The 56591-nt window shown below is 60.5% G+C and carries 55 protein-coding genes (2 of these 55 cut by a window edge); 17 read left to right on the forward strand and 38 right to left on the reverse strand.

From position 1 onward, the window contains the following. Together ACUTQY_RS16150 and ACUTQY_RS16155 are read right to left on the reverse strand one after the other, a co-directional pair. Positions 1-406, reverse strand: partial view of an oxidoreductase gene (locus tag ACUTQY_RS16150; RefSeq protein ID WP_033643030.1) — the 5' end (the start) only. The gene continues 662 nt to the left of window position 1, outside the view; only the first 406 of its 1068 coding nucleotides appear in the window; its start codon is at positions 404-406; its stop codon lies off the left edge, out of view. A gap of 12 nt (positions 407-418) precedes the next feature. Then, positions 419-1168, reverse strand: coding sequence for a DeoR/GlpR family DNA-binding transcription regulator (locus tag ACUTQY_RS16155; RefSeq protein WP_033643029.1), 750 nt, complete (start codon positions 1166-1168; stop codon positions 419-421). Between the two features lie 151 nt (positions 1169-1319). Between ACUTQY_RS16155 and ACUTQY_RS16160 the strand changes: the two genes are divergently transcribed. Continuing rightward, positions 1320-2198, forward strand: a complete 879-nt coding sequence (locus ACUTQY_RS16160) for an alpha/beta hydrolase (protein WP_046687020.1) — start codon at positions 1320-1322, stop codon at positions 2196-2198. Positions 2199-2258: 60 nt separating this feature from the next. On the opposite strand, the gene ACUTQY_RS16165 is transcribed toward ACUTQY_RS16160, so the two are convergent. The 3 genes from ACUTQY_RS16165 to ACUTQY_RS16175 all read right to left on the reverse strand — a co-directional run bounded on the left by ACUTQY_RS16165 (position 2259) and on the right by ACUTQY_RS16175 (position 3584). Then, positions 2259-2393 carry an AcrZ family multidrug efflux pump-associated protein gene (locus ACUTQY_RS16165; RefSeq protein ID WP_033643027.1) on the reverse strand — a complete coding sequence of 45 codons (135 nt, stop codon included), beginning with the start codon at positions 2391-2393 and terminating at the stop codon, positions 2259-2261. A 193-nt stretch (positions 2394-2586) separates the two neighbouring features. Next, entirely contained in the window at positions 2587-3057 is a 471-nt protein-coding gene (locus tag ACUTQY_RS16170; RefSeq protein ID WP_033650438.1) for an Rrf2 family transcriptional regulator, read from the reverse strand. A 131-nt stretch (positions 3058-3188) separates the two neighbouring features. Next, on the reverse strand, positions 3189-3584 hold the full coding sequence (locus ACUTQY_RS16175; RefSeq protein WP_042784460.1) for a DUF427 domain-containing protein: 396 nt from the start codon (positions 3582-3584) through the stop codon (positions 3189-3191). A 231-nt stretch (positions 3585-3815) separates the two neighbouring features. On the opposite strand from ACUTQY_RS16175, the gene osmB reads away from it, so the two are divergent. Then, positions 3816-4028 (forward strand): osmotically-inducible lipoprotein OsmB, encoded by a 213-nt coding sequence (osmB, locus tag ACUTQY_RS16180; protein WP_004940700.1) that lies wholly within the window; start codon positions 3816-3818, stop codon positions 4026-4028. 155 nt (positions 4029-4183) lie between these two features. On the opposite strand, the gene ACUTQY_RS16185 is transcribed toward osmB, so the two are convergent. The 3 genes from ACUTQY_RS16185 to mrdA all read right to left on the reverse strand — a co-directional run bounded on the left by ACUTQY_RS16185 (position 4184) and on the right by mrdA (position 9893). Beyond that, complete coding sequence (locus tag ACUTQY_RS16185; RefSeq protein WP_046687019.1) at positions 4184-5809, reverse strand: methyl-accepting chemotaxis protein; 1626 nt, start codon at positions 5807-5809, stop codon at positions 4184-4186. 332 nt (positions 5810-6141) lie between these two features. After that, complete coding sequence (locus tag ACUTQY_RS16190; protein WP_033643023.1) at positions 6142-7860, reverse strand: penicillin-binding transpeptidase domain-containing protein; 1719 nt, start codon at positions 7858-7860, stop codon at positions 6142-6144. A 107-nt stretch (positions 7861-7967) separates the two neighbouring features. Beyond that, positions 7968-9893 carry a penicillin-binding protein 2 gene (gene mrdA / locus ACUTQY_RS16195; RefSeq protein ID WP_033643022.1) on the reverse strand — a complete coding sequence of 642 codons (1926 nt, stop codon included), beginning with the start codon at positions 9891-9893 and terminating at the stop codon, positions 7968-7970. Between the two features lie 296 nt (positions 9894-10189). Between mrdA and ACUTQY_RS16200 the strand changes: the two genes are divergently transcribed. Beyond that, positions 10190-10471: a YjcB family protein gene (locus ACUTQY_RS16200; RefSeq protein ID WP_033650442.1), complete on the forward strand. Its 282-nt coding sequence runs from the start codon at positions 10190-10192 to the stop codon at positions 10469-10471. A gap of 37 nt (positions 10472-10508) precedes the next feature. Here ACUTQY_RS16200 and ACUTQY_RS16205 read toward each other — a convergent pair whose 3' ends face one another. The 3 genes from ACUTQY_RS16205 to ACUTQY_RS16215 all read right to left on the reverse strand — a co-directional run bounded on the left by ACUTQY_RS16205 (position 10509) and on the right by ACUTQY_RS16215 (position 12636). Then, positions 10509-10958, reverse strand: a complete 450-nt coding sequence (locus ACUTQY_RS16205; RefSeq protein WP_046687018.1) for a MarR family winged helix-turn-helix transcriptional regulator — start codon at positions 10956-10958, stop codon at positions 10509-10511. A 92-nt stretch (positions 10959-11050) separates the two neighbouring features. Further along, on the reverse strand, positions 11051-12013 hold the full coding sequence (locus ACUTQY_RS16210) for an FUSC family protein (protein ID WP_046687017.1): 963 nt from the start codon (positions 12011-12013) through the stop codon (positions 11051-11053). Positions 12014-12063: 50 nt separating this feature from the next. Then, positions 12064-12636 (reverse strand): cysteine hydrolase family protein, encoded by a 573-nt coding sequence (locus tag ACUTQY_RS16215; RefSeq protein ID WP_046687016.1) that lies wholly within the window; start codon positions 12634-12636, stop codon positions 12064-12066. A gap of 238 nt (positions 12637-12874) precedes the next feature. Here ACUTQY_RS16215 and ACUTQY_RS16220 point away from each other — a divergent pair, with 238 nt between their 5' ends. Continuing rightward, positions 12875-14074, forward strand: a complete 1200-nt coding sequence (locus tag ACUTQY_RS16220) for a multidrug efflux MFS transporter (RefSeq protein ID WP_046687015.1) — start codon at positions 12875-12877, stop codon at positions 14072-14074. A 172-nt stretch (positions 14075-14246) separates the two neighbouring features. On the opposite strand, the gene ACUTQY_RS16225 is transcribed toward ACUTQY_RS16220, so the two are convergent. The 4 genes from ACUTQY_RS16225 to ACUTQY_RS16240 all read right to left on the reverse strand — a co-directional run bounded on the left by ACUTQY_RS16225 (position 14247) and on the right by ACUTQY_RS16240 (position 16834). After that, positions 14247-14738, reverse strand: a complete 492-nt coding sequence (locus tag ACUTQY_RS16225) for a nuclear transport factor 2 family protein (protein ID WP_033643018.1) — start codon at positions 14736-14738, stop codon at positions 14247-14249. A 9-nt stretch (positions 14739-14747) separates the two neighbouring features. Beyond that, positions 14748-15200, reverse strand: a complete 453-nt coding sequence (locus ACUTQY_RS16230) for a MoaF-related domain-containing protein (RefSeq protein ID WP_099783007.1) — start codon at positions 15198-15200, stop codon at positions 14748-14750. Between the two features lie 311 nt (positions 15201-15511). Then, the gene (locus ACUTQY_RS16235) at positions 15512-15946 is read right to left on the reverse strand and encodes a glyoxalase/bleomycin resistance/dioxygenase family protein (protein WP_046687014.1); all 435 of its coding nucleotides are present in this window, start codon (positions 15944-15946) and stop codon (positions 15512-15514) included. An 18-nt stretch (positions 15947-15964) separates the two neighbouring features. Beyond that, a complete protein-coding gene (locus tag ACUTQY_RS16240; RefSeq protein ID WP_046687013.1) occupies positions 15965-16834 on the reverse strand; it encodes a helix-turn-helix domain-containing protein in 870 nt (289 codons plus the stop codon). Positions 16835-17012: 178 nt separating this feature from the next. Here ACUTQY_RS16240 and ACUTQY_RS16245 point away from each other — a divergent pair, with 178 nt between their 5' ends. Further along, a complete protein-coding gene (locus tag ACUTQY_RS16245; protein WP_046687012.1) occupies positions 17013-17930 on the forward strand; it encodes a DMT family transporter in 918 nt (305 codons plus the stop codon). Positions 17931-17984: 54 nt separating this feature from the next. After that, positions 17985-18881, forward strand: coding sequence for a PhzF family phenazine biosynthesis protein (locus tag ACUTQY_RS16250; RefSeq protein ID WP_046687011.1), 897 nt, complete (start codon positions 17985-17987; stop codon positions 18879-18881). A 47-nt stretch (positions 18882-18928) separates the two neighbouring features. Here the strand turns inward: ACUTQY_RS16250 and ACUTQY_RS16255 are convergent, their stop codons facing one another. From ACUTQY_RS16255 to ACUTQY_RS16285, 7 genes are all read right to left on the reverse strand, one after another. Further along, the gene (locus ACUTQY_RS16255; RefSeq protein ID WP_046687010.1) at positions 18929-19459 is read right to left on the reverse strand and encodes an imm11 family protein; all 531 of its coding nucleotides are present in this window, start codon (positions 19457-19459) and stop codon (positions 18929-18931) included. An 11-nt stretch (positions 19460-19470) separates the two neighbouring features. After that, positions 19471-20226 carry a macro domain-containing protein gene (locus ACUTQY_RS16260; protein WP_052752689.1) on the reverse strand — a complete coding sequence of 252 codons (756 nt, stop codon included), beginning with the start codon at positions 20224-20226 and terminating at the stop codon, positions 19471-19473. Between the two features lie 154 nt (positions 20227-20380). Then, on the reverse strand, positions 20381-20782 hold the full coding sequence (locus tag ACUTQY_RS16265; RefSeq protein WP_232093707.1) for a hypothetical protein: 402 nt from the start codon (positions 20780-20782) through the stop codon (positions 20381-20383). A gap of 12 nt (positions 20783-20794) precedes the next feature. Beyond that, positions 20795-21253, reverse strand: a complete 459-nt coding sequence (locus ACUTQY_RS16270) for a hypothetical protein (RefSeq protein WP_019456326.1) — start codon at positions 21251-21253, stop codon at positions 20795-20797. Positions 21254-21441: 188 nt separating this feature from the next. After that, positions 21442-21912: an immunity 26/phosphotriesterase HocA family protein gene (locus ACUTQY_RS16275; protein ID WP_232093708.1), complete on the reverse strand. Its 471-nt coding sequence runs from the start codon at positions 21910-21912 to the stop codon at positions 21442-21444. Next, a complete protein-coding gene (locus ACUTQY_RS16280) occupies positions 21912-26159 on the reverse strand; it encodes an RHS repeat-associated core domain-containing protein (RefSeq protein ID WP_445583344.1) in 4248 nt (1415 codons plus the stop codon). Before ACUTQY_RS16280 ends, ACUTQY_RS16275 begins: the two co-directional genes overlap by 1 nt. A 31-nt stretch (positions 26160-26190) precedes the next feature. Next, entirely contained in the window at positions 26191-26622 is a 432-nt protein-coding gene (locus ACUTQY_RS16285) for a DcrB-related protein (protein ID WP_033643010.1), read from the reverse strand. A 232-nt stretch (positions 26623-26854) separates the two neighbouring features. On the opposite strand from ACUTQY_RS16285, the gene ACUTQY_RS16290 reads away from it, so the two are divergent. Both ACUTQY_RS16290 and ACUTQY_RS16295 read left to right on the forward strand, forming a co-directional pair. Continuing rightward, the gene (locus ACUTQY_RS16290) at positions 26855-27859 is read left to right on the forward strand and encodes an alpha/beta fold hydrolase (protein WP_033643009.1); all 1005 of its coding nucleotides are present in this window, start codon (positions 26855-26857) and stop codon (positions 27857-27859) included. A gap of 69 nt (positions 27860-27928) precedes the next feature. Next, positions 27929-28579 carry a dihydrofolate reductase family protein gene (locus ACUTQY_RS16295; RefSeq protein WP_046687006.1) on the forward strand — a complete coding sequence of 217 codons (651 nt, stop codon included), beginning with the start codon at positions 27929-27931 and terminating at the stop codon, positions 28577-28579. 41 nt (positions 28580-28620) lie between these two features. Here ACUTQY_RS16295 and ACUTQY_RS16300 read toward each other — a convergent pair whose 3' ends face one another. Continuing rightward, positions 28621-30237, reverse strand: coding sequence for a serralysin family metalloprotease (locus ACUTQY_RS16300; RefSeq protein WP_060660743.1), 1617 nt, complete (start codon positions 30235-30237; stop codon positions 28621-28623). 411 nt (positions 30238-30648) lie between these two features. On the opposite strand from ACUTQY_RS16300, the gene ACUTQY_RS16305 reads away from it, so the two are divergent. Next, positions 30649-31002, forward strand: a complete 354-nt coding sequence (locus ACUTQY_RS16305; RefSeq protein ID WP_033650455.1) for a protease inhibitor Inh/omp19 family protein — start codon at positions 30649-30651, stop codon at positions 31000-31002. A 4-nt stretch (positions 31003-31006) separates the two neighbouring features. Here the strand turns inward: ACUTQY_RS16305 and ACUTQY_RS16310 are convergent, their stop codons facing one another. After that, positions 31007-31528 carry a chromate transporter gene (locus ACUTQY_RS16310; RefSeq protein WP_046688471.1) on the reverse strand — a complete coding sequence of 174 codons (522 nt, stop codon included), beginning with the start codon at positions 31526-31528 and terminating at the stop codon, positions 31007-31009. Continuing rightward, positions 31525-32091: a chromate transporter gene (locus ACUTQY_RS16315; protein WP_042785697.1), complete on the reverse strand. Its 567-nt coding sequence runs from the start codon at positions 32089-32091 to the stop codon at positions 31525-31527. The genes ACUTQY_RS16310 and ACUTQY_RS16315 overlap by 4 nt, the downstream gene beginning before the upstream one ends. 103 nt (positions 32092-32194) lie before the next feature. Here ACUTQY_RS16315 and ACUTQY_RS16320 point away from each other — a divergent pair, with 103 nt between their 5' ends. Further along, positions 32195-33106, forward strand: coding sequence for a LysR family transcriptional regulator (locus tag ACUTQY_RS16320; protein ID WP_033643004.1), 912 nt, complete (start codon positions 32195-32197; stop codon positions 33104-33106). A gap of 290 nt (positions 33107-33396) precedes the next feature. Beyond that, entirely contained in the window at positions 33397-34566 is a 1170-nt protein-coding gene (locus ACUTQY_RS16325; protein WP_042784444.1) for a cupin domain-containing protein, read from the forward strand. Between the two features lie 36 nt (positions 34567-34602). Here ACUTQY_RS16325 and ACUTQY_RS16330 read toward each other — a convergent pair whose 3' ends face one another. The 9 genes from ACUTQY_RS16330 to ACUTQY_RS16370 all read right to left on the reverse strand — a co-directional run bounded on the left by ACUTQY_RS16330 (position 34603) and on the right by ACUTQY_RS16370 (position 45832). Then, entirely contained in the window at positions 34603-35907 is a 1305-nt protein-coding gene (locus ACUTQY_RS16330; protein ID WP_047026158.1) for a c-type cytochrome, read from the reverse strand. An 11-nt stretch (positions 35908-35918) separates the two neighbouring features. Then, positions 35919-36377, reverse strand: coding sequence for a (2Fe-2S)-binding protein (locus ACUTQY_RS16335; RefSeq protein WP_046687003.1), 459 nt, complete (start codon positions 36375-36377; stop codon positions 35919-35921). Then, on the reverse strand, positions 36377-38599 hold the full coding sequence (locus ACUTQY_RS16340) for a xanthine dehydrogenase family protein molybdopterin-binding subunit (protein ID WP_046687002.1): 2223 nt from the start codon (positions 38597-38599) through the stop codon (positions 36377-36379). Before ACUTQY_RS16340 ends, ACUTQY_RS16335 begins: the two co-directional genes overlap by 1 nt. 201 nt (positions 38600-38800) lie before the next feature. Continuing rightward, positions 38801-39625: a M55 family metallopeptidase gene (locus ACUTQY_RS16345; RefSeq protein ID WP_046687001.1), complete on the reverse strand. Its 825-nt coding sequence runs from the start codon at positions 39623-39625 to the stop codon at positions 38801-38803. 15 nt (positions 39626-39640) lie between these two features. Beyond that, positions 39641-40696, reverse strand: coding sequence for a P1 family peptidase (locus ACUTQY_RS16350; protein WP_033650461.1), 1056 nt, complete (start codon positions 40694-40696; stop codon positions 39641-39643). A 172-nt stretch (positions 40697-40868) separates the two neighbouring features. After that, positions 40869-42968 carry a peptidase domain-containing ABC transporter gene (locus tag ACUTQY_RS16355; protein ID WP_103682008.1) on the reverse strand — a complete coding sequence of 700 codons (2100 nt, stop codon included), beginning with the start codon at positions 42966-42968 and terminating at the stop codon, positions 40869-40871. Next, positions 42961-44235, reverse strand: coding sequence for an HlyD family secretion protein (locus tag ACUTQY_RS16360; protein WP_033642998.1), 1275 nt, complete (start codon positions 44233-44235; stop codon positions 42961-42963). Before ACUTQY_RS16360 ends, ACUTQY_RS16355 begins: the two co-directional genes overlap by 8 nt. A 261-nt stretch (positions 44236-44496) precedes the next feature. Beyond that, positions 44497-44820 carry a hypothetical protein gene (locus ACUTQY_RS16365; protein ID WP_084710323.1) on the reverse strand — a complete coding sequence of 108 codons (324 nt, stop codon included), beginning with the start codon at positions 44818-44820 and terminating at the stop codon, positions 44497-44499. Positions 44821-45088: 268 nt separating this feature from the next. After that, entirely contained in the window at positions 45089-45832 is a 744-nt protein-coding gene (locus tag ACUTQY_RS16370) for a sulfite exporter TauE/SafE family protein (protein WP_046686999.1), read from the reverse strand. Positions 45833-45939: 107 nt separating this feature from the next. Here ACUTQY_RS16370 and ACUTQY_RS16375 point away from each other — a divergent pair, with 107 nt between their 5' ends. Continuing rightward, positions 45940-46821 carry a LysR family transcriptional regulator gene (locus tag ACUTQY_RS16375; protein WP_033642996.1) on the forward strand — a complete coding sequence of 294 codons (882 nt, stop codon included), beginning with the start codon at positions 45940-45942 and terminating at the stop codon, positions 46819-46821. A gap of 6 nt (positions 46822-46827) precedes the next feature. On the opposite strand, the gene ACUTQY_RS16380 is transcribed toward ACUTQY_RS16375, so the two are convergent. From ACUTQY_RS16380 to ACUTQY_RS16395, 4 genes are all read right to left on the reverse strand, one after another. Continuing rightward, positions 46828-50397: a molybdopterin cofactor-binding domain-containing protein gene (locus ACUTQY_RS16380; RefSeq protein ID WP_046686998.1), complete on the reverse strand. Its 3570-nt coding sequence runs from the start codon at positions 50395-50397 to the stop codon at positions 46828-46830. Then, complete coding sequence (locus tag ACUTQY_RS16385) at positions 50390-50932, reverse strand: (2Fe-2S)-binding protein (protein ID WP_046686997.1); 543 nt, start codon at positions 50930-50932, stop codon at positions 50390-50392. Before ACUTQY_RS16385 ends, ACUTQY_RS16380 begins: the two co-directional genes overlap by 8 nt. 85 nt (positions 50933-51017) lie before the next feature. Then, positions 51018-51491, reverse strand: coding sequence for a MarR family winged helix-turn-helix transcriptional regulator (locus ACUTQY_RS16390; RefSeq protein ID WP_028128198.1), 474 nt, complete (start codon positions 51489-51491; stop codon positions 51018-51020). A gap of 66 nt (positions 51492-51557) precedes the next feature. Beyond that, a complete protein-coding gene (locus ACUTQY_RS16395; RefSeq protein ID WP_046686996.1) occupies positions 51558-52616 on the reverse strand; it encodes a 2,5-dihydroxypyridine 5,6-dioxygenase in 1059 nt (352 codons plus the stop codon). 326 nt (positions 52617-52942) lie between these two features. On the opposite strand from ACUTQY_RS16395, the gene ACUTQY_RS16400 reads away from it, so the two are divergent. The 5 genes from ACUTQY_RS16400 to ACUTQY_RS16420 all read left to right on the forward strand — a co-directional run. Continuing rightward, complete coding sequence (locus tag ACUTQY_RS16400; protein ID WP_033645813.1) at positions 52943-54094, forward strand: FAD-dependent monooxygenase; 1152 nt, start codon at positions 52943-52945, stop codon at positions 54092-54094. After that, positions 54091-54885, forward strand: a complete 795-nt coding sequence (locus tag ACUTQY_RS16405) for an alpha/beta fold hydrolase (RefSeq protein ID WP_046686995.1) — start codon at positions 54091-54093, stop codon at positions 54883-54885. Before ACUTQY_RS16400 ends, ACUTQY_RS16405 begins: the two co-directional genes overlap by 4 nt. 15 nt (positions 54886-54900) lie before the next feature. Continuing rightward, positions 54901-55653, forward strand: a complete 753-nt coding sequence (locus ACUTQY_RS16410; protein ID WP_046686994.1) for a maleate cis-trans isomerase family protein — start codon at positions 54901-54903, stop codon at positions 55651-55653. A 9-nt stretch (positions 55654-55662) separates the two neighbouring features. Continuing rightward, positions 55663-56292: an N-carbamoylsarcosine amidohydrolase gene (locus ACUTQY_RS16415; RefSeq protein ID WP_033634448.1), complete on the forward strand. Its 630-nt coding sequence runs from the start codon at positions 55663-55665 to the stop codon at positions 56290-56292. A gap of 142 nt (positions 56293-56434) precedes the next feature. Next, positions 56435-56591 carry the beginning of an MFS transporter gene (locus ACUTQY_RS16420; protein ID WP_016927840.1) on the forward strand. The gene runs 1154 nt beyond the window's last position, so 157 of the gene's 1311 nt are visible here — the first part of the coding sequence; the start codon lies at positions 56435-56437; its stop codon lies off the right edge, out of view.

Raw genomic sequence — 56591 nt, forward strand, 5'->3', positions numbered from 1 at the left:
CGCCCAGGAAATCGCTGTCCCAGCGGCGATTCTGGAATACCGACAGCAGACGGCCGTGTTTCTCCGCCGCGGCAATCAGCGTGCGCGCCTGCGCCAAATCCAGCGTAAACGGCTTATCCACCACCACGTGCTTGCCCGCTTCCAGCGCAGCCAGCGCCAGCGGCGCATGGGTGGCGTTCGGCGAAGCAATCACCACCAGGTCCACTTCCGGCAAGCGGATCGCCTCCAGCGGATCGGCGATCACGCGCACGTGCGGCAGATCGGCATGGACTTTGGCGGCATCGCGCGAAGCCACCACGCTCAGCACCAGACCCGGCACCGCGTTAATCAGCGGCGCATGAAACGCCTTGCCGACAAAGCCGTAACCAATCAGCGCCACCTGCAACGGTTGAGCGTTATCGTTCATCAGGGTTCTCCTCTAGCGGTCGTCGGCGACGACACAAAGTTCAATCATTGATTGCTCGTCCAGGTTATCCCACGGGCGATCGGTAAACAGGCGTTGGATCTGCGCCAGATCCGCCACGTGATGCGGCTCGCAGCGATCCAGCTTCATATGGTCGGCCACCAGCCAGCGCTCGCCGCTGTTGGCCAGCATGGCGCGTTTAACCTCTGCATCAGCCTCTTCGCCGGCGCTCAGCCCCAGCTGAGAATGCACCGCGCAGGCGCCCAGCAAAGCGATGTCCGCGCGGTAGCGTTCCAGCAACGCCAGCGTCGCGCTGCCGGCGAACAGCCGTTGGCGCGCGTCCCACTGGCCGCCGAGCAGGATCAGTTGGATCTCCGGCTTATCGCTCAGGCACTGCGCGATATCCAGCGAGGCGGTGATCACCGTCGCCGGGCCGCGCAACGCTTGCGCCACCGCCAACAGCGTACTGCCCGCATCCAGCATCAGGGTACTGCCGGGCGGGATCTGCGCGGCCACCGCGCGGCCGAGCCGCTGCTTGACCAGCGGCAACAGCGCCGCGCGCGCCTGGCGCGGCATGCCGGACGGTTCGAGCGCTATCGCGCCGCCGTGATGTTTCTGCGCCAACCCCTGCCGCTCGAGATCGGCCAAGTCGCGGCGCACGGTATCGACCGAAACACCGATGGCGCTGGCCAATTCCGCCACCGCCGCCTGACCGCGTTCGCTGAGCAAATCCAGTAAATGGCGCTGTCGTGCCGCTTTGTGCATGGGATTATTCCGCATTAAAAAATGCATAAAACGGCAATATACAGCAGATAACAGCATTGGAGAAGCCGCAATTGTGCGCACCGGAGATCAAACATCTTTTCCCCTGCGGGACGATGATGAAGACATAACGCATAACAATCCGGAGAAACGCATGAACATCGATCTGACGTTTGAAGACCTGAGCGCCCGCGCCGCGCAATACAACGCCCGCGCTTCGGTGGAGGATTTTGACGCCTGCATGGCGGACTATGCCGCGCTGGCGCAGCGCGCCAAAGCGCAGACGCCGGGCATTTACGATCTGCGCTACGGCATGAGCGCCGCCGAGCGTCTCGATCTGTTCCCGGCCAGCGCACAGCCCGCCCCGCTGCTGATCTTTATCCATGGCGGCTACTGGCATTCGCAGCGCAAAGAGGAAGCCTGCTCGATGGCCGCCGCGTTCGCCCGCCGCGGTGTGGCGGTCGCCACGCTGGAATATACGCTGGCGCCGGAAGCGACGCTGGCGGAGATCGTGCATGAGGTGCGCAGCGCCATCGCCTGGCTTTATCATCACGGGGCACCGTTCGGCATCGATCCGGCGCGCATTTTCGTCAGCGGCAGTTCGGCCGGCGGCCACCTGTGCGGCATGCTGATCGCCGACGGCTGGCAGCAACGCTATCGCCTGCCGCCCGATGCAATCAAAGGCGCGCTGGCGCTGAGCGGCCTCTACGATCTGCGCCCGCTGTGCGATATCTACATCAACGACTGGCTGCACCTGACGCCCGAACAGGCGCAAACTCTCAGCCCGCTGTTTTTGCTGCCGGCGAAAGCGCATGCGCCGCAGATCCTGCTCGACGTCGGCCACCGCGAAACCCAAGGCTTCAAAAACCAGACGCAGGCCTATTATGACGCCTGCCTGGCGCGCGGCCTCGACGTCCACCTGCTGGCCGACCGCCACTGCAATCACTTTACGCTGGTCAACGAGCTGGCGGATGCGGAAAGCGCGATGTTTCGGCAGGTGATGGCGATGATCGACGCAACGGCGCGTTCATAGAGAGAAAGGGGGAAATAAGGGAGTTATAGCCGGGGGCCGATAGCCCCCAAGCATACAGATTCAGCCGTTTTTGCGGCCGATAGCGGAAAAGACGTTGAACACTTCACCCAGGCCGTAAATCGCGCCGAGCAAGACGGCCACCATTACCGGCACCAGGACCACCACGGTGGCCAAGCTTTCAATCATTTCTAACATCGTTCTCTCCTGGTTTATAAGCACAGCGAATCTGCGCCGGAAGAAAAGGTTTCCGGCCAAACGGTCGATTATCGTGGGGAGGCAGTCTAAAACGTGAGCTACATCACACTTGATGCGAGCTAATGTAACTTACACAATTACATTAACGCAATGCAAAAAATGCTCTGCGCGGAACGGGGTTTGGCGTGATTTTTTATTGCGTATCTGCTTGATATTGCGGTGAACAAGGGACGAAGGGATAGCCGGCGCGCAGCTCAACCTGCCCGGCCATTTCGGCGATGCTGGTCTGTGCCAGGCTGGCTTCCAGCGCGTGGCCGACGCGCGCAAACTCTTGCTCCAGCACCGGGGTAATGGCGTGGCCGATATAGCACGCCTCGTTAGGCCGGGTGCGATGCAGCGTGAAATAAGGTTGATCCTCCACCGCGCGATACACGTCCAGCAAAGAAATCGCTTCCGCCGGCCGCGCCAACAGCGCCCCGCCGCCTTGCCCCATCTGCGAATAGGTCAGCCCCGCCTCCGCCAACGCCCCGAGAATGCGCCGCACCACCGTCGGATTGGTGTTGACGCTGCGGGCGATATCTTCGGAACGCACCGTCTGGCCGCGACACAGCGTGATGTTGGTCAGAATATGGATGGCAACGGCAAATCGCGTAGAGGTAGACACCTTGGCACCTGCTCAGAGTTTCGCTTATGTCGGATTGAAACATAAGGAAAGCGTATCAATTTCCGGTAATACACATAATGAGTAGGGATAAGTGGAATGTCAACCTGCCCCCGCCCGAAGGCGGCGGCGGCTCAGGCTTCGGTACGGATCGCCGTGACTTTGTCGGGATAAAATGCCAGATGATCCTTGATCGCCACCACGGCGTTGTAAGGCATTTCATAGCTCCAGGCCGCATTGTCCCCCTGCGGGCCGTTCAGCGTGAGGGAGAAATAACTGCAGTCGCCCTTATAAGGGCAGTAGCTCACGTGCGTGCTTTTATGCAGCAGCGCCATATTCACATCCTCACGCGGAAAGTAAAACACCGGCGGATAGTTGGCTTCCTGCAAGATGAGCACATGACGGCTGTCGGCCAGGATTTGGCCGGCGCCGCGCACCACGACCCGCGTCGGATGGCGGGTCAGCGTAATCGGATGGTCCGGGCCGGGAATTTTCACCGGTTTGCCGGATGCGGAAACGAGCTCGGACATGGCGGCCTCCAGCGTGTGCGCCCCGCCCCTCGTGAGGCGTCTTCCCAGTATAGCCGAACGGTTTTGCCGACGGCCGCACATTCGGCGAGCGATCGCTTTTCACCGCGCTAAAATTAAGAATTTTTACCTGTTCGATTTTCTTTCGGAGGAATACATTCATCCCAACTTCTACCGGCGAGTTAATCGGATTATTTTTAATCCATTAATTAGCCAATTTACCAGGAACTCATTATGAATATTAAACGTGCCGCGGGTGTGTTGGTGGTGGTAATGGCGACGCTTTCCGTTACCGCATGTGGGCATATGTCCAATCGCGATCGCAACACGGCGATCGGTGCGGGCGTCGGCGCCGTGGGCGGCGCGGTATTGACCGACGGCAGCACGCTGGGCACCCTCGGCGGCGCAGCGCTGGGCGGCATCATCGGCCACCAGACCAGCCGTTAATTCTCCCGCCAAAAATAACCTCCGCAGGCCGACGCTTTTTTAATCCACACGCGCCGACCTGCTTTTATTTACTCCGCTGAAATTCCTCAGGGAGCGAACCTAAATAAATAACGTTAAGCGCGGCTTTATTATTCATTAACCTGCGCCAGGGGTATTTATTGCGCCGGCAGCCTGAAACGCGCCATCGCTTTTTCCAATCGTTCCGATTTGCCCTGCAGCAACTGCGAAGCCTCGGTCACCGCGTTCACCACGGCGCCGGTTTGCCGCGCCACCTGATTCAGCCCGGCGATGCGCGCCGTCACGTCCTGAATGCTCTCCCCCTGATTGAGCGACGCCAGCGAGATCTCCCCCATCAGTGCGCTAAACGTGTTCACCAGATCGATAATTTGACGCAAATTGCCCGCCAGCAGATCCACCGCTTGCGACCCCTGATCGATTTGCTGCAACGAGCGGTTGATCAGCTGCTGAATATCGCGCGTAGACTGGCTGCTCTTCTGCGCCAGCAGGCCCACTTCTTTAGCGACAATGGCGAAACCGCGGCCGTGAACGCCGGCGTGCGCGGCCTCGATCGCCGCATTCAGCGCCAGAATATTGGTCTGAAACGCCACGCTGTCGATCAGCGCCACAATGCCGCGCATCTCGGCCGATTGGTTGACGATCCCTTGCATCGAGACGTTGACGGTTTGCATCATCTTTTCACCGGCGCCGGCGCACTGCCTGGCCTGTTCGGTGCGTTGATTGGCCAGCTGCGCGTATTGGCCGTTTTCTTCCACCCGCGCCGCCAACTGCTGCACGTGCTCGGTCGCCAACTGCAATTCGCCGTCCTGCTTCGCCGACTGCGCCGTCAACTGTCGATTGCCGTCCGCCAGCCGCCCGACGCCGTTCAGGATCCCGCTCGCCGCATCGCGCACCTCACTCACCAGCCGCTGCAGGCCGTTTTGCATGTGGCCAATGCTGGTTTGCAACTGACGCATTTCGCGGTTAACCGCCCGTTCAGGCGGCAACGGCCGCGAAAGATCGCCGGCGGCCAGCACGTTGAGATGGGCGATCGCCCTTTGCAACGGTGCAATCACCCAACGAGCAACGCCGAACCACACGCCCAAGGCGATCAGCGCCAACGCCGCGAGCGCGCCAAGCGCATAGGTTTTGGCCTGCTCCAGCGCCGCCAATTGCCGCACGTTGACGTCATCGCCGCGTCGTTCGTTCAGCGCCTGATAAGCGAGATACTTCTCGTTGAAATCTGCCTGAAAAGCCTGGATCGGCACGGCGAAAAACGCATCGATGCTGTCGCTGCGTTGCAGCCCTTGCGCCTGCTCCTTCAGACCGTCATAGAACAGGCGATAACTGCCTTTCAGGGCGTCAGCGGCCTCGGGCGCCGTCGCGCTCAGGCGCTCAAACCGGGCGAAGGCCTGCTCTGAAGCCTGCAACGCCGCCAGCGATTCATCCAGCAGGCTATGCCAGCTGCCGTCGGAGCCGGTGGCTTTATCCTGCAGATAGTAAATGCCCGCACGGTTCAGGGTATCGCTGGCCGTCAGCAGCGACAGCCTGGCGCGATCCATCGCCGCCTGCTGGCGATGCAAGGCGTCGCCCGTCACCAGGTTAATCTTGGCGTCGCGCAGAATATTGGAAATAAATACGGTGGAAAACAATTGCAGCAGAGAAAATAGCGCGATAACGCAAATTACGCCGCTTAATAACCCCATGCTTTTGCCGAAGCCAAACGCGCGCGGCAGCGCGGGCGCAGGTTTTGCCCCGCGGCCAAGTGTCAGTTTTATGTTCATGATTTTTAGTCGGTAATACCAGGATGCCGCGAGTCTAACGAGCATTGATGACACGACGATTACAGCCCCCATAGACGGGTGTTGCCGGGTTCGGAATGCGTTGAAATCATGTTAAGGCGTGAACGAAAGAGGGAATTGTCTTGGTGAGAAAATAAGCTTCTCTGCGAATCGCCAAATAAGAAATATTATTTTAGAAACAGAGAAATTCATTCAAGTCGAATATCAATCAATATTTCAAGGCATATCCATAATAAATACTGCCGTAGGTTAAACTCGTTGTATTGAAGCGTGGGTCAGACATTTTCTGACCCACTCACTTCCCGCTTAAATCCTCACCCTTTAACCGACGACACCACATTGAGCGGCTGGGCATCCGGCAGGATATTCATGTGCTCCAGCACCTGGGCCATGATCTTGCCGAACACCGGCCCGGCTACCGAGCCGCCGAAGTGCTTGCCGGCTTTCGGGTTGTTGACCATCACCACCAGCGCTACCTGCGGATCGCTGGCCGGCGCCACGCCGGCGGTATAGTTGATATAGCCGCCGTCGTATTTGCCGCTGGGGCCCATTTTCTCGGCGGTACCGGTTTTGATCGCCAAACGGTAGCCGGGCACCGCAGCGCTCACCCCGCTGCCGCCCGGCAAGGCGTCGCTTTCCATCATATGCACCACGGACCTGACCGTATCGGCCGGCAAAATGCGTTGCCCCATCACCGGCGGCGTCACCTTAGTGATCGACAGCGGCCGATAAATGCCGAAGGAACCGATCGCGGCATACTCGCGCGCCATTTGCAGCGGCGTCACGCGCAGCCCATAGCCGAAGGAGAACGTGGCGCGTTCGATATCGGCCCAGCGCTCGCGATGCTGCGGCAGGTAGCCGCTGCTCTCGTTGCCGATGCCAAGCTCGGTCGGCCGCCCCAGGCCAAAGCTGCGGTAGACCGCCGGCAGCACCGTGGCCGGCAGCGCCAGCGCAATGTGCGATACCGCGATGTCGCTCGATTTTTGCAGCACGCCGGTGATGGTCAGCTTCGACCAGTGGCCGACGTCCTTAATCAGGTGACCGTTCACCCGATACGGCGTGGTGTCCAACACGGTATCCGGCCGAATCAGCTTATGTTCCAGCCCCACCATCACCACGACCGGCTTCACCGTCGAACCCGGTTCGAAGCTGTCGCTGCTGCACACGTTGCGGATATCTTTCGCCGGCGTGCTGCCATAGTTGTTCGGGTTGAACGACGGGTAGCTGGCCATGCCGAGGATTTCGCCGGTGTCGATTTTCACCAGCACCGCGCAGCCGGAGTCGGCCTGGTTAGCCACCACGCCGTCGCGGATCTGCGCATAGAGCACGTACTGAATAAATTTGTCGATGCTGAGCGTCACATTCGGCGGTGGAACCGGATCCACGCTTTTAATCACGCCGATCACCGCACCGCTGCCGTCCTTCTGGTAGACCCGCAGGCCGTTTTTACCCTGCAGCAACGGGTTGAAGCCCAGCTCGATGCCCTCCAGCCCCTGATTGTCCTGGCCGACGATGCCGATCAGTCCGGCCGCATCCTGGCCCATCGGATAGAAGCGGCTGAAATCCTGCTCGGTGCTGACGCCGGTCAGGTGCAGTTTGCTGATATAAGCGGCGTTGTCGTCCTCCACCTTGCGCGCCAGGTAGACAAAGCGTTTGTGCGCGTTGCTCTGGATCAGATGCTGCACGTCCGCCAGCGGGATCTTCAGCACGTTGGCCATGCTCTGCCAGCGTTCGTTGCCGGTATCGGTCTGGGTATCGAGAATATGCTTCGGATCCAGCACGATGTCTTTCGACGACACGCTGACCGCCAGCGCCTCATTGTTGCGATCGGTGATCATGGCGCGGTTGGTCGGCACTACCTGGGTGCGAATCGAGCGCTGATCTGCCTGGTTCGCCAACTGCTGGTGTTCCAGCAGTTGCAGGTAACCGACCCTGAACGCCAACAGAAAAAAACAGACCAGCATGCCGGCGCAAATCCAGCCGAAACGAACTGTGGAATAGGTTTTACCGCTCTTTTTGGTCGATGGCGCCACTGTTGTGTTAACCCTGCGTTTTTATTCGGTTTATCGTGTTATTTCAGTCTACCTTGCCGGAAATGGTCAGGAGATTGCAGTTTGTAAGAAAGTAAAAACAAACCGCATCACCGTTGCACATCCGCACTGTCGTTTAACTGCGGTTTAGTTTGCGCCGCGTCGCCGGGCTGGGGCGCGTTGGCCGGATCGAAAATGTGGTCGAGGATCGCGCGCGCGGTCGGCCCCGCCACCACGCCGTCGCCGCCGCCGTTTTCCAGGATCAGCGCCATCGCCACCCGGGGGTTTTTGTAGGGGGCGAACAGCGTATAAAAGATGTGATCGCGCAGCCGCACCGGAATCATTTTGGCGTTGTAAGTCTGGTTTTGCTTCAGGCTGAACACCTGCGAGGTGCCGGATTTAGCGGCAATCTGGTACGGCGCGGTATGGAACAGCTTGTATCCGGTGCCGTTCGGCAGGTTGGCCATGCCATACATGCCGTTGCGCACAATGCCCCAGTAAGGCGAACGGGGATCGCCAATCTGCAGCGCCTGCGTCGGCGGCTGATAACGCGTGACCCGGTTGCCCTGCTGCAGCGAATACAGCAGGTGCGGCGTTTTCACCTTACCGTTGTTGATCAGCGTAGTCAGCGCTTTCACCATCTGAATAGGCGTCGCTACCCAATATCCCTGGCCGATGCCGACCGATACCGTATCCCCCTGATACCAGACTTTTTTGTGCACCTTCAGCTTCCAGTCGCGGCTTGGCAGCACGCCGCGGTACTCTTCGTTCAGATCGATGCCGGTCGACTGGCCGTAACCAAACTGGCTCAGCCAATGGTGAATGCGATCGATGCCCATCTCATACGCCACCTGATAAAAGAAGGTATCGGCGGACTCTTCTATCGCTTTGGTGACGTTGAGCATGCCGTGACCGGTCTTCAGCCAGTCGCGATAGCGCCGCTCGGTGCCGGGCAGCGTCCAGGTCGGCGCGCCGAAAAAGGTGGTGGTGGGCGTGATCACCCCGGCAAACAGCGCCGAAACCGCCATGTAGGGCTTCACCGTCGACGCCGGCGGGTACAGCCCCTGGGTGACGCGGTTGATGAGCGGCAAATCCGGGTTGCGAAGCAGCGCCTTATAGGCCTGATAGCCGATGCCTTTGACGAAGGGATTGGGATCGTAACTGGGGCTGGAGACCATCGCCAGAATGCCGCCGTCGCGCGGATCTTCCACCACCACCGCGGCGCGTTGCCCCTTCAGCACCGATTCGATGTACTGCTGCAGCGGCAGATCCAGCGTCAGGTAGATGTTTTTGCCGGCCTGCGGCGGCTGCTCCTTCAGCAAGCGGATCACCCGCCCGTGGTTATCCACCTCCACCTCCTGATAGCCGGTGGTGCCGTGCAGCTCGGACTCGTAATAGGCCTCGATGCCCTGTTTGCCGATGTTGCGATCGGCGGCATAGTTCTCGCTCAACCCGGCCTTGTCCAGGCGCTTGAGATCGCTGTCGTTGATCTTCGACACGTAGCCCAGCACGTGCGCCAGCTGCGCGCCGTAAGGATATTCGCGCTGCTGATAGGTATCGATAGTCACCCCGTCGAAACGGTATTGATTGACGGCGAAACGCGCCACCTCGGTGTCGTTCAGCCCCGCTTTTAGCGTTATCGGCTTGTAGCGGCTGTTGTGGTGCATGTCGTCGCGAAACGCGCTGATATCTTCCGGCGTCAGATCTACGATCGGCGTCAACGCCTGCAGCAGCGCCGATATATCGGTGATTTTGCTGGGCGTGATCTCGATGCGATACAGTGTCACGTTTCGTACCAGCGGAATGCCGTTGCGATCGAAGATCAGCCCGCGGCTTGGGGCGATCGGCAACATCTTGATGTCATTCTGGTTGGAGCGCGTCTGGTAAAAGCCGTGCTGGCGAATTTGCAGCCGGTAGAGGTTGACGACCAGCGCGCCGAAACAGACCACCACCAGCGCCAGCGCCACGGCCGCCCGGCGGATAAACAGCATCTCTTCCGCGGAGTGGTCGCGAATTTTTTCTTTTAACAGGGCCATGCGGAGCCGATACCTTTTGCGTCACATTTCCCCGCAAAATCAGGGAACTGAAAAGCCGGCAAGCATAGCGTTATCGGGCGCGACGCCCCATGAAAAGGTTGCTAATGAAATGGCATAACTGTTTCAGCATATTGGAATGTTACCGGCGGCGATTTTTTCACCGCGCGCCCCATTGAGCCGCCGTTCCTCTCAATGCTACAATGTGATCCTTATCACACTATTACCGTTATTCTCCTCCGCATTTTCCTGTCGGCGCCCTGCCGGATGCGGCTTTTTGTTACATAGGATCGAGTTCGATGAGTACCATTGCCACCGGTTTAATCATGATGCGCTGGGAGTTGCTGAGCGCCGTGATGATGTTCTTCGCCAGCCAGTTAAACGTCGTTTGCCGTAAAACCAGCCGCAATGGCATGGCGTTCATGTTCAGCAGCCTGGGCCTGTTTACCGCCTGCTGGTTCGTGATGGGCCTGATGGGCATTCACTTCACCCTCGAAGCCTTCACCCAATTCTGGTCATCGGCCTGGGATCGCTACGTGGACGTGGTCAGCACCATGCCGGTCGATTGGCCGATGCCGTAATCTCGCCGCTGGGGGGCAACTCAGGCCGCCCCTGCAATCAGTTCGCTTCCGCAGACGGCGCCGCCGCCAGCCGCGCCATCAGCGCCCCCGCTTCGAGCAACAGCGCCTGCTCCCGCTCGGACAGACAGCTTTCCATCGCCGCCAACAACCACGCCTCGCGTCGGGCGCGGCTTTGCTGCAGCAAACCCAGCCCGGCGGACGTCAGCCGCACCCGCACCCGGCGTTTGTCTTCGGCATCCGGCGTGCGCACCAGCAGCCCATCGGCTTCCAGCTCGCGCAACGCGGCCGCCAGGTTTGAGGAGCGCATACGCTCCGACTCCGCCAGCAACGACGGCGTCGCCTCGCCGCCATGGCGATCGATAGCCCCCAACAGCATCAACTGGGCCCAGGATTTTTCGTCGCTGCGCGACTCGCGCCGCATGCGGCGCACCAGCGACATTAACTGCGTGCGCAGCAGCGTCACGTCTTCAGGATGATCTTTTTTCATTGGCATCAATAGATAACGATAGATTCAATCGTACTTTCACACCGGGGGCAGGAACGGTCAACCGAAATTGGCGCGAGAGAAACCCCAGGCCGCTATTTGCGCGCGCCGGGACTGGCCAGCAACGCGCCATCCATCAGGAAAGCGAACAGCAAACCGATACCGCCGCCGAGCAGCACATTAAACGCCCTTTCCGCCGCGATTTCCGGCGCTTTTCCGGCGATAATCAATGCACAGGCGATGCAGGCGCAACGCACGCCAAAGCCTAAGGCATAACGATGAAAAGAGACCAATGTCAGCATCGTGGCCACGGTAAGCAGTTCGTAGCCCATATCGCTATGCGGTATGAGATACCCCAGCAAAATGCCGGCGGGAACCCCCATCAACGCACCTGACGCCCGCTGACGAAGCTTATTGCGCGTGGTCGCCATATCGCCGGTGATCACGCTGACGGCCGACCAGATCACCCATTGACCATAATCGAGCTGCCGCCATTCGACGAGCGCGGCAGACAGCCCGACGGCAAAAATCACGGCCAACAGCGCTTCACCGCAGGCGACCCGGGCGCCAAATCCTTCGCTGCGGTGCAGTTTAAGGTAATGACGCCATGCATTTTCAAACGGCAGATAAGCCCGTTGCCGGTGCTCTATCAGCGCGAGCGCCAACACCGGCAAAGCGGCCACCCAGAGATAGGGAAACAGTGCCCAGGCGCGTTGGATCATTGGCGCGTGCGTGCCGCCTTCTGCAATCTCGCACGCCAGATAAAGGGCCGGGATAAAGATAAAATTACCCAAGGATCGCAATTTGCCGCCGCAGGCGGATATCCCCACCGCCGCCGCCGCCGCAAAAACGCATGCCAAAATGAAGGTCGCCGGCGCCCGCATGGCGTACAGCAACGTCATGAAAACCGACAGCAGCGCAGCCGCATGCAGCATGACGCCGAGCGGCGCCAACTCAACCCTTTCGAACACGATAAACAGCGATATGGTAACCACCGAAGCCTTCAGCCAGTCGACGTTTCCGGTCGCCAGAGTCAGCGCCAGCAGCGGCGCCAACATCCACGCGCCCCGCAGCAGCAGCCGCAGGTTGATTTCGGCACGCAGCTGCATCAACGTTCGCCCAGCTGTTCCAGCGTGACGATATCGGCGATCGTCGCGAGCGTTTCCATGGAGATCCGGTGTTCTTGCGCGGTGGCTGCGGCGCAGGCCTCTTCCAGCACCCACACCTGATAATCACGATCGTGCGCGTCACGCGCCGTCGCCTGTACCGCCCAGGTGCTGCTGACCCCGCAAATTACCAGCCGCTCGATGCGGCGGGCGCGCAGTATCGCGTCCAGATTGGTGCCATAAAAAGCGCTGACGCGCGGTTTTACGATCGTTAATTCGCCCAGCTCTGACGCCAAATCGGGATGAAAAGCCGTCCCGGGTTGATCCAATGCGATAGCGCCAAATTGATGTGCCTGGCCGAACATCCGGGATTGTTTGGGCTGATCGATATAACCGGCGGCGAACCCGACTTTGACCAAAATACGCAGCCAATCCTTGCGCCGCGCGAGCGCTAATGCGCTGTTTGCCCGCACGATGACGTCGCGCTCAATGACCTGCTGCGCAGAACGCGCGATTTTTCCCTCAGGATGGGTGATATCAACGATGTAATCCAAAGCGATCAATGCGGTATTCATAGAGAGCTTCTCCTTGCCGCCGACACGACGATATGGGTAGAAGATGGGGCCGCCGAGCGGCCAGGAGGAGTAGCTTAAAATAAATACCTATGATAATATAGCTATTAATTTATAGCAAAATGTAACGACACGGCTGGCTTTACGTCTGCTCACGCAATTCTTCCGCGCCAGCCCATTCGCAGTGTTATTATTAACGTGCTTAATATCCCCTCCAAATTCAACGTGGTACGACAAATCAATGGAAGCGTGGAAAATCAATCTAATCTCGGTCTGGCTCGGGTGTTTCTTCACCGGGCTGGCGATGAGCCAAATCCTCCCTTTTCTGCCGCTGTACGTCGAACAACTCGGCGTCAGCGATCATCAATCCCTCAGCCTGTGGTCCGGGCTGGTATTCAGCGGCACCTTTTTGGTCTCTGCGGTGGTGTCGCCGCTGTGGGGCAGCCTGGCCGACCGTAAAGGCCGTAAGCTGATGCTGCTGCGCGCTTCGCTGGGCATGGCGATCGTCATCGCGCTGCAGGGGCTGGCCACTAACGTGTGGCAGCTGTTCGCGCTGCGCGCCCTGATGGGGCTGACGTCCGGCTATATTCCCAACGCCATGGCGCTGGTCGCCTCGCAGGCGCCGCGCGATAAAAGCGGCTGGGCGCTGGGCACGCTCTCGACCGGGCAGATCTCCGGCGTGATCGCCGGGCCGCTGCTGGGCGGGCTGATGGCCGACCATCTGGGGCTGCGGGTGGTGTTTTTCGTCACCTCCGGGCTGATGTTCGTCAGTTTCCTGGTGACGCTGTTCCTGATTAAAGAGCGGCGCATCACGGTGAAAAAAGCGGATCAGCTGAGCGGCAAGGCGGTATTCCGGTCGCTGCCCTATCCGGCGCTGATCGTCACCCTGTTCGTTTGCACCCTGATGATCCAGCTGGCCAACTCCTCCATCAGCCCGATCCTGACGCTGTTCATTCGCGAACTGTCGGGCAACGTCAGCAATATCGCCTTCGTCAGCGGCATGATCGCCGCCGTGCCCGGCATCGCGGCGCTGATCTCCGCGCCGCGCCTCGGGCGGCTCGGCGATCGCATCGGCACCGCGCGCATTCTGATCGCCGCGCTGCTGTTCACCACCGGCCTGTTCGCCGTGATGGCCTGGGTGAATACGCCGCTGCAGCTGGGCATTCTGCGTTTTCTGCTGGGCTTCGCCGATGGCGCGCTGATGCCGGCGGTGCAGGCGCTGCTGCTGAAGTATTCCTCCGATCAGGTGACCGGGCGCATCTTCGGCTATAACCAGTCATTTATGTATCTGGGCAACGTGGTCGGCCCGCTGCTGGGTTCGGGCATTTCGGCGATGATGGGGTTCCGTTGGGTGTTCGCCGTGACGGCGGTATTGGTGCTGTTCAATGCGCTGCAGCTGCGCCATCAGTTCAAAAAAGTGCAGCCTAAACGCGCGGGATAGCGGGGAATGCGAGGGAAGCGCCTCAAGCAGTGGCGGGACAATGACGCCCATCAACCGTGCCGCCACTGCCAAAGGCGGCCGTAGCCTACTCGACGCGATGAACGTTTGGTATTTATGTAAGTAAATAAAGTGTTGCAGGCGCGTAGAGGGCCGCCGCAGCGGCCCTTTTGCATCAGAACATGGTGTTGTCGTTGGCCGATTTTTCCGGCACATCCTGATTGACGTCCCAATGCTCGGTGATTTTCCCCTGATCGTTCACCCGATAAATATCCACGCTGGCAGTGCCGCGATCCTGCGGGTTATTTTGATATTTGACGTGAACGTAGACCAGATCGCCGTTGACCGCGCTGCGGTATATTTTAGCGCTGTACTGCGGGTTGTCTTTGAAGGTCTGGCTGAAGAAATCGAGGAACGGCTTGATGCCGTCGCCGACGAACGGGTTATGCTGCTTGTAGTTTTCCACAATCAGCTTCCGCGCCACGCCGATGTCATGGCGGTTGAAGAAGCCCGCGTACAGATCTTCCACCACCTTCAGCTTTTGCTGAGCATGATGATAACCGCCCTTGCCGGCCGATTTGTAAGACGCCGCCTGATCCGTTGACAGCGCCGGGTAACTCGCCAGCAGGCCGCCGACGATCGCACAGGTGATCAATGCCTTTTTCATAACTGCTCCTTAGTTTCCTGAGTGACCTACAATTTTCAGCTGCCCTTTCAGATGGGTGAAGCTGCCGTCCTTGGCGGCGATGTTGGTGTACACCTCGCCGCGCTCGAAGTCCTCGATATGCGTCACGTTGTCACCGGACTGCGGCTCATGCCAGTAGACCATGTAGACCTTCGGCCGAATTTCCACCGCGGTGTACTGCACGGTATCGGTGATGCCCTGCGACGCCTCGCCGATGCCGGTGAAGGTCATGGTCTTGTCATCGGTAAAATCCAGCTTGAAGGCGAAATCGCCAAAGGTCACCTGCACCACTTTACCAACCGCAATAAACTGCCCGTGTTTTTCCGTCATCGTCGCCGCCTTACTGTTTGTCAGGGAGGTTTGCGCCGCCGTAGCGGCAGGCAATGCCAGGGGGAAAGTCAGGGCTATCGCCAGCGCGATACCCGTTCGCTTCACTGTTTTCATCGTTCCTTCTCCTTTCCGTGGTTGAAAACGAGAATCATTATTATTTCTTAACGGTTAGCGGAAATATAAGAATAATCTCTATTCCCATCAGGCACCTGACGACGCCAAAAGAGGGTGAAAAATCGCCGTGAAATGGCGTGGCAATAGCGCGTTCTGACCCTTGGTTTTTACGCAATGAACGGGATTACTGTTTTCAGGATGAGGGATAGCTCGGGGATTCGGTAGGTCTATAGCGCAGATAGCTTTAAGCTAATGCGAATTTGTTCTTAAGCCGCCCGCCGCAGGGAGAACGGCGGCGAACGGCGCGGCGTTTAACGCAGCCAGGGCGTATAGGTGACGCCAACCAGCAATCCTTCCGGGCTGAGCAACCGGGTAACGCTTTGCCCCCACGGCTCTTCACGGTTGGCGACCAGCAGCCGATAACCGCGATCGATTAGCCCTTGGGTGGCTATCGCCATGTCGGCCACGTCAAATTCGATCCACGCCTGCGGCGCCGCGAGATCCGCCGGCCAGCGCTCGTCGCCAAAGCAGGACTGCGCCGCCTGCGCCAGCGGCCACAGGGCGAAGTGTTTCACCCCGTCCAGCGCACCCTGCTCGGCCAGCAGATAGCTCTCGTTGCCCGGCATCGGCTTGAGCGGCAGCCCCAGCGCCTCGACATAAAACGCCTTGCTCGCGTCGCTCTCACGCGTGATGGGCCCGAATCCGGCGACAAACAACACGCCCAGGCCCGCAAATTGTTGTTCCATGCTTACACTCCCATCCGGTTAGCGCCCCTGCCGCACCTGCAGCGGAGCAAATCCAAAGGCCGCCTTGAAGCGGTTGCTGAAATGGCTGGCGGAGCTGAAGCCGCACGCCAGCGCGATCTCGGTGATCGGCTGTTGGCTATGCCGCAACAGCTGTTCCGCCCGTTGCAGCCGCGCGCGCATCACGAACTGGTGCGGCGCCAGGCCGGTGGCGTGCTTGAACATGCGGGCGAAGTGGTACTCGCTCAATCCAGCCTGCGCCGCCAGATCGGCCAGCAGCAGCGGCCGATCGAGATGGCTTGCGATATATTCCCGCACCCGCCTGGCTACCGCGGGGGCCAGGCCGCCGCGCGCCGTCGGCAGCGTCCACTGCAGCTGGCTGTAGCGTTGGATCAGGTGCGACATCAGCAGGTTCGACGCGCTGCTAAGCGCCAGCAGATTGGCGCTGTCCCGCCAGTCGCAGTTAAGCAAAAACTGGCGATACAGCAGCGTAATTTGCGGATCTGCGCCAAAGCTGCGCGGCTCTACGTTAATCGCCGCCGGGCTGCGATCCCAGGTTTGCTCCGCCAGCCGGCGCAAATGCCCGTCGGTGCAATACAGATGCACGAACGACAGATCGCTGCGCACATCCCAGGTAGATGCATACTGGCGCGGCATGATGCAGAACCGATCCGGCCCGCCGCCGTTGCGCCAGCCGCCCGGCACCTGCTGGTAACACTCATAGCCGTCGGCGACGTATAGGCTCAGGGTATGGTGGTCGGCGCTCTCCTGCGTGACGCGATCGTTGCAGTTGGACCAGGCCGCCAGCTCCACGCCGGTGCCCAGCAGCACGCGGCCGTGCAACCGCGCTTTATGCTCACGCAGTGTTTCAAACGCCTGATAGTTGGACATCGCCGGCCCCGTTGTTCGACATGCCGACAGTGTAAAGAGTGGCGCCTCGGCATGCCAGCGGCCGCCCCGCGCTTTTGGCAAAAAAAGCGCAAGAATATGCAACTGGGCGCAAGGCGCTGCAAGCGCGGCCGCACGCCAAAGCGGATACTGCGCCATCGGCTTTTTCGGAGTGAATAGAATGAATGCGCTGTTGTACCTCGCCGTGGTGCTGATTTGGGGCACCACCTGGATTGCGATCACCCTGCAACAGGAAGGCCCGGTGGCCATTCCTGTCTCGATCGCTTACCGCTTCGCCATTTCCGCCGCGGTGATGTTCGTCGTCTTGGTGTTGCTGCGGCGTCTGCGCCGCATCGCCCCGCGCGATCATTTGTTCTGCGTGTTGCAGGGCTGCTGCGTGTTCGGTTTCAACTTCTTCTGCTTTTACCACGCGGCGGCTTATATCAGCAGCGGGCTGGAATCGGTGATCTTCTCGATGGCGGTGCTGTTCAATGCCCTCAACAGCCTGCTGTTTTTCCGCCAGCGCCCCAGCCCCAACCTGCTGCCGGCGGCGCTGCTGGGGTTGACCGGCATCGTGGCGCTGTTCTGGCAAGACCTGGCCGCCACCCGCATGGCGCCGGAGCTGCTCAAAGGCATCGGTCTGAGCGCGCTCGGCACCTACGGCTTCTCGCTGGGCAATATGATCAGCGCGCGTCATCAGCGCCGCGGGCTGGATATCTTTTCCACCAACACCTACGCCATGACCTACGGCGCGATGCTGATGGCGCTGATCGCCCTGGCGCAAGGCGCATCGTTCCAGATCGAATTCAGCAGCCGCTATATCGGCTCCCTGCTGTACCTGGCTGTCTTCGGATCGGTGATCGCCTTCGCCGCCTACTTCAGCCTGCTCGGCCGCATCGGCGCCGGCGCGGCGGCTTACAGCACCCTGCTGTTCCCGCTGGTGGCGCTGACCATCTCGACGATCTACGAAGGCTACCAGTGGCACTTCAACGCCGTGCTGGGGCTGTGCCTGATTCTGCTGGGCAACCTGGTGATGTTCGCCAAGCCGGGGCTGAGGTGGCGACGGGCAGGTATGCCAAAACAAAATTCAACCCTTTGAAGCCATTGGCGAATATCGTTATCATCAGGTTTTGCTGATAACGGATGATGGCCAATGCTCAGAAGCGATGATGTGACACCCCGCGCCTACAAACAGGTGGACGTTTTCACCGCCACGCCGCTGCTCGGCAATCCCGTGGCGGTGGTGCTGGAAGCCGAAGGGCTGAACGACGCGCAGATGCTGGCATTGGCCCGTTGGACCAACCTTTCGGAAACCACCTTTGTGCTTAAACCGACGCACCCGGCGGCGGATTATAAAGTGCGCATCTTCACTACCGAAAAAGAGCTGCCCTTCGCCGGCCACCCGACGCTGGGCACCGCACACGCCCTGCTGGAAGCCGGATTGGCGCCTAAACGCCCCGGAACGGTGATGCAGGAATGCGGCGTCGGCCTGGTGGCGATCAATATCCTGCCGGAAGGCGCATTGGCGTTCGCCGCGCCCGAAGTCAGTTTTCGCGCGATGGCGGTTGAGGAAACAGAACGGCTGATGGCCGCTTTACAGCCGGCGGTGATTGAAGCCGATACCCTGCCGGTGATTGCCGAGATGGGCATTCGCTGGCTGATGGTGCGCCTGCCGGACGCACCATCCTGCCTGGCGGTGACGCCGGATCAGGCCACGATTAAACGGCTGCAAACGGCTTGCGATGTGGATGGCGTGGTGATCTATGGCCCCTGCTCCGCAACCGAACCGGCCGATTACGAAATGCGCGCGTTTATGGTGGAATGCGGTGTTTTGATTGAAGATCCGGTGACCGGCAGCGCCAACGCCTGCCTGGCGCGCTTATTGAGGGCCAACCGCTTTCCCGACGGCGGCCAGACCGCACAGGGCTACCAGGTGCGCCAGGGCACCCAATTGAATCGAGATGGCCGCGTGAGCGTGCGCTTTATTGACGGCGAACCCTGGATCGGCGGGCACTGCCGCACCCTGATTAATGGCACATTGGGTATTTAGTTTGGGGGAGGAATAGGAGGATGGTGAGCATCTTTTGGGAACGTCAATTAGCAACGCTCAAAGCCTATGTTTAGCTGTTCTTCATTACATAGGTCAACAAACTGCTGAGAGACAATTATCCTTTCACAATAGATGCTATCCCTGGCAATAAAGAACTCCCTGTCACACTTGTAAGCAGGCACATCAATGAGCTTGCTTCCATCCTCAAGTTCTCTGAACGTCGAGGCTTCCTCATCAATAATTGAAAAATAATTATTCACTTTACACAGAAACATCGTTTCAGTTACGTTTTCTACCGCGCACTCATAGAATGACATTTCAGAAGAAACCTTACGTTCAAATACAGCCTTAGCCCTTTTTGAAAAAATTGGAATTCCGAGACTGGCAGGAAAATAGTCATGCAAATTAAAAATGTCGCTACTCAAAACGCTTGGCATTTTCCCTTTTGGCCGTGAGTAGGATAGGAACTTACCATCACCTTCATTCCAAATAAAAAAGCAGGACAATCTTGATTTCGGATCGAGAAAATAAATCAAGTTATCGCCAAATGTAAAGCTACTGAAAGTATAGAAGTTCATGTCACTCTCACTCAACCTAATTTAACGATGTTGCATTTTATTTTCTTTCTTGCTAAGCGCTCTTTGATTAGGGAAAAAATAGCATCCCAATCACCACCTCCCAATCCTGCACCAATCATAGGCAATTGTATACTAAGCCTTTCTTTTAATGCATAATCAGAAACCAAACTTAGGCATTCTTTAAGTGCTTCATATGAAACATACTGAGCATTATCATCTTTACTTTTCTTTAGCCCATCCTGAGCCAACATATTTGCAACATATATCCGCTCATTTTCGTTCACACAGATGAATTGTACATTCCCGAGAAAAAAATCCTTTTTTTCAGAGAACCACTTTAAATATTCTTCCTTTACTGCTGGATAGCGTTTTGAAAGAGGAACAACAAAGCCTTTTCGCCACTTACCCTTATTATTCACAATATGAATGATCATTTTAGATTTTGACAAAGGAATAGATGCATCACCATAACTAAAACTGACATAGTCATTCAAAACATCAGTGGTGATTGCCTTATCCCATTCACTTTCAAATTCAAGACTAGTTATCAACTTTGACTCAGAAAGATCAAGCTCACTTTTCTTACCATCATAAAGTAAAAAACCTATATCTTCGTGCCAATCTTCCAAAGATGAGGATGAATAATACAAATCATTTATTATAGTTATTTGTCTTGTTGCAACATCGCCATTAAACTCAGTATAGATCCTCCCCTCGCCAGAAATGAGTTCACATGTACCTTCATAATAATTCTTATCGGATTTCACAGTTCTTTCCTCCTCCCACGACAGATGAAATAAGTTATTTCTAACAGTCAATCACCATGTTACTTACAATAACCCTCTAATTTTCAATGCTACTATCAAAAAACTCAAAGCTTCAATTAACCACTAGCATTCAATAATCTCGAAATCCTTTGAACTATGAAATAAGAAAACCGAAAAAATTATTTGGTTCTAAAGACAATAGCCGCTCATCGTCACCTGTCTTATACTTTAAGAAAACCCCTGAGAACGGAGCGTTACTATAATTTACTCCAACTATCCTAACCTCCTGCTCAGTTTTAAATGACTGGGAATAAATTGACATCATAGAAAATTGATCATCCACATCCACCTCAAACCACGGAACGATGTTTTCAACCAAATGTGAATTAACAATCCCATCATTACCGATGTAAACATCAAAAACAGCCTCACCTGATATAAAGTAAATCCTGTCATACATCGGGTGAAAAATCGGTGGTGTATCCGAATCTATGTAGTCAGTGACAACTATATCACTCACACCAAATTTAATTAAATTCTCACTAAACTCACTCATATACTCCATAAGCTAACGCCAGAATGAAAAATCAGATACGAAAATCTCGTTTATTATCAGCCCACCAGGAATATGGCTTATCGCATCGGCGACCTCATCATATGGAGGTGGGAGTATAAACGAAACACCAAAGTCATCATTAATAATGATTGAACCATTGTATATTTTCTGTGACATCGTCAGCTTGATTATATCTATCACTTTCATTCCGGGGAATATGATTCCATTGTAGCCCCCTTGATAATGAGCATTACATCCAAGTGACAAAATGACACCGTCCTTATCTGTTACGACGGTCAAGGCATTATCGACTGTATATGAATTTCGCTCACTCCCGTCAGGTAGGAAGCGGCTTTTAATCTTAACGCTAAATCTGGAGTGCATCTCATTAATATATAATGAAATATTTTCATTTAGAGCGACATTCCCCATGGAAACACCCGACACAATCCTAGCGTTAAAATCAATCATGTTAGACACCGTAATATTAAATGATTTGTCAATGTGTACGGATGGATATTTCAAAATTACCAAGCCTGCTCGTTTGGATATTTCTCCTTATAAATATCACCCCAGAGATTTTATCGACCTATTCGAGCCACCATTATACTTAGATGGCTCTCAATTGAACAACCTATTAGTGCATAATCATTTGAAAATTAAATGGCTAGCAATTTTCGCACATGCATGTCATTACTAGGCATATATGGTGGATAACGTTCTGAATCTTTATCAGAAACATTTTCACTATTCCCATACATATCTACTTTCTTTCTACTCCCTAAAGCACCATATACAAAATAGGTGTTTTCGAATTTTTTAGCCTGCCCTTCCTGATGCCCTATAATTCTCCACTCACCAGAGATTTTCTTATCAAACAGACTATATGCATCCAAAATTATTGGGTGTGACCCAATTTGTGGATTAGAGAACAGATCATCTGGCACCTTCGGCTCTTTCGAGAACGCATCAAATATTTCTGCCGAGTGACCAATGCTAACCTTAGATATAATCCGCCCAAAACCATACTTTTCATCCGTTAGCTTAAAGCAGAATACATCACCCGGTTTAATAAACCTGAGCATTGTCCTTGGTTTCTTTTCCCAACCCCAAAATTCGAGTTTATTCATCAACATTTACCCCCTAACCTTTTCTTATTTCCATAAGCATCTTTAAATGCTGCTGCGCGAGGATCTGTACGGCCATGATCGAATGAATTGTATTTATTCCCTCTATTGGTCGAAGATATTTCCTCACCTATAACGCCAGTGCGGGTTTTATATTTCTCTATATAATACTGCTCATAACCACGGGCTTGACCATACTTCACGTTTTCATCTAAAGGAATCATACCCGTATTGCCACCTAAACGACCAGTATCTAAATGCTCTGCTGAACGTCTAGGTAAATCATTGGTGATACCAACATAGTATGGGTCGCCAATTGGCATGCCATTCACATCTAAATTATATAAGCCATACACATGATAACCAGAAGCATCAATTGCCGTTAACCCAAACGGATCCACCCACATCAGCGGGTTCGGCGCATACTGATACAGGTTCAACCCGCCGCGCAACCCTATCGGATCCTGCGTGGTGAAACGCCCCACCTCGGGTTCGTAGTAGCGGAACAGGTTGTAGTGCAGGCCGCTTTCGTCATCCTGGTATTGCCCGGCGTAGCGCAGCGGCTGCTGATATTGCGCGCCCTGCCGCTTCGCCGCGCCGGCCACCGTCTGGCCCTGCAGCTTGCCGAAGGTGTCGTATTGCCCGGACCAGCACAGGTTGCCCGCCGCGTCGGTCACCTCCAGCGGCGCGCTGTTCAGATCGGTGTGATACCAGTAAATATCCGCCGAGCGGCTGTCGCCCGCCTGCTCCAGCGCCGCCAGCGGGCTCCACGGGCTGGCCGGATCGTAGCTCCAGCTGCGGCGGCTGCCGTCGTCGCGCTGCTCCTGCAGCAATCGGTAGCCCTGCCACAGGAAACGGGTCGTCTGTTCGGTTTTGCCCTTGTAGCGCACCGCCTTGCGGCTGCGGCGGCCCAGCGCGTCGTAATGATACTGCGCCTCGAACTCGCCCTGCGGGCCGCGGCCGCGCGCCTGCACCAGCCGGTTGTCGGCGTCGTAGCGGTAGTGCTGTTCATACAGGCCGTTGCGCCGGCTGATTAGGTTGCCCCAGGCGTCATAACGGTAAAACAGTTTTTGCCAGTGCGTCAGACGGTTGTCGGCGATCGGCGCCAGCGGCAGGTGCGCGTCGATGTCGTTCTGCGGGCTGCGCTCGCCCAGTAGGTTATCCGCCAGATCGTACACCAGCCGCGCGCCCGGTTTGCCCTGATTGGGTTCGCGGTGTTGCAGCAGGCGGCCCTCGGCGTCGTAACCGTAGTGCACTTCGCCGCGCAGCGCGTCGCTCACCCCGGCCAGCTCGCCGCGGCCGGTGTAGCGATAAGCGCGCCACAGCACGCCGTCTTCCGGCCGGGTCAGTTTGTCGTGGCCGAAGGCGCTGCTCTGCCAGCTGCGGCGGCCCATGGCGTCGTAACGCCGCTGCTGCTGCAGCGCGCCCTGGCTGCGGCCGGTTTCCCGGTGCAGGCGATCGCGGGTGAACTCGCTCACCACCTGCTGGTTGAATTTGATGGCGCTGGCGTGGCCGGAACCGTAATACAGCCACTGCAGGCGATCGCCCTGGGGCAGCGTCAGCGCCTGCAGGTTGGCCAGCGCATCCCATTGGTATTGCAGTTCGCCATTCACGCCCTGCTCGCCGAGCAGCCGCCCGGCGGCGTCATAGCGCATCTGCACGCTGTCCGGCTCGATGCCAAGCGCCGCGCCGCTCGCCGTCGGCAGGCGGTTCAGCTCGCGCAGCCGCCCCATGGCGTCGAAACGGTAATGCCATTCCGCGCTGGCATTGCCGCGCCAGACCAGTTGCCCGGCCTCGTCGAAGCGGAAGCGCTGTTCGCGCTGCGTCAGCTCGCCCGCGCTGCCCGGCAGGCCGACCTCACGGTGCTCTTCCAGCAGCCCGGCCGCGCCGTAGCGATAATAGTGGCGGGTGTCGTCCGGGCGCTCTTCGGTCAGCACGCGGCCCACCGCATCGTAGCTGAAGCGGTATTCGCCGCCGTTGCCGTTCTCCAGCCGCGTCAGCCAACCCTGCGGGCTGTAGTGATAGCGCCGGGTGCGGTTGATGCGATCGGTGATGCTGACCGGCAGCCCCAGGGCGTTGTACTGCCAGCGGGTCTGGCTGCCCAGCGCGTCCTGATGTTCGGCCAGCTGGCCGTGCGCGTTCCAGTTAAAGCGCTCTTCGCCGCCGTCCGGGTGGATCAGGGTATGCAGGCGGCCGCCGTTATCCCACCGGTAGCCCGTCTGGTGGCCTTCGGCATCGGTCTGCGCCGTCAGTTGCCCCAGCGCATCGTAGGTATAAGCCGTGACGCTGCCGGAACAGTCGGTGTAGCGCGTCAGCTGGCCGCGGGCGTCCCACTCCAGCTTCACTTCCCCGCCCAGCGCGTCGATCACGCTGGCCGGCAGGCTCTCTTCGTCATCCGGATAGCGGTACAGCGTGGCATTGCCCAGCGCATCGACATAGCGCGTCGGGCGCCCCAGCGTGTCCCAGTGCTGCGCTTCGCTGCTGCCGTCCGGGTACGCGACGGCGAACAGCCGGCCGCTGTTGCGCGAATATTGATAGCGCGTCACGCGGCCGAGCGGATCGGTCTCCGACAGCAGGCGGCCGTAAGGATCCCATTCGCTCCGGCGCTGCGCGCCGCCGGGCAGCAGCACGCTGCACAGTTCGCCGCGTTGGTAGATAAAGCCGTAGCGGCGCTGGTCGAAATCGGTGTACTGCGCCACGTTGTCGTCGTCATCCAGCCGCCACTCCGCCCGTTTGCCGTCGCCGCGCACCGCGCTGCGGCGCCCGCCGGCGAAGTCATAGCCGAACTCAAGGGATTCTCCGGCGCTGTTGCGATAGGCCGTCACGCGCGGCACGCCGTCGATCTCTTGCCATTGGTATTCGTTCAGCAGTCCGGCGGCGTCCTGGTGGCTGATCATCAGGCCGTCGCGCCAGCCAAAGCGGCGCGTCACCTCACCGGCGCGGTTGCTCACCGTCGTCAGTTGGCCCTGCTCATCGTAACCGTAGCGCGCCAGCGTCCGTTCGCCTTCGGCGGTTGGCAGCGCCACTTCGCACAGGCGGCCCTGCGCATAGCGGCACATCAGGCGCTGCCCGGCGCTGTCCACCAGTTCATTCAGCAGCCCCTCGTCGTCGTAGAACAGCGAGGTGGCGTTGCCGATGGCGTCGGTGATCATGCTGAGCCGGCTCGGCCGATCGCCCGCCAGCGGCGGATAGTGGAAAATCTGTTCGCCGACGTCAAACAACTGCCAGCTGCCGTCGTCGTTGTGCATCAGCCAGCATTTTTCGGCTTCGCAATAGGTTTTGTGGCCGCGCGGCACCATAGGGAAAGCGACGAAGTCGCCGGAAGGCGCGCGCCACACCAGGCCGTCCTGATACGGCTGCAGGCTGCTCTCCCAGAACAGGTTCCAGCCGCGGCCCAGCACGCCGTCGCCGGGGTTACCGCTGCGCCAATAGCGCTGCCAGGCGACCGGCAGGCGCGATGGCAGCACGAAATCGAGATCGTCTTCGCCGTCGAGGAATTTCTGGCCGCTGACGATATCCACCGGCCGGGCGATAATGCCGACGGCGGCGGTCGCGGTCATCAGGGTGCCGGCTCGGCAGGCGATGCGCGCCAGTTTGTTGATGCCGGGCAGTTTGCCCAGCAGTTTGCCGAGCGCCCCCAGCTTGCCGGCGGCGCCGCCCACGCCGCCCACCAGGCCGGCGAACAGCAGCGTCAGATCGGAGACCTTATACAGCCAATCCGGCACTTCGGGCTTGATCGGCAAGGTGGTGACGGTGCCGCCGCCGATAAACACGTTGGGCGAACCTTCCATCACCTGCGCGTCGCAGTTGGTTTTGTCCCCCACGCGCGAGGCGGGCTGGCCGTTGATGCTGACCTTGTCGGAGCCCTGCGCCATCTGCATGCTCGGGCCGTCGTCGCTGCAGGCCACCTGGCTGTTGGTGGCAAGCGCGGCGGGTTTGCCGTTGATGAAGACGTTGGGGGAGCCGGTGACGATATTGCCTTTGGGGGTCAGGCTACCGGCACCGGCGTCGGCAATGCCGTCGCGCGCCGCGGTGGCCGCCTCCCCGGTGAGATACCCCACCGCCAGGCTGGCGCCGATAAGCAGCACGCCGACGCCGATACAGGAAGCCGCCAGGCCGGCGACGAACAGCGCACCCGCCGCCAATGCGCCTGCGGCGGCGATCAGGCCGCCGACAATCGTGCCGGCAATCATGCCAGCCAGGGCATGGGAATGCCCGATGGTATCGCCGACGCGGGCCGCTTCGGTCATCGTAAGTTCCTTTTACGCAAAGAGTTCATCGTTAGGCCGCCCGGTAGCTGTTCAGCACCTGCTGCAGCAGCGCGTCGTCTTGCGGCGTCAGCTTGCGCGCCATCGCCAGGGTGAACACCAGCACCCGGCCTTCCGCCAGCGCGAACACCGCCTGGTTCTGCCAGATGCGTTTGCCGTCGCGCAGGTAGCTGGCGCGTACCCACTCACCGGCGGCCAGCCCATCGCCCAGCGACGCCGGCTCGCGGCTTTTGAACGCCCAGCCTTTCAGCCCCTGCGCCAGCGCATCGAGCTGGCGAGTGACGTAGCTTTCCAGATTCTCCGCCGGCTGCAGCGCATCGCGGGAAATATTGACTGAGGGGGAAACATCATCACCGGCCAACAGCACGTTGACGGTGCGATCGGCATAGCCTTCCGGCAAAGCGACGCTGCCTTCGCTGAAAGCGCAGCGGGATAAAGCGGACATGCGAGGATCCTTTTGCATAAATAATGCTTAAGCATCGCATAACTTAGCCTTGAAATAAAACCATCAGATACTGCGAATGTTGCACGGCGTGACCCCGTTCACTGTGAAAAAGACCGTTGTCGGAATCTTGCCGGGAATCAAACCGTAATATTACAGAATTATCTGAAACCACTGGCGCGCCAGCGCGCCGATTGTGGCTATACTCGGCTATCGCCCTTTTCAGGAGATCAGGATGCTGAGATTAACCCGCCGCGCGCTGCTGTGCGCCACGTTGGCCGCGTTCACCGCCGGCGCTGCCGAAACGCCGAAATTCGGCCCGGAGCTGCAGGGCTTTCACTACCCCTACCCGTTGCAACAATTCAGCTTCACCTCGCAGGGGCAGCCGTTAAAAATGGGCTATATGGACGTGCCGCCGGAAGGCGCCGCCAACGGCCGCACCGCGCTGCTGCTGCACGGTAAAAACTTCTGCGCCGCCACCTGGCAGGACACCATCAAGGCGCTGAGCAAGGCCGGTTACCGCGTCATCGCGCCCGATCAAATCGGTTTTTGCTCCTCCACCAAGCCGGCGCATTACCAGTACAGCTTCCAACAGCTGGCGCAAAATACCCACGGCCTGCTGCAGAATCTGAACATCAGCAAGGCCATCGTCATCGGCCACTCCACCGGCGGCATGCTGGCCACGCGCTACAGCCTGATGTATCCGCAGGCGGTGGAACGGCTGGTGATGATCAACCCGATCGGCCTCGAGGACTGGAAGGCGAAAGGCGTACCGTGGCGCAGCGTCGATCGGTGGTTCGAGCGCGAGCTGAACACCACCGCCGAGGGCATCCGCAACTATGAGCAGCGCACCTACTACGGCGGCCGCTGGAAGCCGGAGTACGATCGCTGGGTGGATATGCTGGCCGGGCTGAACAACGGGCCGGGCCACCGCCTGGTGGCGTGGAACTCGGCGCTGATCTACGACATGATCTTCACCCAGCCGGTGTATTACGAGTTCAAGGATCTGCAAACGCCCACCACGCTGATGATCGGCACCGCCGACACCACCGCCATCGGCAGCGATATCGCCCCGCCGGCGGTCAAGGCCAAGATCGGGCACTACGCGGTGCTGGGCAAGCAGGCGGCGAAACTGATCCCGCACGCCACGCTGATCGAATTCGCCGGGCTGGGCCATGCGCCGCAAATGGAGGAGCCGGCGCGCTTCCATCAGGCGTTGCTCAAGGCGCTGCAACCCTGAGCGGCCGGTTGGCGCAGCCGGCGCGCGGCGGCTAAACTTTCAGCTGGCACTCAATTGCAGGAGACAGCCATGCGACAGATTATTGCCAGCGCGTTCGTCAGCCTCGACGGCGTGATGCAGGCGCCCGGCGGGCAGGACGAAGACCGCAGCGGCGGCTTTCGCTTCGGCGGTTGGACCGCCCCCTACTGGGATGACGCCGTCGCGGAAACGATGGGCGAACTTTTCTCTGCGCCTTTCGATCTGCTGCTCGGGCGGCGCACCTACGATATCTTCGCCGGCTACTGGCCGCATATCACCGACGAGGCCGACCCGTTTTCCGCCGACATCGCCCGCGTGTTCAATCAGGCGGCCAAGTACGTCGCCACCCACCACGGCGAGACGCTGACGTGGGAGAACAGCCAGTGGCTGGGGCAAGACATCCTCGCCCGGCTGCGCGAGCTGAAGCGCACCCAGGGGCCGGTGCTGCTGGTGCAGGGCAGCAGCACGCTGATGCAACAGCTGCTGGCCAACGATCTGGTGGATGAACTGCGCTTGCTCACCTACCCGGTGCTGCTCGGCGGCGGCAAGCGGCTGTTCGATGACAACGCGGCGCCGGCGGCCTTCACGCTGACCCACTCGGTGGTCTCGCCCGGCGGCGTCATTGTGGCTCACTACCGCCGCGCCGGCGCGGTGAAAACCGGCTCTTTCGTGGCGGAAAGCGCCGCGGCGGCCCAGTCGTAAAAAAAGGGCCGGTCGGCCCTTTTCTCTTCCCCTTCCTCACCTCAGGCAAACAAAATATCGCTCTGCTCCACCTGCCCGACCACGTGGATCTTGAAGTCGGCGGCATAGCTGTTGCTCTGGGTGTTCATCAACAGATCGGTGGTGCCGTTGAAGGCGTCGAAGTTGAGCTGGATCTCGCCTTTCTGGCCGCTGAAGGCGCTGCCGCTGTCGATAAAGCGCAGCTCGCTCAGGCTATTGTTGAAGCGCAGGCCGGAGAGATCGATCTTGTCGATGCCGTGCTCAAAGTCTTCAATCACGTCGAACGCCGCCACCGTCGACTCTTTGGCGTTGAGATAGACGAAATAGTCGGTGAAGTTGTTGGCGTCTTTGCCGCCCCACAGATGGTCCGCCCCCCGCCCGCCGTACAGGATGTCGGAACCGGCGTTGCCCGCCAGCAGGTTGTCCTGATCGTTGCCGATGAGCAGATCGCGCCCGCTGCCGCCGATGGCGTTCTCGATGATCGCCCCGCGCGCGATGGCGACGTTCTGCGTGCCGCCGCCGACGCTGGAGAACGCGCCGTCGTTCAGGTTGATCATCTGCTGCTGGCTGTAGCCGGAGAAGTCCAGCGTGTCGTTGCCGCCGGCGTCCCACACCGCGAAGTTGACCGGTTTGCCGTTGTCCGCCGTGGCGGTCAGGAAATCACGGCCGGTGTTGGAGTTGAAGCCGTACACCGTGTCGCCGGTGCGGGTGTTCATGTTGGCGCCGTACAGCTTCTGGATCGCGGCGATGTCATCCACCATCGGCCCATAGCCATACACCCCTTTGGTGTCGGCGCCGGTGTAACCGGCGTTGAAATAGCTCATGATCGAGTATTGCAGCGAATCCTGATAATAAGCCGCGTCATTCTGATAACTCGGGTTGCCTAACGATGCGTCATAAGATCCCGGATGCGCCAGCCCCAGGGCGTGTCCCAGTTCGTGGGTGAAGGTCTGGCTGCTGAAGTCGCCGCTAACCGGCGCCTTATGGGTGGCGAAATTTTTGTTGAACCACACCGTGCCCGCAAAGGCGTTATCGCTGCCCGATTTGGAACTCGGCGGGTAATAGGCGTAAGCGTTGATGGCATTCGGGCCGCTGCCGGCGGCGGTGCTGCCGTCGGCGCGCTGGGTGAAGTAAGCGAAGGTGATGTCCGCGCGGTGGTTGATATCGGTGGACGCCGCCTCGGTGAAGGTTACGTTCGCCACGTCGGCCCACGCCTGCATCGATTTCAGCGCCTGAGCCTGCGCCGCCTGGGTCAACGGCTGCAGCCCCTTGTCGCCGTCACCGGTCTGGCCGATGCGGTTCAGCGCGCTTTGCGTCAGGAAGGAATAGGTCAGCGCGACCGGCTGATGATACACCTGGTCGCCGTTGTGCGTCAGGCCCGGCCGCGTCAACTGATCGGCGGCGCGATCGAAGCTGAAGTTATCGCGGATTTTACCCAAATTATTAATCGCCGCCCCGCCGCGCTGGTTGCTGTACAGGTTAGCGTTGTCCAGCGTGAACAGCGCGCCGTAGCCCAATCCGTCATAGGAGCTGCCGGGCTGGTGATAGTAAAACTGATAGTTATGATCGTTGGGGGATGTGGCGGCCAGGCTGGTGAACTCATCGTCATCTTGCAAAATGTCGTTGTGGCGACTGCTCATTGCATTCTCCTTTTACACACTAGGAATCCACTCGATTTGTAAGACTATTCATCAGTCGTTCTTATCTAAGCCGAGGCTTAGGATTGACCAGTATAGTGACTCACTCCGGCGGCGCGAGCCCGCCCAGCCTGGCTTCACCGCGCCGGGCGTTAAGAAGGAGATAACCATAACAATTTGTATTCTCACTATATTAATGAGAAAAATAAGCGCAATAACAGGTTAATCACTCGTCTTTTCGCGCCTTTTAGCGACGGTTAGATCAGAATAATCGAGGATTAAAAAACCTAATCCTTGCCTCATCATCCCGCCGGGAACGTGCTAAGGTGTGAACGGACAGCCGAAAGGAGTGACCCGATGCCAACCCATTTCCTTATGCGCGCCTTGCGCCGCGCCAGCCTGACAGGAGTCGTTATGAGCGTATTGTGCAGCAGTGCCCTGGGCAGTTCACTGCCGTTGCTGGAACCCGCCGCGCTGAAGGGCGACTGGCAGCTCGCCGCCATCGGCGACGGTAAAGCCGTCTGCGAGGTGCAGCTGAGCGACGAAACGGTAGCCAACACCAACGCTTTCCGCTTCAGCGCCTCCGCCGAGTGCCTGCAGCCGCTGGCGCTGCACGCGCTGCCAGTCGCCTGGCGGCCGACGCCGGACGGCATGACGCTGACCGACGCTGAAGGGAGCATGGTGGCGTTTCTGGCCCTGACCGCGCCGAAGCGCTATGAGCTGATCGACCGCAACGGCCCTTCACGCTTTGTGCTGATCCCGCGCTAATCCTTCAGGCAAACAGCAGGCCGAGCAACGCGCCGCCCGCCAGCACCCACAGCGGATGGAGGCGCTTGCTCATGCTCAATCCCGTCGCCAGCGCCACGATCGCCGCCAGCCGCCAATTGGGCGCGGAAGCCTCGGCGATCAAAAGGCCGCTGGCCACCACCAGCCCCACGGTCAGCGGCACCAGCCCGGCCTGCACGATGCGGCGCCACGGACGATCCTTAAAGCGCCGCCAGGCGCCCATCACCAATAGCGTAACGATGGAAGACGGCCCGAACTTGGCGATCGAAGAAACCAGCAGCCCCGCCCAGCCGGCCACGTGCCAACCGACCAGCGGCACGATCATCATGTTCGGCCCCGGCGCGGCCTGCGCCATGGCGAACAGCGCGCTGAACTCCTGGGCGCTCATCCACTGATGCACCTCTACCACCTGCCGCTGCATCTCCGGCAGAATGGTCATGCCACCGCCGAACGCCAATAAAGAGAGCTCGGTGAAGATCAGCGCCAACGCCATCAACACCCCGCTCATGACGGCCACCGCCACATCAGCAGAATGCTCAGCGGCGCCAGCACCAGCATGGTCGGCAACAGCGGCAGGCGCAGCCAGGCAATGGCGATCAGCGCCAGCGCGACGATCGCCAGCGCCGGCCATTTGCCGCGCAGCGGCAGCAGCATCTTGATCCCGGTCGAGAGCAGCAGCCCGGCGGCGGCGGCGGCCAGCCCGGCGAACACATGCTGCACATGGGGATCGTTTTGGAAGCGGGCGTACACCACGCCCAGCCCCACCACGATCGCCGTCGGCGCGCTGATGAGGCCCAGCAAGGCGCACAGCGCGCCGCGCAGCCCGCGAAATTCCATCCCCACCGCCACCGACAGGTTGATCACATTGCCGCCGGGCAAAAACTGGCACAGGCCGAGCAGCTCGGTGAACTGTTCCGCGTTCAGCCAGCGCCGGCGTTCCACCAACATGCTGCGCGCCATCGGCAGCACGCCGCCGAAGCCGATCAGCCCCAGCCACAGAAAGCCCAAAAACAGCGCCGCGTTGCCCGGCGCTGCCGCCGGGTGCGGTTTTAACGTATTGATATCTGACATGACATTGCCGTTCCACATCGCTTGTTTTGATGTCTGGTATCATGCGCGCCGCCGTGCCATGATGTCTAATGCATTCCGGAACAAAGAAAGATACCTTTGAGGTATGGCAATGATTGAACTGCGTCGCCTGCGGGCGTTCGTCACCGTGGTGGAAGAAGGCAACATCACCCGCGCCGCCGAGCGGCTGTTTATCCAGCAGCCGCCGCTGACCCGCCTGTTGCAGGGGTTGGAAGACGAATTGGGCGTGAAGTTGTTACAGCGATTGCCGCGCGGCGTGCGCGTCACCGAAGCGGGCGGCGTGCTGTTCGAAGAAGCCCGCGCCCTGCTGGCGCGCGCCGAACGCCTGCGCGAAGCGGTGCAGCGCGCCGCCCGCGGCGAGCAGGGCCACATCGCCATCGGTTTCACCAGTTCCGCCGCGCTGCACCCGTTCGTGCCCAACCTGCTGCGCCGCTACCGCGACATCCTGCCGGGCATCACCACTCAACTGGAAGAAGCCGGCAGCGGCGAACTGATGGAGGCGTTGCTGGAACAGCGCCTCGACGCCGCCTTCGTGCGCTCGCCGGCCAACGGCATTCCCGGCCTGAGCGTCGAGCCAGTGCTCAGCGAGCCGATGATCGTCGCCCTGCCGCTGGGCCACCGGCTGGCGCAAGAAACGCAGCAACCGCTGCCGTTGGCCGAACTGGCCCACGAGGCGTTTATTCTCTATCGCCGCCCGGCCGGCCAGGGGCTGTACGACGCTATCCTGGCCGCCTGCCACCGCGCCGGCTTCAGCCCGCGCATCGTGCAGGAAGCGCCGCGCCTGCCGGCCACCCTCAGCCTGGTCGGCGCCGGATTAGGGGTGTCAATCGTGCCCGGTTCCATGCGGCGGCTGGGCGGCGACGGCATCGTCTACCGCACTCTCGCCGCAGAAGCGCAGCTCAGCGCCCCGCTTTACCTGGCGCTGCGCCGCAGCCCGGCCTCGCCGATCGTCGAGCGCTTTCGTCAGCTGGTGCTGGAGACCGTGGGGCAGTCATAAAAAGCCCGAACGGCCAATAAAAAATGACGTTCGTTTATTATTTATTTAAGCCTGTGAGCGGTGAAAATTAATTCCAATCCATGACTATTCAACTTCCGGTTAATTAATTAAACCCGCTCTCACTTAGTAACAAACGCAAACAAATAAGCGCCTACGCAATACATTCCAGCCGCTAGGATTTAAGGGTCACAGCCTATTCCCGCCGATGACAAAAAATCATTTCAATGGCGATCGCGCCTTCCCTGTCGCCTGCTGCTGCAGGCGCACGGTTTTATATTGGAGAAAACGCTATGCTATCACGTCGTGATATATTGAAAGTCTCCGCCGTCAGCGCGGCCGCCGCCGGCATGATCGGCGGCATCGCCAAAAATGCCGCTGCCGACGACCATCGCAATATCGTGCCCCCCAGCAGCTATCAGCCGCCTGCCGATGCGCAGCATCTCTATAAATACAAATTCACCGACAGCAAAAAGCGCAGCCTGCCCAACGGCTGGGCGCGCGAAGCCACCGTCGAGCAATTCCCGATCTCCGAAGGCGTGGCGGGCGTCGACATGACGCTGGAGCCGGGCGGCGTGCGCGAACTGCACTGGCACGCCATCGCCGCCGAATGGGCGTTTATGCTGGAAGGCCATGCGCGCATCACCATCCTCGATCCCGAGGGAAAATGTGAGGTGGCGGACTTCGGCCCCGGCGACGTCTGGTATTTCCCGAAAGGCTATGGCCATTCCATTCAGGCGCTGGCGGACGGCGCGCATTTTATTCTGGCGTTTGATAACGGCCACTTCTCCGAATTCGGCACCTTCAGCATTACCGATTGGGTGGCGCATATGCCGAAAGAAGTATTGGAAAAAAGCGTCGACATGCCGGCGGCGGTATTTTCCAAGGCCAAACAGGGCGAGGCTTATATTGTCGGCGGCGCCGTTCCGCCCACATTGCCATTGCCGAAAAGCGACGGCGGATTAAATAACGCCCCGCTGACCCACCGCTATGAATTAATGAAGCAAAAGCCGTTCTTTGAAAATGACGCCGGCAGCGTCCATTTGGTGTCGTCGAAAGAATTTCCCATTTCCACCACCATGACCGGCATCATCGAGATCGTGAAACCCGGCGCAATCCGGGAATTGCACTGGCACCCCAATGCCAACGAATGGCAATACTATATTGCCGGCAAAGGCCGCATGACGGTGTTCAGTTCGCACGGCCACGCGCAGACGGAAGAGTACGCCCCTTCGGACGTCGGTTACGTGCCGCAGGGCTTCGGCCATTACATCGAGAACATCGGCGATGAGGATTTGAAGGTATTGATCGTGATGGACAACGGCATTTATCAGGATATTTCGTTGTCCGACTGGCTGGCGAAAACCCCGGCCTACCTGCTGGCGGACAACTTCAATAATCAGGTTGAGGACTGGCAGGATAGACCGAAAGACAAACGGGTGATGTCACGCCGCAGCCGCTGACGCCGCGGCGAGGGAGAATCTCCCTCGCCGCTTTCTTTACTGCTTGCGCTGCTCCGCCACCTGTTTGGCGGTGACCTTGCCCTGCTTGTCGCCGAAATGGCCAACCACAAAGTTGGCGACCGCCGCCACTTCCTCGTCGGAATACGCGTTGCCGAACGCCGGCATCATCTCATGCCGCTCGCCGACGCTGATGCTCGTCCCCTTCAGGATGGCCTGCACCACGCTGCGCCCCTGCGGATCGTTCACCGCCGTGCTGCCGACCAGCGACGCATACTCGCTCTGGCGGCCCGGCCCGTTCCACTGGTGGCAGCCGCTGCAGTCGTTGGCGAACACCCGGCGCCCGAGCGAGCTGTCTTGCCCGCCCGGCAGGATCGGCGTGGAAGCCCCCGCGCCCTTCGGCTGCAAGTTCACCGCTGCGGCGCCGTCGCCGGCGATCGGCTCGATATCGCGCAGGTATTTCACCAGCGCCAGATTATCTTCCGGCGTCAGGAACTGCAGGCTGTTTTCCACCGCTTCCGCCATCGGGCCGCCGGCGCTGCTGCGCCCCGGCGCATGACCGGTGGCCAGATATTGCGACAGCTGCTGGTCGCTCCAGCCGCCGATGCCGGTCTGTTTGTCCGGCGTGATGTTGGCGGCGAACCAGCCCTGCACCACTTCACCGCTCAGGTGCTTGCTCTGGTTAAGACCGAACCCCAGATTGCGCGGCGTATGGCACTCGCCGCAGTGGCCGAGCGCCGTCGCCAGATAGGCGCCGCGGTTCCACTGCTCGTCCTTGTTGAGATCCGGCGCGAAGCGCTGCTCCTGGAAGAACGCCAGGTTCCAGAATTTCATGCCCCAACGCTGGTTGAACGGGAACGACAGATCGTTTTGCGGGTTGGCCTGTTTCACCGGCGGCAGGCTGAACAGATAATCCTTGATCGCCAGCACGTCGTCGCGGCTCAGCCCGGTGTACGAGGTGTACGGCATCGCCGGGTACAGGTTGCCCTGCGGGCCGATGCCCTCACGCACCGCGCGCACGAACTGATCGTCGCTCCAGTTGCCGATGCCGGTTTCCTTGTCGGCGGTGATGTTGGTGCCGTAAATGGTGCCGAACGGCAGTTTAAAGGCGAAGCCGCCCGCATAAGGCGCGCCGCCCGGCGCGGTATGGCACGCCACACAGTCGGCGGCGCGCGCCAGGTACTCGCCGCGCGCCAGTTTATCGGTCATGCCGGCCGGCGCCCCGGCGATCGGCGCCGCAGGCTCCGCGCCGGCAGGCCGCAGCAGGGTATACAGCGCGTATCCTCCCGCCAACACCACCACGGCGATAATCAGCCATAACAGCCCTTTCAAGGCGTTGCTCATCACGTCTCTCCCTAACCCAACGCCTTGGCGGCCTGGTGGATGGCGGCGCGAATGCGCACATAGGTGGCGCAGCGGCAGACGTTGCCGCCCATCGCCGCGTCAATGTCCGCATCGCTCGGGTTCTTGCTTTGCGCCAGCAGCGCGCTGGCGCTCATGATCTGGCCGGACTGGCAGTAGCCGCACTGCACCACGTCCAGATCAAGCCAGGCTTCCTGCACCGCCTTGCCTTCCGGCGTGGCGCCGACGGCTTCGATGGTGGTGATTTTCTTGCCGGCGGCGGCGGAGACCGGCGTCATGCACGAACGCACCGGCACGCCGTCCAAATGCACGGTGCAAGCGCCGCACATGGCGATGCCGCAGCCGAACTTGGTGCCGGTCAGGCCGGCTTCGTCACGCAAAAACCACAGCAGCGGCATGTGCGGATCGCCCTCGAAGGTCAGCGGCTGCTCGTTTACGGTTAAATGAATCATCAGGTTCTCTCCTTGTCAGACGCCGGATTCGCAGTGGGATTATGCAGCGGTAGGCTCAGCGAGGCGCGCGGCCGCCCGAGCAGCGCCAGCGCGTTGCCGACCGCCGGAGCGATGGTCGGCACCCCCAGTTCGCCCACGCCGGTCGGTTTCTCGGTCGAGGGCACGATGATCACCTCAACCTCCGGCATCTCATTGATGCGCAGCGGGCGGAAATTATTGAAGTTGGACTGTTCGACCACGCCGTCTTTCAGCGTGATATTGCCGTACAGCGCCAGGTTCAGGCCGTAGCCGATACCGCCCTCGATCTGCGCGCGGATCACGTCGGGGTTCACCGCCACGCCGCAGTCCACCGCGCACCACACTTTATGCACTTTCGGGATGCCGCCTTCGCCGATCGACACCTCGGCCACCTGCGCCACATAGGTGTCGAACGCCTTGGCGACGCCCACGCCGCGCGCGCGTCCGTCCACCACCTTGGCACCCTGCCAGTCAGCGGCTTTCGCTACCGCGCGCAGCACGCCCGCCGCACGCGGCGCATCGCCCATCAGCGCCAGCCGCCCTTCGACCGGATCCTGGCCGGTTTCCTGCAACAGCTGATCGATAAAGCTCTCCACCGCGTGGCCGGTGTGGGTGCTGGCGACCGACCGCAGCGAGGTGGTCGGCACCTTGCCGGGCACGATATGTGCATCGCAGCGGAAGGCTTCGAAGGTATAAGGCACCTCGCTGGCGCCCTCGACCATCATCTGATCGAGGCCGTTGACCACCAGCGCATCCATCGCGCTGTGGCGCGTCCAGGAGTGGCCGACTACGGTATCGGTCCAGCCCACCACCTTGCCGCCGCGAATGGCGCCGCGCAGGCGATGCAGGATCATCGGGCGATACCACCCGTTGCGGATGTCGTCCTCGCGCGTCCATACCACCTTCACGCCGTGGCCGGGGCCGATGCCCTTGGCGGCCGCCGCCATGTCGGCCGCCAGATCCGGCCCCAGCGTCGGGTTGCCCAGATCGATACGCCGGCCGAAGCTGCCGCCCGCCAGAATGGTTTCAATCTGCACCTTCTCCGGCGGCAGCTCGAACAGATCGCACAGCTGCTTGTGGTCGAGCGTCTGGATTTGGCAGCCGTAGCGCGCCTTGACGCTTTCGCCGTCCCAGAACAGATAGCCGTCCAGCGGCTCCATCGGCGCGTGAGCGACGTAGGGGAAGGTGTATTCGGCCTCGATCACCTTATCGGCCTTGTCGAACACCTCGTCCGGCTTACCGAGACTCTTCGCCACTACGCCGGTTTTCTGCGCCACCTGGCGGAATTCGGCGTAGATTTCCTCGGTGTTGCGTCGCTCCGCCTGCGCATCGTCCCAGGTGACCCTAAGCCGATCCCGCCCCTGGATCGCCGCCCAGGTGTTTTTGGCGTAAACCGCCACGCCGGTGGCAACCTGTTTCACCGCCACCACGCCCGGCACCGCCAACGCACGTTCGGCGTCAAACGTCGCCACCTTGCCGCCGAAGCGCGGCGGTTTCTTGAGGGTGACGGTCAGCATGTCCGGCTCGTGGATATCCTGCGAGAACTGCGCGCTGCCGTTGGTTTTCGCCAGTGAATCGACGCGGTGCAGACCGCGCGTTTTGCCGATCAGGGTGAAATTGGCCGGATCCTTCAGCGCCAGGCTGGCGGGATCGGGCGGCGGCAGCGTGGCGGCCAACTCGGCGAACTCGCCGAAACCCGCTTCGCGCCCGCTGGCGGCATGGCGGATCTTGCCCGCCTGCACGGTGATTTCCTGCGCGGAGGTTTTCCAGCTCTGCGCGGCGGCCTGCACCAGCAGCGCGCGCGCCATGGCGCCCATGCGCCGCATCTGTTCATAGGCGTTGGCCACCGAGCTGGAACCGCCGGTGCCCTGGAATCCGAACGCCAGGTTCTTGTAGACGGCGGTGTCCACCGGCGCGGCCACGACCCGCACCTGCGCCCAGTCGGCGTCGAGCTCTTCGGCGACCAGCGTCGCCATGCCGGTATAGACCCCCTGGCCCACTTCGGTGTGTTTACTGATGACGGTGACGATGCCGTCGGCGCCGATCTGGACGAAGGCGTTGGCGTCAAACGCCGTCGCGCCGGCGGCGGCCGGGGCGTTCGAGCGCGCCAGCGCGCCGGTGGACGGCAGATAGGCGCCGATCACCAACGCCCCGGCGCCGACGATAAACCGCCGCCGCGAAAGCGGAACTTGGGATATGCTCATTGCTCATGACTCCAAAAAAACCGAAGGCGTCACTGCCTTCGGCGAAACAGCGCTAATTATGGGAATGGCTTGCCGCGCCGGTCAGGTGACATAGCACAACAGAGCAATAATTAGCGTAGCCTATTATCCAGTAGGCTTAATGTTGAAGAGGGATTTTCTATTGGAGAATCGTGCGGTGCGGGCGGGAACCCGCACCGGGGGTCAGCTCTGCGTCGTCGCCAGATAGGAGAAGACGCTGAGCAGGCGGATTGGCGCCGCCATGTTGTCGCTGTCGAAGGCCACGGTGAGCGCATCCTGGCGCTCCACGCCGGGCACCAGGCTGAACAGATCCGCCAGCACCGGTTTGGCCGCCATCAGCGTCAGCCGGTAAGGCGGCATAAAACGGCGCTCCACCGGCAGTCTGGCGCCCTGGCGCACCTGTTGCATCGCGCGCTCGCGGATCTCGGCGCGTGCCCGCTGTGGGCTGAGCGATTCGGCGGCGGTTTGCGAGAGGGCGCGTTTTACGCAAACATAGCCGGATTGCGGATAACGTTCAGCAATCCAACGTTGCAGCTCGTCGTCACCGCTCACCAGCCACAGCGGCACGTTTAACTCGGCCGCCGCCGCCGCATACAGATCGCTTTCGCCTACCACCTCGCCGTTCAGGCTAACGCGATAAAAGGCCCGGCCGTTGATGGTATGCGCCAGCACGCCGCGTTCGCCGGCGGCGCTGTGATAACCGATAAACATCAGGCCGTCGTAACGTTGATGCTGCAGCCCTTCCACCATCGACAACCCACGCGGTTTGCCCTGCACCAGGCGCGCCCGCGCATCGATGCGTTCGGCGCGCAGGTTCTGCATCATCGCGTGGCTGTCGGCCACCGTCACCTCGGTGGCGCCGCCGGCAAAAGCGCCGTCGATGGCGGCGTTGACCTCCTGCTCCATCAGCTCGCGCGCCGCCGCATAGTCGGCGTGGGCCGGGTTGCACTGCTCCGGCCGCATCACGCCGGCGATCCCCTCGATATCCGCAGAGATAAAGACTTTCACATCAGGCTCCTGTATTTAATTTGCCGCCAGCCGATCGAGCAGCGGGCCCAGCGCCACGCGCGCATGCTGCTCGAAGCCGCTGACGCCTTCGGCGCTGAGCAACGCATCCAGCACCGCGTATTCGGTGGCGTCCGCCGCCGCCGCGAACAGCGGCTCCAGCCGTTCGTCCGGCAGCGTCGCCCCCAGTAACCGAGTGGAGAACGCCAGCGCGATGTCGCCGGAGCCGTGCCCCCAATGGCTGCCCACCCGCCCCAGGCCCGCGCCCGCGCGGCGGGCGATGCGGTTCAGCTGGCGGCTGTCCAACGCCCGATCGCAGGCGATGATGATGATGACCGAACCGGCATCCACCTGCGGCGGCGGATCCGCCAACAGCTTACCCAGCGCCTGGCCGACGCGCACGCCGCTCAGCGTCAGCGAGTCGAGAGTGCCGAAGTTGGCCAACACCAGCACGCCGAGCGTGGTGCCGAGCCCCGGGCAATAGCGCGAGGCGGTGCCGATGCCCCCTTTCAAGCCGAAACTGCTCATGCCGCGCCCGGCGCCGACGCTGCCGCGCGCAAAGCGGGTGGAATGGTTATCCAGCGCGCTGAAGACGTGTTCCTCACGCACCGCCATCGCCTGAATATCGTTGAGGTAGCCGTCGTTGCACTCCAGCACCAGCGGGTTGATGGTGGCGCTGCCGCGGCCGATCTGCGGGTAGCGCCGGCAGCTGCGCCGCACCATGGCGTTGAACAGCGTGCCGACCGCGAAGGTGTTGCTCAGCAGGATCGGCGTTTGCAGCACCCCCAGTTCGTTCAGCTGCACCAGCCCAAGCGGCTTGGCGAAGCCGTTGAGCACCGCGCTGCCGCACGGCAGCGGCTGGTTGAACAGATCGCCCGGCGGCACGATGGCGGTGACGCCGGTCTGACATTCGCCGTCGGCCAGCGTGTGATGCCCGACGCTGACGCCCGGCACGTCGCACAGGGTGTCGGTCGGGCCGGCCGGATAACGCGCGCCCGGCAGGCGGCGGTGGCGCCGCCAATAGCTCAGCAGATTATCGAGGCTTTGTTGTTCAAATGCCTGGCTGTCTGTCATGGTTCCCTCATCCGCCGTTAGCCCATCAGAAAACCAGAATATCGCGCAATGCGCCGCGCCGTAAATTGAAAGCGGAAGCGAGCAGTAAAAATAGCCTTGCCCCATCGCCACTTATTGGGTTTTTAGGGAGAAAAGCAATGTAAATGGCTTGTGGCGCGGGTGATATCCCCCCTTATCCAAGATGTATAACCCGATCTGCCGACGCAATGGTCGTTTCACGGTGGGCAATGATCAGCTTAGTGATATTGAGTCTCTTAATTGCCTGATTCACGGCAGCTTCGCTCTCCTTATCCAGCGCACTGGTGGCCTCATCCAGGAACAAAATAGCCGGTTTCTTGTAGATTGCCCGGGCTATGAATAGCCGTTGTTTTTGCCCGCCGGACAACCCTTCCCCCAACTCGCCGATCGGGGTTTCATACCCCATCGGCATGCGCATGATCACCTCATGCAGATAGCTGGCACGGGCACAGGCTTCCATCCAGGCATCATCCATCTTGTCCGCGAACCCGCAAATATTTTCGCGGATTGAGCCGGAGAACAGTTTGTCGTCCTGCATCACGCAGGCAATCATTTTGTGGTAGTTGTTGATGCCGAGCTGCCGGATATCGACGCCGTTCACCTCAACCCGCCCTGCAGCCGGGGTAAACAGTCCGCACAACACCTTCATCAGCGTGGTCTTGCCGGCACCGGACGAGCCCACGATAGCCACGCTTTCGCCCGGCGCAATACTGATGTCCAGGCCATCAAAGATAGCCGGTGACTGGCTGTCGTAACGATAGCTCAGGGCATGGGTCGTCAATCCCAAAGGTTGCAGGCCCGCCGTGTAAGGGTGATCGGGTTTACGCTCCTCCCGCGGATGCAGGGCAATATCGGCAATGCGCTCGTTATGCAGGCTCATCATGCGCAGCTGAAGCAAAAATTCCGTCAGCGACCCGATGCGGTCGGAGAACTGCCCCCGAAAGGCGCCGAACGCCACGAACATACCGAGGGTCATCTGGTTATCGATCACCAGGCTAGTTCCCAACCACAGAATGACGATCTGGTCACACGCCGCTATAAAGGTGTTGATCCCGCCAAACAGCATGTCCATTCGGGTGACGCGGATCCCCGTGTTGATGGTGTCGATTTCAAGGTTTAGCCAGTGAGCGATGCGGCGTTCTGCCATGCCCTGCATCTTGACGGTAGCGATACCGTACAGCGTTTCCATAAAATACGAGCCGGCCCGAGCCTCTCTCACCAGCGCCTCCTCGGACAGCTGACGGTAATAGCCGTAGGTCAGCAGTCGCATCAACACATAAAGCGCAGTGAAAGTGAGCACTACCCAGGTCAGCCAGCCGCCATACAGCGCCATCATCACCAGCACACCGATCACCATGATGCCGTCCATGATGGCGCCGACGATGCTGGTGGTGAAAGTGCTGCGCAGCGTATCCAGTGAACCGAAGCGTGACTGAATGTCCCCCAGCTTACGACGTTCAAAGTAACCGAGCGGCAGGCGCAGCAGATGGGTGAACAACCCGGACTGCCACTGAACGTTGATAAGCGTCGCCATGACCAATCCTGACCATGCCCGCACCATGCCGATGGCGGCCCGCAACAAGATAAACAGCATCAATCCGGCGCAGATGAGCGACAGTAACCCGCGATCTCCGGCAGGAATAGCATGATCCATCACCAGCTGCGTGCCGATGGGCATCACCAGGTTGATGGTTTCGAATACCAGAGACAGGCAAAAAATTTTGCCGAGCGCCCCCTTGAGGCCATGCACGCTGCCGATCAGCGTGCGAAGATGAATGCGATGGCGGACGCTGTCGGCGGTGAATTCGCTGCCGGGCCAGGCCTCAAGCGCTACGCCGGTGAAACTGTGCGACAGTTCCGTCAGGCTGACGGCCCGGCGCCCGCGCGCCGGATCATGCAGCACTGCGCGGTGGCCTTTGACGCTGACCAGCACCACAAAATGGTTGAATTCCCAGTGCAAAATGCAGGGCAGTTTTAGCGCGCCGAGTTCGTCCAGATCCAGCGACAGGGGACGGGTACTCAACCCCAATTGCTCGGCGATACCGGTCAGTCCAACCAGCGTTGCACCGCGGGTTGACAGGTTGAACTGCCGGCGCAGCGCGATCATGTCGATATTTTTGCCGTAATAACCGCAGATCATCGCCAGACAGGCCAGCCCGCATTCCGACGACTCGGTCTGGTGCACCATCGAAACCCGGTGGCGCAACCGCAGATCCAGTTGGCTGACCCGTTGTTTGAATGAGGTCCTACTCATTGACTGGCCCCGTCGCGCTGTGTTTCATGTCGTAGAACGGCGACAGCATCCATTGATAAATCTTCCTTTTTTCCAGAAACAGGGTGCTTTGCGCTTTCATGCCGTTTTCCAGGCTCAGACGTTTACCGTCATAGGCAATGGCCTGTTTCTCCGGCATGACGATCACCTTGTAGTACGGCACGGCGGCGGTCAGCGCCGCTTTGGGCGCTCCCTGATAGGTCAGCATTTCCTGCGGCGAGGCCGGGGCTTTGGAGATGACGGCCACCGTACCGGCAAACTGGCCAAATTTCTCCGCCGGAAAAGCGTCATAGCGCACATTGACCTTATCGCCGGCGACGATGTAGGGGATAGCGTCGTTGGGCACCCACAGTACCAGGGCATAGCGATCGATGTTTTGCGGGATAATCTGCAGCAGACTGTCGCCGACGTTGACCATTTGGCCAACCGTGACGCTCAGCGAATCGATACGGCCGCCGGCCAGCGCGCGAACGATAATATCGCCAGTGGCATCTATGTTTTGCCGCTCCTTTTGCAGCTCGTAGCGCTGCAGCTCCATCTGGTAAATCTGGTTGTCGAATTCGGCAGCCTGGATATGGATCTGGCTTTCCAGCGCGGTGATCTGCAGCGCATTCTGTTCGTTCTGGCCGGACAGGCCCAGCAGGTTGTTCTGCTGCTGGTAATACAGCGCCACCTGGTTGGTGAGCTGATCCTTATTGATCAGCCCTTTGGTCTGATAGTGCCGGTAGTTCTCCATGTTTTCCTTCATGATGCGAATCCCTTCCTGGGCGCGTTTGAGGATATCGGTGGAACGGGTGAATGCGGCGGTGTATTGCGCCTTCTGTTGTTCCAGCATGATAAGCGTGGCCTGCTTGCTGCTTTCCAGTCGGTTGATGATTTGCGCAATGCGTGCCAGCTGGCCATCGATATCCCGGCGCTGGTTGTCGCTGATCACACCGCTACGGGTACTCTTGCTGACGTCGATCTGGTAAATGGGGGCACCAGCGGCAATCACCTGCCCTTCGGTGACGAATTGCTTGACCACTATCCCCTGGACGGCGGAATAAACGTTGGCGGCGCGCGGATAAGTGCTGATCTCGCCGGTCACGTTGACCCGCCGGGTATAAGTACCGGCGATCGCGAAGGTGAGAAAAGCGATGAAGAAAAACAGGCAGAGCCCTGTCGTGCCCCAAACGGGAATACCGGGTAGCAGGAGCGCCCTGCCACGCCATTTCATTTTCTGATTCTCGATCGCTTCCTGGCGAAACATGAGCAGCGTCCCTTAGTGATAGCTAACATTCAAATTCACAGACTACTGTATTGACATTAAAATAAGCAGAAGGTCAGTTAATTTTGGTGAGAGGACATGAAACTATTAAAATAAACGCCTTTAAATCTTCTGAGTGATCCTAACGCCAATAAATTTTTATGAACGTATGTTTCACCCAATGACAGCAACATATCCAGAGAAAAATCAGAGAGTTCCAGTTCGACAAGCCTTTTTGTTTTTTAAATCCTACAGCATCTACTTCTAACTCATTTTCATCGTGGCAAAATAGACGATCGTCATAACAATAACAAAAATAGAACAGAACAATAAATCACCTGAAAAATTTCTCAATGAATCCAAATAATCATTGCTGTTCTTATTTAATTTTTTAATGGCATCGCTTTCGTTCTCAGCCTCTACTTCAACATAATGCTTTCTGAACCCCTTCTGCTTCATGTCTTTAATTATTTCTCGCGTAACCACTTCCTTTCTTAGCACTTTTGATTCATCACTCTTTATAAAAACAACATATCTATTCATCATATACCCCATCTCCGTTATCAGACGCTCTTTTTCCACTCCCATCTCGATCCTGCCATCCACCCGACATCGCATAGAATTGGCTGCTTAAAATTTCCTTCATCAATGTTCCCCTATGCATTCACTGGGGTTATCCCATTTTAAAAGGGTTATAGTTGAAAAAGTAAAACACACTAATGACAATACATAACCACTCTGTATTTCATAAAAAATCCAATAAGAAAGTCCATTTTAAACATTGAAAACAATCATATTAGAATAAAACCAAGAATAATATACCGAACCTGATTACACGCACATGCTATCGATTCAATTAATTGAATCGCCAAATAATCTCAACGCCCAAGATTAATAGCCCAATAAAGAAGAGGCGGCGGAACAGCTGCGGGCGACAATGACGGCGCACCCTCTCCCCCAGCCACATGCCGCCCAACGCCGGCAACAGCGCCAACAGCGAACCGCCGAGCAGCGTGGCGGGCAGCGCCTGATGCCAGGCTAAACCGGCGGCCAGCGCCAGCGTCGAGACGGTGAACGACAGCCCCAGCGCCTGCACCAGATCGTCGCGCGCCAGGCCCAACGCATTCAGGTAAGGCACCGCCGGAATGACGAACACTCCGGTGGTGCCGGTCAGCGCACCGGTCACCAGGCCGCACAGCGGCCCCAACCAGGGTTCCGCCGCAGCGGAAACGCGCCAGTCGAAACGGGTAAAACCCAGCAGCGCATAACCGATCAGACACACGCCCAGCGCCAGCGGCGCCAGGCGGCCGTCGCCGGCAGTGAGCGCCCCCGCGCTCAACAACGTGCCAAGCGTGACACACAGCATCATCGGCCAGAGCCGGCGGCACAGCGTCCCCAGCCGCGCCCCGCACAGCAACTGCCACAGGTTGGTGATCAGCGAAGGCAGCAACAACAACGCGGCGGCCTGACCCGGCGGCATCATCAGGCTGAGCAGCCCCATCGACACGGTCGGCAGCCCCAGACCGATCGCTCCTTTGACCGTGCCGGCCAGTGTAAAAATGCCCGTCAGGGCGATAATCTCGAGTAGCGTCAGCGACATGCGTCTATCCTTATGGCGAATCAACGGCTCGATTGTGGCCGGCGGTATGGCGCGGCACAATGCGGCAATGGCAGAGCCTGCCTGCGGCAAAGACAGAGGGAAAACGCATGCATTTTGACTTTATCGATCTGCGGCTGTTGGCGGCGGTGCTCGAGACCGGCAGCATCACCGCCGGCGCCGAGCGCGTTGGGCTGTCGCTGGCCGCCGCCAGCGCCCGCATGCGCGGGCTAGAGCAACAGGCCGGCGTAGCGCTGCTGACGCGCAATCCGCGCGGCGTCCAGGCGACGCCCGCCGGTGAGCGCCTGTTGCATCACGCGCGAGTGCTCTTACAGCAGCGTGAGCGGTTGCGCGGCGACCTGGCCGAGTTCGCGCCGGGCCAGCGCAGCCGACTGCGCATCGTCGCCAATACCGTCGCCGCCGACGCTTTTCTGCCGGAGCTGTTGGCGGATTTTCTGGTACTGCACCCGCATACCGATATTGTACTGGAGGAGCTGCCCAGCCCGGCCATCGCGCAGGCGATCGCTGAACAGGCAGCGGATATCGGCATCGCGGCGGATCACGCCGATCTGCGTGGGCTGGCAAGCTACCCTTTTCGCCAGGATCGTCTGGTGCTGGCGTTGCCGCCGGGGCATGCGCTCAGCGGCCGCCGCACGCTCAGCTTTGCGGACGCCCTGCCTTTTGATTTCATCGGCCTGCCGGAAGAGAGTGCGCTGCAACAGCATCTGGAACAGCTGGCGATACGCAGCGGCGGCCCGATGCGGCTGCGGGCGCGCGCGGCTCATTTCGACGCCATCTGCCGCATGGTGCTGCGCGGTGCCGGGCTGGCGGTGGTGCCGGAAGAGAGCGCCCAACGCCATCCGCAAATTCGGCACAGCGCACTGACGTTGACAGACGAGTGGGCGACCCGGCGCCTGTCGATCGCGGTGCGTGACCTGGCGCAGCTGCCGCTGCCGGCGCAGCGGCTGGTGGCATTCCTGCGCCAAGCCTGAGGCGGCTCAGTGCGTGCCCGGCTCTGCGCGCAGCCGCGCCACCTGAGCCTCCACGTCGCGCCAGGCCGGTTTGTCGCCGGCATAGCGATGGCGCAGATAATTCACCAGCGCCGTCACCTGCCGATCGGAAAAGCTGTCCTTAAAGCCCGGCATAAAGCCCAATTCGGCGGTGGCCGGTTTGGGGATCCCTTGCAGGATCACCTTGATCAGGTTATCGGGACGATCGCTGAAGATATTGGTGTTATTGGCCAGGTCCGGGCTGACGCCGAACAGCTGCGGCCCGCCGGCGGCGGCGCTGTGACAGGCCTGGCAAGCGCCCTGAAACAACCGCTCGCCCGCCAGTTGACCCGCAGGCAACGCGCGGGCCGCCAACTGCGCCTGCGGTTCCACATTCAGCGTCGCCTTGGCGCTCAGCGACATCACATAGTTGGCCATCGCCCGCAGATCGCTCTGCGGCAACGTCGCCAGTTCGCTGACCACCGGCCCCATCGGCCCGGCCGCCACGCCGTGCTCGGCGGAATGCCCGCTGCGGAAGTACTGAAACAGCTGTTCCTCGGTCCAGGGTTTGTCCGCGTTGGCCAATTGATTCAGCGCCGGCGCTTCCCACCCGTCCACCATCCCCCCCGCCAGGAAAGCCGCGCCGCCCTTTTCCGCCCCCAGCAGATTGCGCGGCGAATGGCAGGCGGCGCAGTGGCCGAGCCCGTTGACCAGATAGGCGCCGCGATTCCACTGCGCGCTTTGTTGCGGATCGGGTTGAAATTCCCCCTGGCGCAGGAACAGCGCGTTCCAGCCCGCCATCAGCGGCCGCAGGTTAAACGGGAAGCGCATCTGATTGGCCGGGTTGCTCTGGCGCACCGCCGGCTGCGACATCAGATAAGCGTACAGCGCCTGCATGTCGCCGTCGGTCATTTTGCTGAAGGCGGTGTAAGGAAATGCCGGATACAGATGGCGACCGTCGCGGGCGATGCCTTGGCGCATCGCCCGATCGAATGCGGTAAATGACCAGTTGCCGATGCCGGTTGCCACGTCCGGGGTAATGTTGGTGCTGTAGAGCGTGCCGAACGGCGTCGCCATCGCCAGCCCGCCGGCGTTGGTCGCCCCTTCCGACGCGGTATGGCAAACCGCGCAGTCTCCGGCGGCGGCCAATTGACGGCCGCGCTCCAGCGTGGCGGCCGACCAGGTGCCGGCGCCGGGCGTCGCCACCGGCGCGATCTCCGCCCGCCACGGCAAGGCGCTGCCGGCGATGCCCAGCACGGCGCCGAACAGCCCCGCCGCGCCGCCGAACCACCATTTGCCGCGCTTCTTTTTCTTGGGCGGCGCGGCCTGCCGCTCGGCGTCCGGCCCGTTCAGCGCCTCTCGCAGCTTGTCCGAGGTGATCGGCAGCTCGCGAAAACGAATGCCGGTGGCGTCGAACACCGCGTTGGCGATGGCCGCCGCGCTGGGCACCGACGCCGACTCCCCGGCGCCCAGCGGCGGATCGTAAGGGCGCGGCATCATCACCACGTCCACCTCCGGCACCTCCGGGAAGGTCAGGATCGGGTAAGCCCCCCACTCTTTGGCGGAGACCGTCGATTCCTCAAAGGTCACGCGCTCTTTCAACACCCGACTGGTCGATTGCAATACGTTGCCGTGAATTTGGTGGCGCACGCCGTCCGGGTTAACCATCATGCCCGCGTCGTGGCCGACCACGATGCGCGTCACCGCCACTTCGCCGCTGGCTTTGTCGATCGCCACGTCGGCCACCCAGGCGGCCCAGGCCGCGCCAAAGCCGGGAAACTTGCTGTGGATGTAACGGGCATAAGCAAAGCCGCGCCCGCGCAGCACGCCGTCTTCCGCCGGGGTCTGCATCGGTTCGGTGTGCGGCGTCCAGCCGGCGCGTTCTGCGGTGCTGCGCATCAGTTCACTGGCGCGTTCGTCATGGATATAGCGCAGCCGATATTCCAGCGGATCGACGCCGGCGGCGTGGGCCAGCTCATCGATATAAGATTCGTGGGCGAAGGTGTTCGGCAAGGCGGAAACGCCGCGCATCCAGGAGGCGCGCACGATCGGCGCCATGTCCTCGATGCTGACGCGCAGCGCCGGATACTCATAAGGTGGCACCGAGGTGCGGTCGCCCATTTCATAGGCCACCGGCAGCGGTTCGACCCGGCCGGTCAGCAGCAGCGCCAGCGTCGGCGCGCCGTTGGAAGGATAATAGGTGCGAAAGTCGTAGGCGACCGGGTGCCCGGCGGCGTCCAGCCCGCCGTCCACCTCCATCAGTTGCGCCGTGCCCTTCGGTTCCCACACATGCTCTTGCTCGCGGGTCAGCTGCACCCGCACCGGCCGGCCCACCGCCCGCGACAGCAGCGCCGCGTCGGCGCAGACGTCATCGGCGCAATTGCGGCCATAGCAGCCGGCCGCCTCCATGCGAACGATCTCGATCTGCGCTTCCGGGTATTCCAGCAGCCAGGCCAGATCGGCGCGCAGCAGGTGCGGATTCTGGCTGCCTGACCAGACCTGCAGGCGCTCCGGCCGATAGTCCGCCAGCGCGCAGGAAGGGCCGATCGAGGCATGCAGCTGATACGGCCACAGGTAGCTGCGGGTGAAACGCCTGTCGGCCGCCGCCAGCGCCGCGTCCACATCGCCGGTATCGTGCACCACCCGGGTCGAGTGCGGATTGTCGCGCAGCGCCTGCGCCACGTCGGTCATCTGCGGCAAATTGCGGCGCCAGTCTTTCCAACTGACCTGCAGCGCCTGCGCCGCCTTGATCGCCTGCTCTTCGCGCTCGGCGACAATGCCGATGAAATCGCCGATCACCACCAGTTTGACGATGCCGGGAATATGCGCGATCGAGGTTTCATCCACCGCCAGCAGGCTGGTGCCGACAAATTCGCCGCTGTCGTACCCGGCATAGGGCGGCCGCACTACCCGGCCGTGCAGCATGTTCGGCAGGCGCATATCGTGTACGTAAGTGGTTTCGCCGGTCGCCTTGGCCGGAATATCGACGCGCGCGGCGCTGGTGCCCACCAGGCGATACTCCGCCTGCGGTTTCAGCGGCGCGTCGCCGGAAATCGACAGCTCGACATGACCGCCGGCCACCAGCTCGGCGTAGCTGAGCGCCTGCCCCTGCGGGCTGCGGATCACGCCCTCCTCCAGCGTCAGCTGTTCCACCGGCGCATCGAAGCGCTGCGCCGCCTGGCGCAACAGCCAACGGCGCGCTTCGGCGGCGGCGTTGCGCAGCGGCACGGCGGAGATCTGCAGCGTGGCGCTGGCGATGGTGGCGCCCTGATTCGGCGCGCGTTCGGTATCGCCCAACACCATTTGCACCTGATCCACGCGCAGGTACAGCTCTTCGGCGACGATCTGCCCGAGCGCGGTGCGCACGCCGGTGCCAAGATCGACATGGCCGTTAAAGGCATAGATTTCGCCGCTGCCGCACAGGGCGATAAACAGCCCCTGCTCTTTGGGCTTCAGCACCGGCGTTTGCCCTTTGGGCACCGGCCCCGAAGGCGGTTGCACGCTGTCGACGATCAGAAGCACGCCGTCGCGCTGCAGCAAGTCGGCCTGGCTCGGCGATGGGACACGGGAATCAGTCATGGGCGTGGGCGTCCTCATCGCGGCAGAGAATGATGGCGCGCTGAACCGCACGCAGGATTTCGAGATGGGTGCCGCAGCGGCACAGGTTGCCGGACAGCGCCTGACGGATCTCCGCCTCGCTCGGGGCGGGATTGCGATCCAACAGGGCTTTGGTGGTCATGATCATGCCATTAAGGCAGTAGCCGCATTGCGCCGCCTGCTCTTCGATAAAGGCACGCTGCACCGGGTGCAGGCGCTGGCGATCGCCAAGGCCTTCCAGGGTCACGATCGCCCTGCCGGACACGCCGAACGCCGGGATCACGCAGGAGCGCGCCGCCACGCCGTCGATCAACACGGTACACGCGCCGCATTCGCCCAGACCGCAGCCGTATTTCGGACCGTTGAGCGCCAGATCGTTGCGCAGTACCAGCAAGAGCGGCGTATCCGCCATCACCTGCGCATGAAGCTGTTCGCCGTTCACCGACAGCATCAGCGGATGCTCCGTCAGCGTGGTTTTCGCGCCGTCCCTGGGCGATTGCACTTCAGATATCGCCATTGTTCGCGTCTCCGCCTGCACGTGATGATCTTATGGGCTGGCCTCTCGCCGCCGACCACCAGGCAACCGACGTTGCGCGGGCGAATCAGCCGGTGGCAGGTTCTTCCAGCATTTTATTCAGCAGGAATATCAGCGCTATCCGTTCGGCCGGGTTCAGCGTACCGAACGTCAGTTCTGTGATTTTCGCCGCCTGCGGCACCGTTTCCGCCAGCAGCGCGCCGCCGGCGTCGGTGAGGCCGACCACCACCTTGCGCCGATCGATCGGATCCGGCGTTACCGTGATCAGATCGCGCGCCTTCAGCCGTTCGACGATGCCGCGGATGGTGGCCTGATCCACCGCCGTCACCTGCACCAGCTCGGTCAGCGAGCTCGGCCCCATATCGCGCACCGCGCACAGGGTGATGAACTGCACCGCCGTCAGCTGCGAATCGCCGACGTTTTGCTGGAAAATCGCCACGTGGCGCTGATAAACCTTGCGCAGCAGGTGCCCGACTTGCTCGGTAAAATGATAATTTTCGGGTTGGCCGCTCACGGCTGACGGGTATTCGGGGGGCGTCATTGCGTTACTCTCACCATCTATGGAATCCACGAGAATAGTACAAACCCTCACCGTTGGCAGCAACGATTACGCCCGGCGCACGCGCGACGCCTCCGGCGCCACCACTTCACCGTCCGCCACCACCGTTTGCCCGTCGAGGCGAATGTCGCAGCGGCGCAGCGCGATATCCATATGGCAAGGCGTTTTGCGCGTGCCGCCCACTTCGGTGTTCGGCCCGGTGGAGAACAGGAAGTTGCCGTAGAACGCGCGCGCGTCCATGCACATACCGTCGTTCTTGTCGTGCAGGCCCATCGCCGTCCACTGGGCGCGCGGCTGCAGGCCCCAGCCGATGTGCGAGATGCCGTACACCTCCGGATCGTCGAAGTATTTCATATATTCGCGCAGGTATTCCGCCTCGAAGCCGCCGTGAATGCGGGTGACGAACCCTTTTTCGATCTCCAGCGTGATGCGTTCGCGCGCATAGCTTTTGAACGGCAGCAAAATATCGCCGACCTCCAGCACCAGCACCCCTTCCGCCTGCTCCTCATTTGGCCAGGTGAACAGGAAACCGCTCGGCCAGTGATCCCAGCGCCCCGGTTCATCGGCATAGCCGTACTCGGTCACCGTCGGGTATTGCCCCAGCGGCGCGCGGAAATCGCTGCCGGCGGCGGAGGTTACCTGCATCAGCTTCGCCTGCTCCAGCACGGCGGCGGCGGCCAGCACCCGCGCCTTGTCCTCCGCGTTGGGCAACATGCGCGCCAGCACCTCCGGCGGCTCCACCGCCAGCAGGATGCGGGTGCCGGTTTTCAGGATCTGTTCCTGCTCCGGCGAATGCAGCAGCATCATGGTATCGACGATCAGGTCGGCGGCCTCCAGCGCACGCTGCGCCGCCAGATTGCCGGTCAGCGCGGTATCGCCGCAATAGGCGGTCATGTCGTTGCCCATCGCTCGCGGATGGTTGAACGCCGGCAGTTCGACGGCATACACCTTGGCGCCCAGCCGCAGCGCCGCGTCGGTCGCGGCGCGCACCGTGCGCGCATCGGAATAATGGCTTTTCAAAATCGCCACGCTCTGCGAAGCATCGACCTTCGACAGCGTAAGCACCTGCTCGAACAGCTGTACCAACTGGGTTTCATTGACCGCCATGGCCTGTCTCCTGTCTCGTCAAGGGTGACCGACGCCCGCAAGGCGGCGGTTATTTTTCAAACAATTTAAAGTGAACACACTCGTTTTATCTAAGTCAAAAAAGCAAAGGAAAGCAAGCTGCGAATATCCACCATAAGAAAGTCCTATTTCATCCCGCGTCAATCCTGTGATTAACATGAGTTTAACAGTAATACGCCGTCAATTAGCGTGAGCAAGATCTGATTTAACACTTTTGCAACTTTGCGTTATCTAGCGTGTGCACTATAAATCGATCGTCCAGCCATGCGTTGGACCTACGCTGAAAAAAGCCAACAGACAGGGGAAACATGATGAGCAAACAACCACGCATCGCCGTCGTCGGCGCCGGGCTGGGGGGCGCCGCTGCCGCCGGGCTGCTGCAAAAAGCCGGCTTTACCGTCGATCTGTATGAACAGAGCCCGGCGTTCTCACGCCTCGGCGCGGGCATTCACATGGGGCCGAACGTACTGAAGATTTTCCGCCGCCTCGGTATTGAGCAGCGGTTGGAGCAGATGGCGTCTCATCCCGATTTCTGGTTCAGCCGCGACGCCGAAAGCGGCGACTACCTGTCGCGCATCGAACTGGGCGCCTTCGCCCGCCGGGAGTACGGCGCCGCCTATGTGACGGTACACCGCGGCGATTTGCAGGCGTTGCAGCTCTCCGCGCTGCAGCCCGGCACCCTGCACTTCGGCAAATGCCTGAGCAAAATTGAAGATCGCGGTGACGAGGTGGTGCTGAACTTCGTCGACGGCACCTCGGCCCACGCCGACATCGTGATCGGCGCCGACGGCATCAATTCGCGCATTCGTGAGCACCTGCTGGGCGCTGAAGCGCCGACCTACAGCGGCTGGGTGGCCCACCGCGCGCTGATCCGCGGCGAGAAGCTGGCGAAATACAATCTGACGTTCGAAGACTGCGTAAAGTGGTGGTCGGCGGATCGCCATCTGATGGTCTACTACACCACCCAACGGCGCGACGAGTATTACTACGTCAGCGGCGTCCCGCACCCGGCCTGGGATTTCCAGGGCAGCTTCATCGACAGCAGCCGCGAAGAGATGTTCGAGACCTTCGCCGGCTACCACCCGATCGTGCAGGCGCTGATCGAATCCAGCGAGCAGGTCACCAAATGGCCATTGCTGAACCGCAAACCGCTGCCGCTGTGGAGCGAAGGCCGCCTGGTGCTGCTCGGCGATGCCTGCCATCCGATGAAACCGCACATGGCGCAGGGCGCGGCGATGGCGATCGAAGACGCCGCCATGCTGACCCGCTGTCTGCAGGAAACCGGCCTCGGCGACTACCGCACCGCCTTCCAGCTGTATGAAGCCAACCGCAAGGAGCGCGCATCAAGGGTGCAGGCGGTGTCCAACGCCAACACCTTCCTGCGCACCCAGGAAGATCCGGCCTGGGTCTACGGCTATGACCTGTACGCGCAAGCGCTGAAATCGGAGAACGCCGCATGAGCACCTTCCTCTACGGCGCCCACGTTCACGCCAACGACATTCGCCAACATTACCTGCGCTACGGCGGCCACGGCCCGGCGCTGATCCTGGTCCCCGGCATCACCAGCCCGGCGATCACCTGGGGCTTCGTCGCCGAGCGACTGGGGGAAAAATACGACGTCTACGTGCTCGACGTGCGCGGCCGCGGTTTGTCGTCCAGCGGCCCGGAGTTGGCTTATGACGCAGAGACCTGCGCACAGGACGTCAACGCCTTCGCCGCCGCGCTGAACCTGGGCAGTTACGCCCTGCTCGGCCATTCGATGGGCGCCCGCTTCGCCCTGCGCGCCGCCGCTTTGCAGCCCGACGGCGTGCGACGGCTGGTGCTGGTCGATCCGCCGGTTTCCGGCCCCGGCCGCCGCGCCTATCCCGGCCAATGGCCGTGGTACGCCGACTCCATCCGGCAGTCGCTGCCGGGCATGAGCGCCGAGCAGATGCGCGCCTTTTGCCCAACCTGGAGCGAAGAACAGCGCCAGCTGCGCGCCGAGTGGCTGCACACCTGCTACGAGCCGGCGATCCAACGCGCCTACGACGATTTTCATCAGGTGGACAGCCACCGCGACTACCCGCAGCTGACCATGCCGACGCTGCTGATGGCCGCGGGCAAAGGCGGCGTCATTCAGCCCGAAGACCGGGCGGAGATCCGCGCGCTGCAGCCGGAGATCGCCATCGTCGAGGTCGAGAACGCCGGACACATGATCCCGTGGGACGATTTCGACGGCTTCTTCCGCGCCCTAGGCGATTTTCTGGATTAACTGAGGAACACCGACATGAGCAACCACTACCGCATCGGCCAGATCGTGCCCAGCTCCAACACCACGATGGAAACCGAGATCCCGGCAATGCTGGGCGCGCGCCAACTGATACGCCCGGAGCGTTTCACCTTTCACTCCAGCCGCATGCGCATGAAACACGTCAATAAAGAAGAATTGGCGGCGATGGACGCCGAGTCCGATCGCTGCGCGCTGGAGCTGTCCGACGCGCGGGTCGACGTGCTCGGCTACGCCTGCCTGGTGGCCATCATGGCGATGGGGCTGGGTTACCACCGCGAATCGCAGGCCCGGCTGGCGCAGGTGACGAAAGACAATCAGGCCGCCGCGCCGGTCATCAGCAGCGCCGGCGCGCTGGTCAACGGCCTGAAGGTGATCGGCGCCAAACGCATCGCGCTGGTGGCGCCCTACATGAAACCGCTGACCCAGCTGGTGGTGGACTACATCCAGCACGAAGGCATCGAGGTCAAAGTATGGCGCGCGCTGGAGATCCCGGACAACCTCGACGTCGGCCGGCACGATCCGGCCAGGCTGCCGGGGATCGTCGCCGAGATGGACTTACACGAGGTCGATGCTATCGTGCTGTCCGCCTGCGTGCAGATGCCTTCGCTGCCGGCCGTCCCGACGGTGGAGGCCCAAACCGGCAAACCGGTGATCACCGCCGCCATCGCCACCACTTACGCGATGCTGACCGCGCTGGAGCTGGAACCGATCGTTCCCGGCGCCGGCGCCCTGCTGTCCGGCGCTTATTGAGGAGGCAGAATGAACGACACCCTCAGCGACAACTATCGCGGCGTCTGGGGCCAGCGCATCGGCTTCGGCCGGCGCCCGGCGCTGCTGGCGATCGACTTTATGCAGGCCTACACCACCGAAGGCGCGCCGCTGTTCGCGCCGGGCGTGGTGAGCGCGGTCGAGGAAAGCCGCGAGCTGCTGGCCTGCGCGCGCCGAACGGGAATTCCGGTGATCCACACCCATATCCGCTATCATGCAGGCCATTTTGCCGATGGCGGCTTGTGGGTGAAGAAAGCGCCGGTGATGAAAGACATGGTGGCGGGCAACCCGCTGGCGGCGTTCTGCCCGCCGGTGGCGCCGCTGGCCGATGAGGTGGTGCTGAGCAAGCAATACGCCAGCGCCTTCTTCGGCACCGCGCTGGCGCCGCTGCTGGTGGCGCAAGGGATCGACACGCTGCTGATGATCGGCTGCTCCACCAGCGGCTGCATCCGCGCCAGCGCGGTGGATGCGGTGCAGCACGGCTTTCGCGCCATGGTGGTGCGCGAGTGCGTCGGCGATCGTCACCCCGGCCCGCACGAAGCCAACCTGTTCGACATCGACAGCAAATACGGCGATGTGGTGCACAAACGGGAGGCGCTCGACTACCTGAACCGGTTATGAGTCAACGATTCACCTGCAACGACAATAACGAAGGCGCAAACAGCGCCTCACGCGACCGCCCGAAACAGGGCGGCGCCCATGCAACGCAAACACAACAGGCGCCTCCTGCGGAGGCCAACACGCACCACCTGGAGACAACATCATGGCCATTGTCGACACCCCGCTGGCGGGGAAAGCGGACGCAGAATCGCTGCTGCTGTACCGCAAAATCACCTGGAAACTGATCCCGTTTCTTTGCCTGTGCTACCTGGCGGCCTACCTCGATCGCATCAACGTCGGGCTGGCCAAGCTGCAGATGG

It is taken from the genome of Serratia sp. TSA_130.1, from assembly GCF_052691795.1.

Bases quoted from the DNA above. Each gene is read 5' to 3' on its own strand.
- ACUTQY_RS16155 (WP_033643029.1), bottom strand. From the start codon at position 1,168: ATGCACAAAGCGGCACGACAGCGCCATTTACTGGATTTGCTCAGCGAA.
- ACUTQY_RS16160 (WP_046687020.1), top strand. From the start codon at position 1,320: ATGAACATCGATCTGACGTTTGAAGACCTGAGCGCCCGCGCCGCGCAA.
- ACUTQY_RS16165 (WP_033643027.1), bottom strand. From the start codon at position 2,393: ATGTTAGAAATGATTGAAAGCTTGGCCACCGTGGTGGTCCTGGTGCCG.
- ACUTQY_RS16175 (WP_042784460.1), bottom strand. From the start codon at position 3,584: ATGTCCGAGCTCGTTTCCGCATCCGGCAAACCGGTGAAAATTCCCGGC.
- osmB (WP_004940700.1), top strand. From the start codon at position 3,816: ATGAATATTAAACGTGCCGCGGGTGTGTTGGTGGTGGTAATGGCGACG.
- ACUTQY_RS16185 (WP_046687019.1), bottom strand. From the start codon at position 5,809: ATGAACATAAAACTGACACTTGGCCGCGGGGCAAAACCTGCGCCCGCG.
- mrdA (WP_033643022.1), bottom strand. From the start codon at position 9,893: ATGGCCCTGTTAAAAGAAAAAATTCGCGACCACTCCGCGGAAGAGATG.
- ACUTQY_RS16200 (WP_033650442.1), top strand. From the start codon at position 10,190: ATGAGTACCATTGCCACCGGTTTAATCATGATGCGCTGGGAGTTGCTG.
- ACUTQY_RS16205 (WP_046687018.1), bottom strand. From the start codon at position 10,958: ATGAAAAAAGATCATCCTGAAGACGTGACGCTGCTGCGCACGCAGTTA.
- ACUTQY_RS16210 (WP_046687017.1), bottom strand. From the start codon at position 12,013: ATGTTGGCGCCGCTGCTGGCGCTGACTCTGGCGACCGGAAACGTCGAC.
- ACUTQY_RS16215 (WP_046687016.1), bottom strand. From the start codon at position 12,636: ATGAATACCGCATTGATCGCTTTGGATTACATCGTTGATATCACCCAT.
- ACUTQY_RS16220 (WP_046687015.1), top strand. From the start codon at position 12,875: ATGGAAGCGTGGAAAATCAATCTAATCTCGGTCTGGCTCGGGTGTTTC.
- ACUTQY_RS16225 (WP_033643018.1), bottom strand. From the start codon at position 14,738: ATGAAAAAGGCATTGATCACCTGTGCGATCGTCGGCGGCCTGCTGGCG.
- ACUTQY_RS16230 (WP_099783007.1), bottom strand. From the start codon at position 15,200: ATGAAAACAGTGAAGCGAACGGGTATCGCGCTGGCGATAGCCCTGACT.
- ACUTQY_RS16235 (WP_046687014.1), bottom strand. From the start codon at position 15,946: ATGGAACAACAATTTGCGGGCCTGGGCGTGTTGTTTGTCGCCGGATTC.
- ACUTQY_RS16240 (WP_046687013.1), bottom strand. From the start codon at position 16,834: ATGTCCAACTATCAGGCGTTTGAAACACTGCGTGAGCATAAAGCGCGG.
- ACUTQY_RS16245 (WP_046687012.1), top strand. From the start codon at position 17,013: ATGAATGCGCTGTTGTACCTCGCCGTGGTGCTGATTTGGGGCACCACC.
- ACUTQY_RS16250 (WP_046687011.1), top strand. From the start codon at position 17,985: ATGCTCAGAAGCGATGATGTGACACCCCGCGCCTACAAACAGGTGGAC.
- ACUTQY_RS16255 (WP_046687010.1), bottom strand. From the start codon at position 19,459: ATGAACTTCTATACTTTCAGTAGCTTTACATTTGGCGATAACTTGATT.
- ACUTQY_RS16265 (WP_232093707.1), bottom strand. From the start codon at position 20,782: ATGAGTGAGTTTAGTGAGAATTTAATTAAATTTGGTGTGAGTGATATA.
- ACUTQY_RS16270 (WP_019456326.1), bottom strand. From the start codon at position 21,253: ATGATTGATTTTAACGCTAGGATTGTGTCGGGTGTTTCCATGGGGAAT.
- ACUTQY_RS16275 (WP_232093708.1), bottom strand. From the start codon at position 21,912: ATGAATAAACTCGAATTTTGGGGTTGGGAAAAGAAACCAAGGACAATG.
- ACUTQY_RS16280 (WP_445583344.1), bottom strand. From the start codon at position 26,159: ATGACCGAAGCGGCCCGCGTCGGCGATACCATCGGGCATTCCCATGCC.
- ACUTQY_RS16285 (WP_033643010.1), bottom strand. From the start codon at position 26,622: ATGTCCGCTTTATCCCGCTGCGCTTTCAGCGAAGGCAGCGTCGCTTTG.
- ACUTQY_RS16290 (WP_033643009.1), top strand. From the start codon at position 26,855: ATGCTGAGATTAACCCGCCGCGCGCTGCTGTGCGCCACGTTGGCCGCG.
- ACUTQY_RS16295 (WP_046687006.1), top strand. From the start codon at position 27,929: ATGCGACAGATTATTGCCAGCGCGTTCGTCAGCCTCGACGGCGTGATG.
- ACUTQY_RS16300 (WP_060660743.1), bottom strand. From the start codon at position 30,237: ATGAGCAGTCGCCACAACGACATTTTGCAAGATGACGATGAGTTCACC.
- ACUTQY_RS16305 (WP_033650455.1), top strand. From the start codon at position 30,649: ATGAGCGTATTGTGCAGCAGTGCCCTGGGCAGTTCACTGCCGTTGCTG.
- ACUTQY_RS16310 (WP_046688471.1), bottom strand. From the start codon at position 31,528: ATGAGCGGGGTGTTGATGGCGTTGGCGCTGATCTTCACCGAGCTCTCT.
- ACUTQY_RS16315 (WP_042785697.1), bottom strand. From the start codon at position 32,091: ATGTCAGATATCAATACGTTAAAACCGCACCCGGCGGCAGCGCCGGGC.
- ACUTQY_RS16320 (WP_033643004.1), top strand. From the start codon at position 32,195: ATGGCAATGATTGAACTGCGTCGCCTGCGGGCGTTCGTCACCGTGGTG.
- ACUTQY_RS16325 (WP_042784444.1), top strand. From the start codon at position 33,397: ATGCTATCACGTCGTGATATATTGAAAGTCTCCGCCGTCAGCGCGGCC.
- ACUTQY_RS16330 (WP_047026158.1), bottom strand. From the start codon at position 35,907: ATGAGCAACGCCTTGAAAGGGCTGTTATGGCTGATTATCGCCGTGGTG.
- ACUTQY_RS16335 (WP_046687003.1), bottom strand. From the start codon at position 36,377: ATGATTCATTTAACCGTAAACGAGCAGCCGCTGACCTTCGAGGGCGAT.
- ACUTQY_RS16340 (WP_046687002.1), bottom strand. From the start codon at position 38,599: ATGAGCATATCCCAAGTTCCGCTTTCGCGGCGGCGGTTTATCGTCGGC.
- ACUTQY_RS16350 (WP_033650461.1), bottom strand. From the start codon at position 40,696: ATGACAGACAGCCAGGCATTTGAACAACAAAGCCTCGATAATCTGCTG.
- ACUTQY_RS16355 (WP_103682008.1), bottom strand. From the start codon at position 42,968: ATGAGTAGGACCTCATTCAAACAACGGGTCAGCCAACTGGATCTGCGG.
- ACUTQY_RS16360 (WP_033642998.1), bottom strand. From the start codon at position 44,235: ATGTTTCGCCAGGAAGCGATCGAGAATCAGAAAATGAAATGGCGTGGC.
- ACUTQY_RS16365 (WP_084710323.1), bottom strand. From the start codon at position 44,820: ATGGGAGTGGAAAAAGAGCGTCTGATAACGGAGATGGGGTATATGATG.
- ACUTQY_RS16370 (WP_046686999.1), bottom strand. From the start codon at position 45,832: ATGTCGCTGACGCTACTCGAGATTATCGCCCTGACGGGCATTTTTACA.
- ACUTQY_RS16375 (WP_033642996.1), top strand. From the start codon at position 45,940: ATGCATTTTGACTTTATCGATCTGCGGCTGTTGGCGGCGGTGCTCGAG.
- ACUTQY_RS16380 (WP_046686998.1), bottom strand. From the start codon at position 50,397: ATGACTGATTCCCGTGTCCCATCGCCGAGCCAGGCCGACTTGCTGCAG.
- ACUTQY_RS16385 (WP_046686997.1), bottom strand. From the start codon at position 50,932: ATGGCGATATCTGAAGTGCAATCGCCCAGGGACGGCGCGAAAACCACG.
- ACUTQY_RS16390 (WP_028128198.1), bottom strand. From the start codon at position 51,491: ATGACGCCCCCCGAATACCCGTCAGCCGTGAGCGGCCAACCCGAAAAT.
- ACUTQY_RS16395 (WP_046686996.1), bottom strand. From the start codon at position 52,616: ATGGCGGTCAATGAAACCCAGTTGGTACAGCTGTTCGAGCAGGTGCTT.
- ACUTQY_RS16400 (WP_033645813.1), top strand. From the start codon at position 52,943: ATGATGAGCAAACAACCACGCATCGCCGTCGTCGGCGCCGGGCTGGGG.
- ACUTQY_RS16405 (WP_046686995.1), top strand. From the start codon at position 54,091: ATGAGCACCTTCCTCTACGGCGCCCACGTTCACGCCAACGACATTCGC.
- ACUTQY_RS16410 (WP_046686994.1), top strand. From the start codon at position 54,901: ATGAGCAACCACTACCGCATCGGCCAGATCGTGCCCAGCTCCAACACC.
- ACUTQY_RS16415 (WP_033634448.1), top strand. From the start codon at position 55,663: ATGAACGACACCCTCAGCGACAACTATCGCGGCGTCTGGGGCCAGCGC.